Origin of the sequence: Pseudomonas sp. Pse79 (assembly GCF_024519615.1) — a bacterium.
GTDB classification, from domain to species: domain Bacteria; phylum Pseudomonadota; class Gammaproteobacteria; order Pseudomonadales; family Pseudomonadaceae; genus Aquipseudomonas; species Aquipseudomonas veronii.
Genome location: NZ_JALJRR010000011.1, coordinates 57,390 through 115,060, shown reverse-complemented (window position 1 = coordinate 115,060; position 57,671 = coordinate 57,390). Strand labels below are relative to the sequence as shown.

General features: G+C 64.1%; 46 protein-coding genes (2 of these 46 cut by a window edge). 39 read left to right on the top strand and 7 right to left on the bottom strand.

Translation table 11 applies throughout. From position 1 onward, the window contains the following. The 7 genes from NR164_RS15930 to mbnC form a co-directional block, all read left to right on the top strand. A protein-coding gene (locus tag NR164_RS15930; RefSeq protein ID WP_108524010.1) for a DUF2946 family protein crosses the window boundary here: on the top strand, window positions 1-343 show its 3' portion. It extends 65 nt beyond the left edge of the window; the window shows 343 of its 408 coding nt (coding positions 66-408); its start codon lies beyond the left edge, outside the window; it ends in the stop codon at window positions 341-343. Between the two features lie 72 nt (window positions 344-415). Then, window positions 416-2,554, top strand: a complete 2,139-nt coding sequence (locus NR164_RS15925; protein ID WP_256822951.1) for a TonB-dependent hemoglobin/transferrin/lactoferrin family receptor — start codon at window positions 416-418, stop codon at window positions 2,552-2,554. 17 nt (window positions 2,555-2,571) lie between these two features. Continuing rightward, the gene (locus tag NR164_RS15920) at window positions 2,572-3,444 is read left to right on the top strand and encodes an MbnP family copper-binding protein (protein ID WP_256822950.1); all 873 of its coding nucleotides are present in this window, start codon (window positions 2,572-2,574) and stop codon (window positions 3,442-3,444) included. After that, window positions 3,441-4,577, top strand: coding sequence for a methanobactin export MATE transporter MbnM (locus NR164_RS15915; RefSeq protein WP_256822949.1), 1,137 nt, complete (start codon window positions 3,441-3,443; stop codon window positions 4,575-4,577). The genes NR164_RS15920 and NR164_RS15915 overlap by 4 nt, the downstream gene beginning before the upstream one ends. 140 nt (window positions 4,578-4,717) lie before the next feature. Continuing rightward, window positions 4,718-4,813, top strand: a complete 96-nt coding sequence (gene mbnA, locus NR164_RS15910; RefSeq protein WP_108524013.1) for a methanobactin — start codon at window positions 4,718-4,720, stop codon at window positions 4,811-4,813. Window positions 4,814-4,875: 62 nt separating this feature from the next. Beyond that, on the top strand, window positions 4,876-5,688 hold the full coding sequence (gene mbnB, locus NR164_RS15905) for a methanobactin biosynthesis protein MbnB (RefSeq protein ID WP_256822948.1): 813 nt from the start codon (window positions 4,876-4,878) through the stop codon (window positions 5,686-5,688). Then, window positions 5,685-6,263, top strand: coding sequence for a methanobactin biosynthesis protein MbnC (gene mbnC, locus NR164_RS15900; protein WP_256822947.1), 579 nt, complete (start codon window positions 5,685-5,687; stop codon window positions 6,261-6,263). Before mbnB ends, mbnC begins: the two co-directional genes overlap by 4 nt. 24 nt (window positions 6,264-6,287) lie before the next feature. Here the strand turns inward: mbnC and NR164_RS15895 are convergent, their stop codons facing one another. From NR164_RS15895 to NR164_RS15875, 5 genes are all read right to left on the bottom strand, one after another. Next, on the bottom strand, window positions 6,288-6,812 hold the full coding sequence (locus NR164_RS15895; RefSeq protein WP_126589434.1) for a DUF2867 domain-containing protein: 525 nt from the start codon (window positions 6,810-6,812) through the stop codon (window positions 6,288-6,290). Between the two features lie 350 nt (window positions 6,813-7,162). Further along, window positions 7,163-8,038 (bottom strand): ABC transporter permease subunit, encoded by an 876-nt coding sequence (locus NR164_RS15890; RefSeq protein ID WP_046383265.1) that lies wholly within the window; start codon window positions 8,036-8,038, stop codon window positions 7,163-7,165. Beyond that, window positions 8,035-8,916: an ABC transporter permease subunit gene (locus NR164_RS15885; RefSeq protein WP_256822979.1), complete on the bottom strand. Its 882-nt coding sequence runs from the start codon at window positions 8,914-8,916 to the stop codon at window positions 8,035-8,037. Before NR164_RS15885 ends, NR164_RS15890 begins: the two co-directional genes overlap by 4 nt. A gap of 44 nt (window positions 8,917-8,960) precedes the next feature. Then, window positions 8,961-10,103: an ABC transporter ATP-binding protein gene (locus tag NR164_RS15880; protein WP_017845579.1), complete on the bottom strand. Its 1,143-nt coding sequence runs from the start codon at window positions 10,101-10,103 to the stop codon at window positions 8,961-8,963. A 245-nt stretch (window positions 10,104-10,348) separates the two neighbouring features. Further along, window positions 10,349-11,110 (bottom strand): gamma-glutamyl-gamma-aminobutyrate hydrolase family protein, encoded by a 762-nt coding sequence (locus NR164_RS15875; protein ID WP_017845580.1) that lies wholly within the window; start codon window positions 11,108-11,110, stop codon window positions 10,349-10,351. A gap of 265 nt (window positions 11,111-11,375) precedes the next feature. Between NR164_RS15875 and NR164_RS15870 the strand changes: the two genes are divergently transcribed. From NR164_RS15870 to NR164_RS15855, 4 genes are all read left to right on the top strand, one after another. After that, on the top strand, window positions 11,376-12,752 hold the full coding sequence (locus NR164_RS15870) for a glutamine synthetase family protein (protein WP_017845581.1): 1,377 nt from the start codon (window positions 11,376-11,378) through the stop codon (window positions 12,750-12,752). A gap of 34 nt (window positions 12,753-12,786) precedes the next feature. Next, window positions 12,787-14,277, top strand: a complete 1,491-nt coding sequence (locus tag NR164_RS15865) for an aldehyde dehydrogenase (protein WP_256822946.1) — start codon at window positions 12,787-12,789, stop codon at window positions 14,275-14,277. A gap of 59 nt (window positions 14,278-14,336) precedes the next feature. Continuing rightward, complete coding sequence (locus NR164_RS15860) at window positions 14,337-15,617, top strand: FAD-binding oxidoreductase (RefSeq protein ID WP_046383269.1); 1,281 nt, start codon at window positions 14,337-14,339, stop codon at window positions 15,615-15,617. A 261-nt stretch (window positions 15,618-15,878) separates the two neighbouring features. Next, window positions 15,879-16,427: a cupin domain-containing protein gene (locus NR164_RS15855; protein ID WP_010563061.1), complete on the top strand. Its 549-nt coding sequence runs from the start codon at window positions 15,879-15,881 to the stop codon at window positions 16,425-16,427. A gap of 15 nt (window positions 16,428-16,442) precedes the next feature. On the opposite strand, the gene NR164_RS30395 is transcribed toward NR164_RS15855, so the two are convergent. Then, the gene (locus NR164_RS30395; RefSeq protein ID WP_306218189.1) at window positions 16,443-19,142 is read right to left on the bottom strand and encodes a LuxR C-terminal-related transcriptional regulator; all 2,700 of its coding nucleotides are present in this window, start codon (window positions 19,140-19,142) and stop codon (window positions 16,443-16,445) included. Window positions 19,143-19,352: 210 nt separating this feature from the next. On the opposite strand from NR164_RS30395, the gene NR164_RS15840 reads away from it, so the two are divergent. From NR164_RS15840 to hypE, 28 genes are all read left to right on the top strand, one after another. Next, on the top strand, window positions 19,353-20,315 hold the full coding sequence (locus NR164_RS15840) for a thiamine pyrophosphate-dependent dehydrogenase E1 component subunit alpha (RefSeq protein WP_046383271.1): 963 nt from the start codon (window positions 19,353-19,355) through the stop codon (window positions 20,313-20,315). An 11-nt stretch (window positions 20,316-20,326) separates the two neighbouring features. Further along, window positions 20,327-21,346 carry an alpha-ketoacid dehydrogenase subunit beta gene (locus NR164_RS15835; RefSeq protein ID WP_046383272.1) on the top strand — a complete coding sequence of 340 codons (1,020 nt, stop codon included), beginning with the start codon at window positions 20,327-20,329 and terminating at the stop codon, window positions 21,344-21,346. A gap of 2 nt (window positions 21,347-21,348) precedes the next feature. Beyond that, a complete protein-coding gene (locus tag NR164_RS15830) occupies window positions 21,349-22,860 on the top strand; it encodes a 2-oxo acid dehydrogenase subunit E2 (RefSeq protein ID WP_046383273.1) in 1,512 nt (503 codons plus the stop codon). Between the two features lie 8 nt (window positions 22,861-22,868). Continuing rightward, window positions 22,869-24,266 (top strand): dihydrolipoyl dehydrogenase, encoded by a 1,398-nt coding sequence (gene lpdA / locus NR164_RS15825; RefSeq protein WP_256822945.1) that lies wholly within the window; start codon window positions 22,869-22,871, stop codon window positions 24,264-24,266. A gap of 58 nt (window positions 24,267-24,324) precedes the next feature. Then, complete coding sequence (locus NR164_RS15820; RefSeq protein WP_046383275.1) at window positions 24,325-25,083, top strand: SDR family NAD(P)-dependent oxidoreductase; 759 nt, start codon at window positions 24,325-24,327, stop codon at window positions 25,081-25,083. 94 nt (window positions 25,084-25,177) lie between these two features. Beyond that, a complete protein-coding gene (locus NR164_RS15815) occupies window positions 25,178-25,315 on the top strand; it encodes a hypothetical protein (RefSeq protein WP_164886992.1) in 138 nt (45 codons plus the stop codon). Between the two features lie 158 nt (window positions 25,316-25,473). Next, window positions 25,474-26,898, top strand: a complete 1,425-nt coding sequence (locus NR164_RS15810) for a sigma-54 dependent transcriptional regulator (RefSeq protein WP_226926216.1) — start codon at window positions 25,474-25,476, stop codon at window positions 26,896-26,898. Further along, window positions 26,895-27,899 (top strand): HupU protein, encoded by a 1,005-nt coding sequence (locus NR164_RS15805; protein WP_046484070.1) that lies wholly within the window; start codon window positions 26,895-26,897, stop codon window positions 27,897-27,899. Before NR164_RS15810 ends, NR164_RS15805 begins: the two co-directional genes overlap by 4 nt. 8 nt (window positions 27,900-27,907) lie before the next feature. After that, a complete protein-coding gene (locus tag NR164_RS15800; protein WP_256822944.1) occupies window positions 27,908-29,365 on the top strand; it encodes a nickel-dependent hydrogenase large subunit in 1,458 nt (485 codons plus the stop codon). 12 nt (window positions 29,366-29,377) lie between these two features. Beyond that, window positions 29,378-29,833: a nickel-responsive transcriptional regulator NikR gene (gene nikR, locus NR164_RS15795; protein ID WP_046383278.1), complete on the top strand. Its 456-nt coding sequence runs from the start codon at window positions 29,378-29,380 to the stop codon at window positions 29,831-29,833. Window positions 29,834-29,838: 5 nt separating this feature from the next. Beyond that, the gene (locus NR164_RS15790; protein ID WP_177032664.1) at window positions 29,839-31,164 is read left to right on the top strand and encodes an ATP-binding protein; all 1,326 of its coding nucleotides are present in this window, start codon (window positions 29,839-29,841) and stop codon (window positions 31,162-31,164) included. 190 nt (window positions 31,165-31,354) lie between these two features. Continuing rightward, entirely contained in the window at window positions 31,355-32,410 is a 1,056-nt protein-coding gene (locus NR164_RS15785; protein ID WP_256822943.1) for a HoxN/HupN/NixA family nickel/cobalt transporter, read from the top strand. A 435-nt stretch (window positions 32,411-32,845) separates the two neighbouring features. Further along, entirely contained in the window at window positions 32,846-33,946 is a 1,101-nt protein-coding gene (locus tag NR164_RS15780; protein ID WP_017845590.1) for a hydrogenase small subunit, read from the top strand. Window positions 33,947-33,952: 6 nt separating this feature from the next. Then, window positions 33,953-35,809: a nickel-dependent hydrogenase large subunit gene (locus NR164_RS15775; RefSeq protein ID WP_017845591.1), complete on the top strand. Its 1,857-nt coding sequence runs from the start codon at window positions 33,953-33,955 to the stop codon at window positions 35,807-35,809. A 61-nt stretch (window positions 35,810-35,870) separates the two neighbouring features. Beyond that, complete coding sequence (gene cybH / locus NR164_RS15770; RefSeq protein ID WP_046383281.1) at window positions 35,871-36,554, top strand: Ni/Fe-hydrogenase, b-type cytochrome subunit; 684 nt, start codon at window positions 35,871-35,873, stop codon at window positions 36,552-36,554. Between the two features lie 20 nt (window positions 36,555-36,574). Continuing rightward, entirely contained in the window at window positions 36,575-37,210 is a 636-nt protein-coding gene (locus NR164_RS15765) for a HyaD/HybD family hydrogenase maturation endopeptidase (protein ID WP_026139853.1), read from the top strand. Window position 37,211: 1 nt separating this feature from the next. Further along, entirely contained in the window at window positions 37,212-37,586 is a 375-nt protein-coding gene (locus tag NR164_RS15760; protein ID WP_017845594.1) for a HypC/HybG/HupF family hydrogenase formation chaperone, read from the top strand. Further along, window positions 37,583-38,065: a hydrogenase gene (locus tag NR164_RS15755; protein WP_017845595.1), complete on the top strand. Its 483-nt coding sequence runs from the start codon at window positions 37,583-37,585 to the stop codon at window positions 38,063-38,065. The genes NR164_RS15760 and NR164_RS15755 overlap by 4 nt, the downstream gene beginning before the upstream one ends. After that, a complete protein-coding gene (locus NR164_RS15750) occupies window positions 38,062-38,955 on the top strand; it encodes a hydrogenase expression/formation protein (RefSeq protein ID WP_052743351.1) in 894 nt (297 codons plus the stop codon). Before NR164_RS15755 ends, NR164_RS15750 begins: the two co-directional genes overlap by 4 nt. Window positions 38,956-38,962: 7 nt before the next feature. Further along, window positions 38,963-39,193 (top strand): rubredoxin, encoded by a 231-nt coding sequence (locus tag NR164_RS15745; RefSeq protein WP_017845597.1) that lies wholly within the window; start codon window positions 38,963-38,965, stop codon window positions 39,191-39,193. Beyond that, a complete protein-coding gene (hybE, locus tag NR164_RS15740) occupies window positions 39,180-39,683 on the top strand; it encodes a [NiFe]-hydrogenase assembly chaperone HybE (RefSeq protein ID WP_256822942.1) in 504 nt (167 codons plus the stop codon). The genes NR164_RS15745 and hybE overlap by 14 nt, the downstream gene beginning before the upstream one ends. Then, window positions 39,680-40,762 (top strand): HoxV, encoded by a 1,083-nt coding sequence (locus NR164_RS15735; protein WP_256822941.1) that lies wholly within the window; start codon window positions 39,680-39,682, stop codon window positions 40,760-40,762. The genes hybE and NR164_RS15735 overlap by 4 nt, the downstream gene beginning before the upstream one ends. After that, complete coding sequence (locus NR164_RS15730; protein ID WP_017845600.1) at window positions 40,755-41,102, top strand: hydrogenase maturation nickel metallochaperone HypA; 348 nt, start codon at window positions 40,755-40,757, stop codon at window positions 41,100-41,102. The genes NR164_RS15735 and NR164_RS15730 overlap by 8 nt, the downstream gene beginning before the upstream one ends. Before the next feature lie 23 nt (window positions 41,103-41,125). Next, on the top strand, window positions 41,126-42,139 hold the full coding sequence (gene hypB / locus NR164_RS15725; protein WP_372340290.1) for a hydrogenase nickel incorporation protein HypB: 1,014 nt from the start codon (window positions 41,126-41,128) through the stop codon (window positions 42,137-42,139). Then, the gene (locus tag NR164_RS15720) at window positions 42,132-43,295 is read left to right on the top strand and encodes a carbamoyltransferase HypF (RefSeq protein ID WP_256822940.1); all 1,164 of its coding nucleotides are present in this window, start codon (window positions 42,132-42,134) and stop codon (window positions 43,293-43,295) included. Before hypB ends, NR164_RS15720 begins: the two co-directional genes overlap by 8 nt. Beyond that, window positions 43,286-43,519, top strand: a complete 234-nt coding sequence (locus NR164_RS15715; protein ID WP_046383288.1) for a HypC/HybG/HupF family hydrogenase formation chaperone — start codon at window positions 43,286-43,288, stop codon at window positions 43,517-43,519. The genes NR164_RS15720 and NR164_RS15715 overlap by 10 nt, the downstream gene beginning before the upstream one ends. Beyond that, entirely contained in the window at window positions 43,516-44,652 is a 1,137-nt protein-coding gene (gene hypD, locus NR164_RS15710) for a hydrogenase formation protein HypD (RefSeq protein ID WP_256822939.1), read from the top strand. Before NR164_RS15715 ends, hypD begins: the two co-directional genes overlap by 4 nt. After that, window positions 44,649-45,716 carry a hydrogenase expression/formation protein HypE gene (gene hypE, locus NR164_RS15705; RefSeq protein ID WP_108524028.1) on the top strand — a complete coding sequence of 356 codons (1,068 nt, stop codon included), beginning with the start codon at window positions 44,649-44,651 and terminating at the stop codon, window positions 45,714-45,716. The genes hypD and hypE overlap by 4 nt, the downstream gene beginning before the upstream one ends. Window positions 45,717-45,882: 166 nt before the next feature. Here hypE and NR164_RS15700 read toward each other — a convergent pair whose 3' ends face one another. Then, on the bottom strand, window positions 45,883-57,671 hold the 3' portion of the coding sequence (locus tag NR164_RS15700; RefSeq protein ID WP_256822938.1) for a hypothetical protein. It continues 67 nt past the right edge of the window; only the last 11,789 of its 11,856 coding nucleotides appear in the window; its start codon lies beyond the right edge, outside the window; the stop codon is at window positions 45,883-45,885.

Genomic DNA, 57,671 nt, shown 5'->3' with positions numbered 1-57,671 from the left:
GTGCCTGTTTCAAGCCCTGGCCTGGGCCAGCATGCCCGTGCCAATCGCCGTTTCAACGGGCGAGCGGGTAGTCTTTTGCACTGCCAACGGCATGCAGAGCCTGTCCCTTGCCGACTTCAAGGCCCGTACCGGGCAGCGCCAGGATGACAGGGAAGCCCCGGACGCCTCACCCGGCTGTGCGCTGTGTGCCTTTGTCGGCGGACTGGCCCTGACGCCTGCGGTTCCCGTTCTGCCGGCGCTTGTGCTTGGCCAATACCTTTATGCCGCGATCGCGAACACCAACCCGGTTGTTGTCACCACTTTCGAGATTTCTCAGGCCCGGGCCCCTCCCAGCATCGCTTGAGTTGCGCTTTCCACGCCGTCTCTGAGTGTTCGGGGCCCGGCGCTTTGCCTGATTATTTCTGGAAGTCCTGTCATGCCTGCTATGACCCAGGTCGCGGCCGCCTTGCGCGTTGCCGAACCGAACACTGCGCGCCGTTCTCCTCAGACCCTGCCTTGCATCAAGGGCGGGCCGGACGTCGATCGGTTAGCGCTGTCGCTATTGGCCGTTGCATGCGCCTTGTCTGTCACGGGTGCTTATGCGCAGCCCATTACCGATGACGACGCGTCGCTGCCCTACGAGCTCGATAGCACGACGATTACCGCAACCCGCACCCCCAACAGTCGCTTTGCTCTACCTGCGTCGGTGTCGACCATTGATCGCCAGCAACTGGAGGATGCCCAAGCCAATACGCTGTCCACGGTGTTGCGGGCCTTGCCCAACGTGAATTACGGCGGTGGTCCCCGGGCGGCGGCGCAAAGCCCGGCGATCCGTGGCCTGCAGGGGCCGAGGATCATCCTGACGGTAGATGGCGCACGGCGTAACAATGATGGCGGCGTGAATACGCCCTTACTGATCGATCCTGACTTGATCAAGCAGATCGACGTGGTGCGCGGCCCGATGTCTGCCGCCTACGGCAGTGGCGGGCTGGGCGGGGGGATGGCGATCGAGACGCTGGGCGTCGAGGATATTCTGGAACCGGGCAAAACCCTGGGAGGCCGGATCAAGGCCGGCTATCACAGTGCCAACGAAGAACTGTCCAATAATCTGACCGTGGCTGCTCGCGGCGAGCGCGCCGATGTGCTCGCCAGCGCCACGTACCGCGACTACGGGACGATTCACACCGGGGCGAGCGGCGATGACGCGAAATATCCGAACGATGGTCAACTCAAGAGCGGCCTGTTCAAAACCAGCTTTTCGCCGAATGAATTGAACCGTTTCGAGCTGGGCTACCAGCGCTTCTCGGATGAGATGGTCGGCCCCACCAACCCTGGTGGCAACCTGCTGTTTCCGTTTTCGCAGAAGCTCCAGCGCGAGCAGGAGCAGTACAACGCCAGTTGGGCGTTCCAGGACGCCGAGCAGCGACTGCTGGACGGCAAACTGACGCTCTATCAGACCCGCTTCACTCTGGATGGCGACAGCCGCTCGGTGCCCGCTCAACCCACCACGTCGACCCAGACCAAGACTCTGGGGGCCAGCCTGCAGAACAGCAGTCGTTTCGACGCAGGGGCCTGGTCGTCCCACCGTTTGACCTATGGGGTGGACGGTTACCGCGACACCAATGAGAACGCTTCCGACGGTCAGTCCAACAGCGTCCTGCCCAATGGGCAGATGCGTGCCCTGGGCGGCTTTCTACAGGACGAAATGGCGTTCCTGGACGACTGGAGCCTGATCGCGGCGCTGCGCCACGACGACTACCGCCTCACGTCTCCTGGCCAGGAGGACTCCAGCCACCACCGGCTCTCGCCCAAAGTCGCCTTGAAGTACCAGCCCTGGGAGTTCCTGGGAGTATTTGTCCGCTATGGCGAGGCCTTCCGCGCGCCGACCATGACCGAGATGTTCGGCAACCTGAACACCCGGCGTGCGCTGTTCAACTTCCGCCCGAACCCTGGGCTCAAGCCGGAAACCAGTAAGACAAAGGAAGTGGGCGCGACGTTGGCCTTCGACGACCTTGTGGCCGGTGGCGACAGCCTGCGGGCGAAGGTCACCTACTTTACCGAGGATGTTGACGACCTGATCGATCAGCAAGTGGTCGGCTTTTACAGCCGTCAGGCGCCGTTTGCCGGAACCGGCATGGTCTTTCAGCGAGTCAACGTGGCGCAGGCCGAGCGCCATGGCGGTGAGTTTGAAATGACCTATCGCTGGCAGCGCCTGTCGTTGGGCGCCGGCTACTCGCGGTTGCGCTCCAGGAACGCCGAGACCGGTGCCCAGTTGTATGCGCCGCCGGACAAGTTTGTGTTGGGCAGCCAGTACCGCGTGGATGACAACTGGTCGCTGAGTTACCAGGGCCAATACGTGTGGGCCCAGGACTATGACGCCACCGAACTGCGGCGGCGCAAGGGCTATGTGATCCACGACATCGGCGCGGCCTATGAGTACAAGCAGTACCGCGTCGACCTGGGGGTGAGCAACCTGTTCGACAAGGTCTACAGCACCTACCAGCAGTCCTTGGCCAATACGTTCACCTATGAGGAAGGCCGCAGCGTGAACCTCGCCTTGACTGCACGTTTCTGATCCCCTGGAGCCTCATCATGCGTTCATTATCCATAAGCCTGACCACTGTGGCGTGCCTGGCGGGCTGTGCGACTCAATCGCCCGCGGAACAACCGGTGAGCCTGAACTTTGCGCTGGTGGCCGGCGAGCAGCCGGTGCGCTGCGGCGCTGCCTTTGGGCCTGTGGGCCGCGACCAGAAACGCGTGTCGCTGCGCGATGCGCGGTTCTATGTGCAGGACGTCGCCTTGATCGACGACACCGGCAAGCCGGTACCCCTGCGCTTGCAGGTCAATGACTGGCAGGACACCCAGGTCGCGCTGCTCGACTTTGAGGACGGTAGCGCTCATTGCGTCGGCGGCACGCCAGCGACCAACACCCAGGTCATCGGCAGCATACCGGCCGGACGTTACCGCGGCGTGAGCGTGACCCTCGGCGTTCCGCAGTCCCTGAATCACACCAGCACCGAGTTGCAAGGCGCGCCGCTGGACCTGGCGGCCATGGGCTGGAGCTGGCAGGCCGGACGCAAGTTCATCAAGCTTGAAGTCGACCCCGAAGACGGGGTCAGCAAAGCCGATGGTTCAAGGGCCAACACCTGGTACCTGCACCTTGGCTCCACCGGCTGTAGCGGCAACCCGGTGACCGGCGAGACGGTGGCGTGTCAGCGGGCTAACCGTATTCCTTTGCGCTTCGAAGGGTTTGACCCGGTGACCCAAGCAGTGGTGCTGGATGTAGCCGCGTTGTTGCGCGACAGTCGCCTGGCCGTGGACGAGGGCGCCGCTGTGGGCTGCATGAGCGGGCCGACCGACCCTGAGTGCGTCGCGGTGTTCAAGCGCCTGGGCGTGTCGTTGAGCAGCGGCTCACCCCTTGAACCCGGTTATTCCCCCGCGTTTTCAGTGCGGGCCAGGCCATGAAGCGAACGGCCTTGCGCCTGACCGGGGGGCTGCTGTTGAGCTGGGCGCTGGCGTGGCCCGTGGCGGCCCAGGACTGGGCATGGGGGTTGCCGTCCCATGTACCGGCGCCGCGGGTGCCAGAGGACAACCCGATGTCGGCGGTCAAAGTCGAGTTGGGCCGGCGCTTGTTTTATGACCCAAGGTTGTCCGCGGGCGGTAACCGCTCCTGCGCCTCCTGCCACCAGCAGGAGCGTGCCTTCACTGACGTAAAGGCGCTTTCCGAGGGCGGTACCGGGCAATTGACCCACCGCAATGCGCCGGGGCTGGTCAACAGCGCCTGGAACGCCACCTACAACTGGGCGGCGCCGGCGGTGGTGACGTTGGAGCGGCAGATGGAGATCCCGCTGTTCGGCGATGACCCGATCGAAATGGGCGTTAACGATGGCAATCGCCAGCAGATCCTTGATCGCTTGCGGGCCGAGCCGTTGTACCCGCCGCTGTTCCGCGAAGCCTTCGCGGACCAGGCGCAGCCACTGAACATGGCCACGGTGATTAAGTCCATCGCGGCCTTCCAGCGCTCCATCGTGTCAGTGGACAGTCGTTATGACCGCTACTTGCAGGGCAGGGCGGCCCTGAGTGCGGCCGAGCAACGCGGCATGACGCTGTTCTTTGGCGAGCGGGCCGAGTGTCACCACTGTCACGGCAGTTTCAACTTCAACGATCAGGTGGTGCATGCCAAGAGCCGGGTGGTGGACACCCTGTTTCACAACACCGGGCTCTACAACATCGACGGTGCCGGCGGTTTTCCCTTTCCCAATCGCGGGCTCTACGAGAGCAGCGGCAAGCCCCAGGACATGGGGGCGTTTCGCGCATCGAGCCTGCGCAATGTCGAGGTCACCGGGCCGTATATGCATGACGGCAGTATCGCCACCCTGGAGCAGGTGATCGACGCGTACTCCGACGGTGGTCGAGTGATCGAGAGCGGCCCGAATCGGGGGGATGGGCGACTGAATCCGTACAAGAGCGGGTTGATTGCCAGGATCGACCTCAGCTCGCAGGAAAAGCAGGACTTGCTGGCCTTCCTCAAGTCCTTGACCGATGAGTCGTTGCTCAAGGACCCGCGTTTCAGCGACCCCTGGAAGCACAAGCATTGATCCGAGCCCAACCACGGACGTTCCCTTCGGGAGCAAGGAGGCTGCCCGCCGTCAAACCGAAGCGGCGACAACCCTGCTGTACATAAACGGCGAATTCGCCAAACCGCGGATGTCCGCGCATTGAAAAGGAGCAACACCCCATGAGCATCAAAATCGCCAAGAAACACACCCTGCAAATCGCCGGCCGTGCCGGTGCCTGCTGTGCCTCGTGCTGCGCCCCTGTTGGCGTGAACTGAAGCATCCCCTCCACGGGGGCCAGCGCCTCCGTGGGGGGCCTTGATCAAGGAGGTGCAAGACCATGCTGATAGGCTTCAACTACACCCTGGGCGACACCGCGCCGCTGGTGCGAAAACTGCTGGCCGGCAGGCACATCGACTATGTCGAGCTGCTGATCGACAATTTCCTGGCCGTACCCGTCGAAGCACTTATGGACGGTTTTGCCGCCCCCGTGGGTTTTCACATCATGTTTTCCAAGTTCATTGAAAACGACACGCCGGCGCTTGAACGCCTGGCCCATCGCTTGCGTGGACTGATCGACCGACTGCGGCCGTTGTATGTCTCCGACCACGTGGCGCGTTTCAGCCACAATGGGCGCCAGCTCTACCACCTGGCAGAGATCGACTACATCAACGATTACTCGCGAGTCCGCGAACGGGTCGACTGGTGGCAACAGGCACTGGGCTGCCAATTGTTGCTGGAGAACTACCCCTCGATCATGGATGGCGGCCACGATGCGCCGGCCTTTCATGAACGGCTTTACCGCGATACCGGCGCCGGGGTGCTCTTCGACGCGTCTAACGCGGTCTGCGCGCACCTCAATTGCGGTGTGCCGCTGGAGGCGTGGGAGGGCATCATCGAATCGTCCTCGCACTTCCACAGCGCAGGCTACAACCTGTCGATCCTGCAACCCCACCTGATCCTCGACACTCACGATCAGGCACTGTCCGACGCCACCCTGGGCTTTCTCCAGCGTTACCGAACGCAGTTCGACACGCCGCACGCGACCATGACCTACGAGCGAGACCAGCGCTTTGACGAGCACGAGATCGTTGCCGACCTGCAGCGCCTGCGCGGTGTGTTCGCGCCGTCGGCACAGGCGCTTCTGTCATGAGCGCTCTGGGTTTATTCGCCCGCACCGACTCGGACCTGCTGGACGCCTTGAGCGTGCCTGAACGCCAGGGTGACTACCCTCGCGACTCGCGCGCATTCGTGCGTATCGACAGCAGCCTGCGGGTCTATTGGCACGCATTGTTCGATATCTGCCCGGGCCTGCTGGAACTCTCGGGGCCCGATGGGCTGGCGATATTCCGTCCGTTCATGAGCTGGGCCGCCGAGCAGCGCTTGTCGCTCGACTGGACGTATTACCTGTGGGTCGATGTCTGGCTGCAACAATCGCCGTTCCGGCAGCAACTGACGCCGACCCTGCGCTACAGCCTGATGGGCGCCTCGGCCGCGCGCTGGGCCACCGGTGATCGCTCCGAGTGCAACGGCATCATCCTGGCCGGCGCGGATCTGCCCGACCTGGTCTGTGCCTGGAAAACCCAGTCCCTGGAAGGCGCCAGGGAGGTCGAACGGATTGAACTGTCCGAGCCGCTGCCGACGCCTGCGGCGGCTTTCGGTTTTTTCACGGTGACTGGTCGCAACCTGGCAGAGGGATTTCCCGGCTGGACCGATCTCCCTCGTTGAGGCTGCCCCGCGCCGAACGCCACGCTAGCGCTGATTGAGCATGGCCAGCATGCGTGGCGCGATAAAGCGATGGAACGGCGCCACCGGCAGCATATACAGGCGGCCCAGCCAGTTGTGCGGTTGGACCACGGTGGAGAGCACCACCCGGCGCGCCCCTTGCGCGTCGAGTGGCATAAGGTTGATGGCCAGGTACACATCCAGGTGCCGATCCTGGTCGACCAGCAGCACTTCGTCGGGGGTTTGCGACACCAGCGTGAAAATCCCCACCCGGTCGCCGGGCCGATAGTCGGCGTCCGCACGCTCAAGGTCGATGCGTGTCAGCCTGCCGAGGTCTTTGAGGCCAAACACCTGCACCAGTCGATTGCGCAGCGCCATCAATCGGTCGATCCAGACCGGTGTCCGGGCCATCAGCCGCAGCCCATGCCGCAACGCGCTGCGCTCGCGGTCATCGGCGAAGGTGCTCTGACAATCGATGAAACTGGCACCCGTGGCATGGCGGGCAATACTTGAGTCGAGCGGAAGAGCGCAGTGGCTGACGCTGGCGTTCATAAGGGGTGTCCGAAGGCCATGTAGGGTGGGTAGGGCGTTGTCATTTTGGGTTCCACGAGGTGCCGGGTTCGCACGAGCGCAGGATCAAGTGGGCCAGAAAGTGCAGGGCATCCTCAAGCTTTTTAATTGCTCAGTGCCGCGCACCAATGAAAAACCCAGGGGATCAGGCGCTTTGTCGGCCCACTGAACGCAAAAAAGGCGCCCGAAGGCGCCAAGGGGTTCACCCTGACCGAGGGAGCCGGGTGAAGCCGTTCACAGCAATGGTCGCGGTGGTAAGGCGCGACGGGAACGGAAGCGGGGCGCGCCGAGTGAAGGTGCGCAGGGGTTCATTTGGGGTAACACACGACGGCCTAGGCCGTCGCGGGCGTGCGTTGCGGCTGCCAGGTTTCGCTGGCGGTCTGGTCCATGGCTTCCTGGATCGCCCGCTTGCGGTTGGCTTCGGCCTTGCGGCTGAAATACCAGACCATGAACGTCATCAGCGACACCGCCATCAGGATCAGGCTGGCCACGGCGTTGATCTCCGGCTTGACCCCCAGGCGCACGGCAGAGAACACCTCCATCGGCAGGGTGGTGGAGCCAGGCCCGGAGACGAAACTGGCGAGCACCAAGTCATCCAGGGACAAGGCGAACGACATCATGCCGCCCGCTGCCAACGACGGCGCGATCATCGGGATGGTGATCAGGAAAAACACCTTGAGTGGCCGCGCGCCGAGGTCCATGGCGGCTTCTTCGATGGACAGGTCCAGCTCGCGCAGGCGTGCCGAGACGACCACCGCGACATACGCGGCGCAGAACGTGGTGTGGGCGATCCAGATCGTCACCAGGCCGCGTTCCATGGGCCAGCCGATCATCTGCGCCATCGCCACGAACAGCAGCAGCAGCGACAGCCCGGTGATCACTTCCGGCATCACCAGGGGCGCGGTCACCAGGCCACCGAACAGGGTCCGGCCCTTGAAGCGGGTGACCCGGGTCAGCACGAACGCCGCCAGGGTGCCCAGGGCCACGGCGGCGACGGCGGTGTAGCAGGCAATCTCCAGGGAGCGGGCCACCGAACCCATCAGTTGGGTGTTGTCCAACAGCCCCAGGTACCACTTGAGCGACCAGCCGCCCCAGACCGTCACCAGCTTGGAGGCGTTGAACGAATAGATCACCAGAATCAGCATCGGCAGGTAGATGAACAACAAGCCGAGTACCAGCATCAGGGTCGAAAAACTGAAACGCTTCATGCCCGTGCCTCCATTTCTTTGGCCTGGCTGCGGTTGAACAGCACGATGGGAATAATCAGGATCGCCAGCATCACCACCGCCAGGGCGGACGCCACCGGCCAGTCGCGGTTGTTGAAGAACTCCTGCCACAGCACGCGGCCGATCATCAGGGTCTCCGGGCCGCCCAGCAGTTCCGGGATCACGAACTCGCCGACCACCGGAATGAACACCAGCATGCAGCCGGCGACGATGCCGTTCTTGGCCAGCGGCACGGTGATTTTCCAGAAGTTGTTGAAGTTGCTCGAACCCAGGTCCGAGGCGGCTTCCAGCAGGCTCTGGTCGTGCTTGACCAGGTTGGCGTAAAGCGGCAGCACCATGAACGGCAGGTAGGCGTAGACCACGCCGATGTAGACCGCCGTGTTGGTGTTGAGGATTTCAATCGGGCTCGATATCAGGCCGCACCCCATCAGGAACGCATTGAGCAGGCCGTTATTGCTGAGGATGCCCATCCAGGCATAGACGCGGATCAGGATCGCGGTCCAGGTCGGCATCATGATCAGCAGCAGTAATACGTTTTGCATTTCCTTGCGGGTCTTGGAAATCCCATAGGCCATGGGAAAACCGATCAGCAGGCACATCAGCGTGCTGAGCAGGGCGATCTTCAGCGAGCCCAGGTAGGCCGAGATGTACAACTCGTCGGCACCCAGCAGGCTGTAGTTACCCAGGTTCAGCAGCACCTGGAGTTTCTGGTCGACGAAGCTGTAGATCTGCGAATACGGCGGAATCGAGACGGTCGCTTCGGAGAAGCTGATCTTCATCACCAGGAAAAACGGCAGCATGAAAAACAGGAACAGCCAGAGGAAGGGAATGCCGATCACCAGCTTGCGACCGCTGGGCAGCATACGGATCAACGCTTGATGGAAAGTGCTCATGGTCGATGTACTCATGCCCGCAGTACCACGCCGCTGTCGTCTTCCCACCACACGTACACGGTGTCGCCCCAGGACGGTCGGGAGCCACGGCGTTCGGCGTTGGCCATGAACGACTGGACGATCTTGCCGCTGGGCAGCTCGACGTAAAACACCGAGTGCCCGCCGAGGTAGGCGATGTCGTGGACCTTGCCGCTGGACCAGTTGTGCGCGCAGGTCGGCATTTGGGTGGTGACCAGCAGCTTTTCCGGGCGGATGGCGTAGGTCACCGACTTGTCTTCCACCGAAGTGGCGATGCCGTAGCCGACGTAGATGTTGCGGTCCAGGTCCGCGCACTTGAGCACCGCGTGGCCTTCGGCGTCGTCGACCACCTGGGTGTCGAAGATGTTGACGTTGCCGACGAACTCGCAGACCAGGCGGCTCACCGGCGCTTCGTAAACGTCCACCGGGCTGCCGATCTGGGCGATCCAGCCCAAGTGCATGATGGCGATGCGCTGGGCCATGGTCATGGCTTCTTCCTGGTCGTGGGTCACCATCACGCAGGTCACACCGACGCGTTCGATGATCTCCACCAGTTCCAGTTGCATCTGCGAGCGCAGCTTTTTATCCAGGGCGCCCATGGGTTCGTCGAGCAGCAGCAATTTCGGGCGTTTGGCCAGGGAGCGGGCGAGGGCCACGCGCTGGCGCTGGCCGCCGGAGAGCTGGTGGGGTTTGCGCCGGGCGTATTGGGTCATGTGGACCAGCTTGAGCATTTCCTCGACCCGCGCCTCGATCTCGCTGGCTGGCAGGCGGTCCTGCTTGAGGCCGAAGGCGATGTTCTGGGCCACGGTCATGTGCGGGAACAGGGCATAGGACTGGAACATCATGTTGATCGGCCGTTCATAGGGCGGCATCTCGGTGATGTCCACGCCATCCAGCAGGATGCGGCCTTCGGTGGGCCGTTCGAAACCGGCGAGCATGCGCAGCAGGGTGGATTTGCCCGAACCCGAACCGCCGAGCAGGGCGAAGATCTCGCCCTGGTGGATCTCCAGGGACACATCGTCCACGGCCACGGTTTCGTCGAACTTCTTGGTCACGCGGTCGATCTTCACCAGCACCTTTTGCGGTTGCTGATGACCTTCCAGTGCCTTGCGATAAATGCTGGAGGCGTTTGCCATGTGAAACTCCCAACAGGTCGTCGGGCCAATGCGGCCTGACGTAATAAGGTTGATTGCAAACCTGCACCCTCAGTGCAATGCAGGTTTATTCGGCACCGCCGTCCTGGCTGCCTGGCCTTGCTTGTTGTTGTTCGGGTATTGCCGTTCACGCCGCACGGCAGGCGCACACAGGTGCGCGCGCCGCGTGGGCAGGGCGTGTCAATCGGTAAAGCGAGTGCTGGCGGCCCGGTGCGGGCCGCCTGGTGTCAAAGGCGCTGACGCTGCGCGGCACGTTGCCGGCAGGCATCGCCAAAGGCCTGGAAAATACTCAGGTAGGCCGGGTTCGACAGGACCTGCCATTCCGGGTGCCACTGCACGCCAAAGGCAAACGCCTGGCTGTGCTCCACGGAAACGGCTTCGATCAGGCCATCCGGGGCCAGGGCCTCGACCCGTAGGCCGTCACCCAGGCGGTCGATGCCCTGACTGTGGATCGAGTTGACCTGGATCTCGCCGGCCAGGCCCATGGCCTCGAACACGCCGCCGGGCTGGATCGCCACCGGGTGCGCCGGGGCGTACTGGACGTCGAGGCGCGGGTCGTCGGCTTCGCGGTGGTCCATAAAGCCCGGCAGTTCATGCACCTTCTGGTGCAGGCTGCCGCCAAAGGCCACGTTCATTTCCTGGAAACCGCGGCAGATGCCGAGGACTGGCACGCCGGCCGCCACCGCAGCCCGCAACAGGGGCAGGGTGGTGGCGTCGCGTTGCGGGTCATGGGCGGTGCCCGGCGCGCTGGGAGCGCCTTGATAGTGGAAGGGTTCGACATTGGACGGCGAGCCGGTGAACAGCAGGCCGTCGACGTAGTGCAGCAGGTCCTTGATCTCGCAGAGGTCCGCCAGGGAAGGAATGATCACCGGCAGCCCGAGGGCCGCGACGCTGACAGCACGCAAATACTTGTCGCCGCTGACATGGTAGGGGTGCAAGCCAATCTCTTTGACGCACGCTGTAACACCGATCAATGGCTTGAGTGCCATTTTTATCACCTCGAAATTCACGCTGGAACGAGTTTTTCCAGAGCTTATCTCCGTTGATTTTAATTAACAACTTCAATGTAAAAAATACTAAACGCTTGCGAGTGTGTTCGTGTTGATTGGTTGGGTTGGCGCCCAATTTTGGTGCTATAGCTACCAATATAATTAACGAGCGGTGCCCGTTCTCGCTATTGACTTCACTTTGGCTTTCGGATTGACTGCTGCCACGAAACAGCTTTGAACATAATAATTAACACATAGGTGCATCATGTCGGTCCCACTGCGTACCGTTCAGCTCAACGAAGCCAACGCCTTTCTGAAAAAACACCCGGAGGTCCTGTACGTCGATCTGCTGATTGCAGACATGAATGGCGTGGTGCGCGGCAAGCGTATCGAACGCACCGCCTTGCATAAGGTGTATGAAAAAGGCATCAACCTCCCCGCGTCGTTGTTTGCCCTGGACATCAATGGCTCCACTGTGGAAAGCACTGGCCTGGGCCTGGATATCGGCGACTCCGACCGCATCTGCTACCCGATCCCCGACACCCTGAGCATCGAGCCCTGGCAGAAGCGTCCCACCGCGCAGCTGTTGATGACCATGCATGAACTCGAGGGCCAGCCGTTCTTCGCCGACCCACGGGAAGTGCTGCGTCAGGTGGTGAGCAAGTTCGACGAATTGGGCCTGACCATTTGCGCCGCGTTCGAGCTGGAGTTCTACCTGATCGACCAGGACAACGTGAACGGCCGTCCGCAAGCGCCGCGCTCGCCAATCTCCGGCAAGCGCCCGCATTCGACCCAGGTCTACCTGATCGATGACCTCGACGAATACGTCGATTGCCTGCAGGACATCCTCGAAGGCGCGAAAGAGCAGGGCATCCCTGCCGACGCCATCGTCAAGGAAAGCGCCCCGGCGCAGTTCGAGGTCAACCTGCACCACGTCAGCGACCCGATCAAAGCCTGCGACTACGCGGTACTGCTCAAGCGCCTGGTGAAAAACATCGCCTACGACCACGAGATGGACACCACCTTTATGGCCAAGCCCTACCCGGGCCAGGCCGGTAATGGCTTGCATGTACACATCTCGATCCTCGACAAACAGGGCAACAACATCTTCGCCAGCGAAGACCCCGAGACCAACGACGCCCTGCGTCACGCCATCGGCGGTGTGCTGGAAACCCTGCCGGCGCAGATGGCGTTTCTCTGCCCGAATGTCAACTCCTACCGCCGCTTCGGTGCGCAGTTCTATGTGCCGAACTCGCCGAGCTGGGGCATCGACAACCGCACCGTGGCCGTGCGCGTGCCGACCGGCGCGGCGGATGCCGTGCGTATCGAACACCGGGTGGCCGGCGCCGACGCCAACCCTTATCTGCTGATGGCCTCGGTACTGGCCGGTATCCACCACGGCTTGACCAACAAGATCGAGCCGGGGGCGCCGGTCGAAGGCAACTCCTACGAGCAGAATGAGCAGAGCCTGCCCAACAACCTGCGCGACGCCCTGCGCGAGCTGGACGACAGCGAGGTCATGGCCCGGTACATCGACCCGCTGTACATCGACGTGTTTGTCGCGTGCAAGGAAAGCGAACTGGCCGAGTTCGAAAACTCGATCTCCGACCTTGAGTACAACTGGTACCTGCACACGGTCTGACGGCCCTCCCACTTTTTGCGTTGAGCACACCCTAATGACCAAGCATCGCAACGACTGGGAGCAGTACTTCCAGTCCCTGAACCTTGAAGGCCGGGCCTTTATCGATGGCGAATACCGTTGGGCCGCCAGCGGCGAAACCTTTGACAGCATCAGCCCGGTGGACGGGCGTTTTCTGGCCACGGTCGCCAGCACCGATGAGGCCGACGCCGACGCCGCGGTAATCGCTGCACGCCGGGCGTTCGAATCCGGGATCTGGCGCTTGCAGGCCCCGGCGGCGCGCAAGCGCGTGCTGATCCGTTTCGCCGATCTGATCCTCGAACACCAGGAAGAACTGGCGCTCCTGGAAACCCTCGACATGGGCAAGCCGATCGGCGACTCCATGGCCATCGACGTGCCTGCCACCGCCAACGCGATCCGCTGGAGCGCCGAGGCCATCGACAAGCTCTACGACGAAGTGGCGCCCACGCCCCACGACCAGTTGGGCCTGATCACCCGCGAACCTTGCGGCGTGGTGGCGGCCATCGTGCCGTGGAACTTCCCGATGATCATGGCCAGTTGGAAGTTCGCGCCGGCCCTGGCGGCGGGTAACTCGTTCATCCTCAAGCCTTCGGAAAAGTCGCCGCTGACCGCCATTCGCCTGGCCCAGCTGGCCCTCGAAGCCGGCATTCCCCCAGGCGTGTTCAACGTGCTGCCGGGCTACGGTCACACCGTCGGCAAGGCGCTGGCCTTGCATAGGGATGTGGATGTGCTGGCCTTTACCGGCTCCACCGCGGTGGCCAAGCAACTGCTGGTGTATTCCGGCCAGAGCAATATGAAACGGGTGTGGCTGGAGGCCGGTGGCAAGAGCCCCAATGTGGTGTTCGCCGATGCCCCGGACTTGCGCGCTGCCGCCGCCGCTGCGGCTGCAGCGATTGCCTTCAACCAGGGCGAAGTCTGCGTGGCCGGTTCGCGCCTGCTGGTGCAGCGGTCGATCCGCGAGCCCTTCATTGCGCTGCTGGTGGAGGCGTTCCAGGCCTGGAAGCCGGGGCATCCACTGGACCCGGCGACCAAGGTCGGTGCAGTGGTCGATCAGCGGCAACTGGACAACGTGTTGCGCTACATCGAGATCGGCAAAGAGCAGGGCGCCCAACTCTTGGTTGGCGGCCAGCGCGCCCTGCAAGACACCGGTGGCCAGTACGTGGAGCCGACGGTTTTCGACGGCGTGACCAATGCCATGACCATCGCCCGCGAAGAAATCTTCGGCCCGGTGTTGTCGCTGATCAGCTTCGACACCGAAGAAGAAGCGCTGTCGATCGCCAACGACAGCATCTTCGGCCTGGCCGCCGCAGTGTGGACCGCCGACCTCAGCCGCGCCCACCGCTTTGCCCGGGGCCTGCGTGCCGGCAGCGTGTGGGTCAACCAGTACGACGGCGGCGACATGACCGCGCCGTTCGGCGGCTTTAAACAGTCGGGCAATGGCCGCGACAAGTCGCTGCACGCCTTTGACAAGTACACCGAGCTCAAAGCCACCTGGATCAAGCTCTAAGCCCAAATAACAACGGCGATTGCCGGCGCGTGCCGGCCAGTCGCCAGGGAGTCCTAACCATGCAACCCCATGTAAACAGCTATTACGCCGCGACCCGCAACCACACCGGCGACTTCCCTGTGCTTGAAGAGTTGGTCGAGTGTGATGTCTGTGTCATCGGCGCCGGCTACACCGGCCTGTCGTCGGCGCTGTTCCTGGCGGAAGCCGGCTACAGCGTCACCGTGCTCGAAGCGGCCAAGGTCGGCTTTGGCGCCAGCGGGCGCAACGGCGGGCAACTGGTCAATTCCTACAGCCGTGACGTGGATGTCATCGAGCAGCGCTACGGCGAAAAGAGCGCCGAAATCCTCGGCAGCATGATGTTCGAAGGCGCCGAGATCATTCGCCAGCGCATCCAGCACTACGACATCCAGTGCGACTACCGCCCGGGCGGGATCTTCGCCGCGTTGAACAAAAAACAGCTCAAAGGCCTGGTCGAACAGAAAAGCAGTTGGGAGCGTTATGGCAACCGCAACCTGCAACTGCTCGACGCCAAAGACATGGCAAACGAAGTGGGCTGTGAAAATTACATCGGCGGCCTGCTGGACAAGCAGGGCGGCCACGTCCATCCGCTGAACCTGGCCCTGGGCGAAGCCAGCGCGATTATCGGCCTGGGCGGCAAGATCTTCGAACAATCGGCGGCCGAGGAAATCACCTACGGCGAACCCAACGTGGTACGCACGGCCAAGGGGGTGGTTCGCGCCAAGTACCTGTTGATCGCCGGCAACGCCTACCTGCCGCAGAATCTCGACCCACGGGTGACGCGCAAAAGCATGCCCTGCGGCTCGCAGATCGTGGTCACCGAGCCGCTGTCGGAGGAAGTGGCACGCAGCCTGATTACCCACAATTACTGCGTCGAAGACTGCAACTACCTGCTCGACTATTACCGTCTGACCGCTGACAACCGTTTGCTGTACGGCGGCGGCGTGGTCTACGGCGCCCGCGAGCCGGACGACATCGAACAACTGATCCGGCCGAAGATCCTCAAGACCTTCCCGCAGTTGAAAAACGTCAAGATCGACTACCGCTGGACCGGCAACTTCCTGCTGACCATGTCGCGCATGCCGCAATTCGGCCGTATCGAAAAGAACGCCTACTACATGCAAGGGTATAGCGGCCACGGCGTCACCTGTTCGCACCTCGCGGGCAAGCTGATCAGCGAAGTGATCCGCGGTGACGCCGAACGCTTCGACGCCTTCGCCTCGCTGCCGCACATGCCGATGTTCGGCGGCCGCACCTTCCAGGCCCCGCTGACGGCCATGGGCGCCGCCTACTACGCCCTGCGCGACCGACTCGGTATTTGACCGGTCAGCCACACACGCGCCGCGAGCCCCCGGCCCACGCCACCTTCGGCCGCGGCCGCGGGCTTGCTTTTTTTGCGCATGCAGGCATATTCAGCAGCGCTACAGCTCCACCCGCAAACGTGATTTAATAGCCGCCTTTCAGGTTTCCGGGTCGGGTAATCGGCGAATTTCGCAACATTGCCTGCCCGCGCTCGCCCCAGCTCCTGCAACGCTATCGCAACCGATAAACATCACGACACTCACCCCTTATATAAGGCAGCTATGGACACGGGCACCCGACTCAAACTCGTTCGCGAAAGCTACAAACTCTCCCAGCGCGAGCTGGCCCGTCGTAGCGGCGTGACCAACGCCACCATTTCCCTGATCGAACAGAATCGCGTCAGTCCCTCTGTCAGTTCCCTGAAAAAGCTGCTGGAAAGCATCCCCATGTCCCTGGCGGACTTTTTCACCTTCGACCAGCCGCCACGCGAACACCAATACGTCTTTCGCGCCAACGAACAGCCCGACCTGGGTCGCGACGGCCTGCGCCTGCTGCTGGTGGGCGCGCCGATCCCCAGCCGCCAGATGCGCTTTCTGCGCGAGCAGTACGCACCCGGCGCCAGTTCCGGCGAAGAGCCGATCGTGCATGTCGAAGGCGAGGAGTGCGGCCTCGTCACCCGTGGCACCGTCGAACTCACTGTCGATGGCCAGGTCAGCATATTGAACCCAGGGGATGGGTATTACTTCCCCACCACCTTGCCCCACAGGTTCCGCAATATCGGGCAGGATGAGGCGGAAATCATCAGCGCGAATACGCCGGCGAACTTCTAGGCCAGCGCCCGGCGCCTAATCGAGCAGACTAAGCTCCCGGGCCCGGCTCATGGCCTGGATGCGACTGGTGACCTGGAGCTTGGCGTAGAGATTCTTCAAATGCCATTTCACGGTCTCGCTGGAGATGTCCAGGCTGCGGGCGATCTCCTTGTTCGATTGCCCTTGAGCCACCAGCAACAGCGTCTGGCTTTCGCGCTCGCTCAGGGCACAGCCCAGGTCAGGCTCGGTGATGGGCGTCGAGTCCAGCAGGCTTTGTATGTAGTCTTTGAACGGTGCCTTGAGATCCTTGAGGGCGCTGAGCAGGTCCGTCAGCTCGGCGCCGCTGTCGAGTAATGTCTGTTTCATATGTTGGCGGCGTGCGGTATCCAGCACCGGCAGCAACACCTCCATCGCCTGTTTGCCCTGGCCATCGCGCCACAGGCTCAGCGCCCAGTGCGTACGTGCGCGCAAGCCATCGAGGACTTGCCCGCCGCGCTCATCCTCATCCACTTGCAGTGCCCAGGTGCGGGCGGCTTCGCCATGTTTGCCGTCATTGGCCAATACACACGCATGGCTGACTCGATGGTTGCGCTCAAGGGCCTGGTGCAAAGGTGCCTCGGCCCGGTGGTGGCTGCTCAAGTCGGCCAGTTGCTGGAGCAAGTGGCGGGCCTGGGACGGGGCGTTGCCGTGAAGGTGCGCCTGAATCTGTTCGGCCAGCAGCAACCCTTGCAGGCGTGGCCAGCGCCGTAGCGTTGCCAGTTGTTGGGCGTGTTCCAGCAGACGATGCGCCTGGCTGTAGTCGCCTGCGTGTAACGCACTGCGGGCCAGGGCGCGGTAGGCGCTGAACAGGGCATCGAGCGGCGCAATCGCGTCCACCTGACGCAGCCGTGGCTGCAGTTCGCGGTGCAAGGCCTGCCAGTCACCGCGTTCGTACCACAGTTCGGCGAGCAGCGCGGTGAGGGTGGCGCTGCCGCTCGATTGCGCCCCTGTCAGTTGCTCGGCGTGTACCAGGGCCTGGCGGTAATAGTGCTCGCCGCTCTCCAGGTCCGCCTGGCGGACATGGCTCAGGCCCAGAATAAAAGCGCGGTAGACACTGACAAACAGGTTCTCCGAAGGCGTCGCCGGGCATGGCATGTGCCGTTGCACGGCTTGCGCATCCTGATAACGCCCGCGCACCAGATAGTCGTAACTGAGGATGTTGCACACCAGGCCATCGACCCAGCGATCCCCGCTGGGCAACTGCGCCAGTAGCGGTTCCACATGCTCCAGGCCCTGGCTGATGCGTTCGGCGAAGGACTCGTTGATCGCGCAGATCACCTGGCGTTTGATCAGCAGGCGCGGGCTGACGCCGGGCTGTTCCAGCAACGGGTGCAGGTCGAGCAGCAACTGCCGTGATTCGTCGAAACGAAAGTGGTGGGCCAGGGCCCAGCTCAGGTTCAGTTGCAGGTCGATGCGTTGCTCGTCCAGGGGCGACAAGGCGCTCAGCGGCAGGTTTTGCAGCCAGCGCACCAGGGTGTCGATATCGCCTTCTTCGGCGAGGGACTGGGCACCCTTGTCGGCACAGGTGGTGCTGTTGGCCAGTTGTCCGGCGGCCAAGGCATGGCGGATGGCTTCAGCCCAGTATTGATGGGCGGCCAGCCAGTTGCTGGCGCGTTGATGCAGTTGGGCAACATCGGTGTTGCTGGCGGACAGACGCTGGTGAAGGGTCTCGGCAAACAGCGCGTGGTAGCGGAACCAATGCCCCTGGGGATCGAGGGAGCAAATGAACAGGTTGTGCTGTTCGATGAACCCTAGCATCTGTTCGCCGTCCTCGCGCCCGGTAATGGCGTTGCACAAAGACGCGGTGAAGCGATTGAGGATCGAGGTGTGCAGCAGGAAGCTCTGCACCCGGGGCGGCAGAGGCTCCAGCACCACGTCTTGCAGATAACCACCGATCACCCGCGATCCGCGTTCCAGATGTGCCCAGCGGCGCACCGGGTCACTGCCGGTGGGCGGTGCCAAGGATGCCATCTGGATCCCGGTGATCCAGCCTTCGGTCAGGCTCAGCAGGCGTTGCAGGTCGGCGGTGTCCAGCTTGAGATCGGTGGTGCGGGAAAAATAGCCCGCTGCTTCGTCGAGGTTGAAGCGCAACGCGTTGGCGTCGATTTCCACCAGTTGGTTGCGTGCGCGCAGGCGGCTCAAGGGCAATTGCGCGGCGTTACGGCTGCCAATCAACAGGTGCAGGCAAGCGGGGGCGTGCAGCACCAGTTCCAGCAGGTCTTGCTCTATCAACTGATGGCGGACCAGATGCACATCGTCTAGCACCCAATACAGCGGCTGTTGGCGCAGGTTGAGCTGGTTGATCAAGGCGCGCATAAAGCCTTGTGCGGACGGCTGCAGGTCGCCGGTCAAATCGGCCAAGGCCGGGTCGGCGCTGCGCAGGGCGGCCAGCAGATAACGACGAAAGTATTCGGGACTATCGTCCTGCTCGTCCAGGCTCAACCACGCCACACTGTGGCCCTGGTCGAGCAGGCACTGGCGCCATTGGCTGAGCAGGGTGGTCTTGCCGAAACCGGCCGCGCCGCACACCAGTGCCAGACTGCGTTCGTGCAATAGGTCGAGTTTTTCCAGCAGGCGCGAGCGGCTCAGCAGGGTGCCGGCCGCGCGGGGCGGGCCGAGCTTGGTGCTGATCAGCGGCAAGCCATGACGGAGGCTGAACGCGCCCTGGCTGTAGGCAGGCAATGTCAGGTGTTCCATGGATGGTCGTCTTGGTGTGGTCGAGTATCGATCATTATTTTTGTAGACCCTCGTTTTGCAAGGTTAATCCCCTCAAGCGGCAATTACCGCCCCCCCATCCGGGTAGTTATGGCATCGGCCAGAGCCTCTTACCGTACCGCCACGCCATCGTCGGTCGCCTGATTCAGGTCATCGACCCCCCTATAAAAAACCAGAGATGAGGGCGAGCCCATGTCGCTTAGCAAGTCAAAACTGCTTCAGGCCTATCGCAAGATGCGCGAGATTCGCGTGTTCGAGGAGCGGCTGCACCAGGAAAACACCACTGGGGATATCCCCGGCTTCATCCACTTGTACAGCGGCGAGGAAGCAATCGCCGTTGGCGTCTGCGAGAACCTGACGGACGCTGACTATATCGGCTCGACTCACCGTGGTCACGGCCACTGCATCGCCAAGGGCTGTGACCTGCACGGCATGATGGCGGAGATCTTTGGCAAGGAGTCGGGCCTGTGCCGGGGTAAGGGCGGCTCCATGCACATTGCCGACCTGAGCAAGGGCATGCTGGGCGCCAACGCCATCGTCGGCGGCGCACCGCCTCTGGCCATTGGCGCCGCACTCACGGCGAAAACCCTGGGCACGCGCAATGTGGCGGTGTCGTTCACCGGCGACGGTGGCTCCAACCAAGGCCTGGTATTTGAAGCCATGAACATGGCCGTGGTGCTCAAGTTGCCAACGGTATTCGTGTTCGAGAACAACGGTTTCGGCGAAGCCACCGGCCACGATTACGCGGTCGGTGGCCGGGATATCGCCAACCGCGCCGCCAGCTTCGGCATGCCTGCGGTGAAGGTCGACGGTACCGACTTCTTTGCCGTCTACGAAGCCGTAGCCGTCGCGGTGGAGCGGGCACGCAATGGTGAAGGCCCGAGTGCCATCGAGGCTGTTGCCCACCGCTGGCACGGGCATTTCGAAGGCGACCCGATGCTGTATCGCGCCGACGGCGAAGTGGAGCGCCTGCGCCGAGACAACGACCCGCTGCAAATTTTCAGTAAGCAAGTCGAGGGGCAAATATCCGCAGAGGAACTGCAAGCCATCGATGACGAGGTCCAGGCCCAGGTCGATGACGCGGTGGCCAAGGCTCGCATCGCCGATTACCCATCGGTGGACAACCTGCTGACCGACGTTTACGTCTCTTACTGAGGATTTGGAATATGGCAATTCGTACTTTTCGTGAAGCAGTCAAAGAAGCCCTGGCCCAGGAGATGGAACTCGATCCGCGCGTCGTGTTGATCGGGGAAGACGTTTGCGGCGGCCAGGCCGGTACCGCCGAGGTCGGCAGCAAGGGCGAAGCCTTCGGTGGCGTGCTGGGGGTGACCAAAGGCTTGTGGACCCAGTTCGGCTCGTCCCGGGTGATCGACACACCGATCACCGAGTCGGCGATCGTCGGCATGGCCGCAGGCGCAGCGGTGACCGGTCTGCGGCCGGTGGCCGAGTTGATGTTCATGGATTTCTTCGGCGTGTGCCACGACATGCTCTACAACCAGGCGGCGAAGTTCCGTTACATGTTCGGCGGCAAGGCCAAGGCCCCGCTGGTGATTCGCGGCATGATTGGCGCCGGGTTCTCCGCGGCCGCCCAGCACTCGCAGTCGCCCTACAACATCTTCGCGACCACCCCGGGCCTCAAGGTGGTGGTGCCGTCCAGCCCTTACGACGTCAAAGGCCTGCTGATCCAGGCGATCCGCGATGACGACCCGGTGGTGTTCTGTGAACACAAGATCCTCTACGACATCAAGGGCGAAGTGCCCGAGCACGCCTACACCATCCCTTTTGGCGTCGCCAACTACACCCGCGAAGGCACCGACGTCACCATCATTGCCCTGGCAGCCATGGTGCACAAAGCCAATGAGGTGGCGGACAAACTGGCGGCTGAAGGGATCTCTGTGGAGGTAGTGGATCCGCGCACCGTGTCGCCGTTGGACGAAGAGGGCATTCTCGAATCCGTGGCCTCTACCGGGCGCGTGGTGATTGTCGACGAGTCGGCCGCGCGCATCGGCTTTGCCCATGACATTGCCGCGCTGATCGTGTCCCAGGCGTTTTACCACCTCAAGGCGCCGATCATCATGGTCACGCCGCCGCACACCCCGGTTCCGTTCTCACCGGTGCTGGAGCAAGCGTGGATCCCTAGCGTACAACGCATCGAAGCCGCCGTTCGCAAAGTGATGGAGGGCTGACCATGAGTGATATCCGCGCAATCGAAGTGCCCAAATGGGGACTGTCGATGGAAGAGGGCACGCTGACTGACTGGCTGATCGAGGAAGGCGACAGCTTCGCCGCGCAGCAGGAAGTCTGCGAGATTGAAACCAGCAAGATTTCCAACGTGATGCAGGCGCCCTTTGCAGGTGTGTTGCGGCGCAAAGTGGCGCAACCGGGGCAAACCATTCCCGTGGGCGGTGTGCTGGGGATTGTCGCCGACGCTTCGGTCAGCGATGCCGAGATCGATGCGTATCTGGCGCAGCGTGGCGTCGCTGAGCCGGCGCCAGTTTCTGAATCTGTACCCGCTGAGACCACGGCACAACCGCTGGTCAAGTTGGCCGCCAGCGCGCCGGCCGCTGCGTCGCAACCGTCGGTCAAGACGCCGGGCGCCTGGCAGGTGCCACAGGCGTTGCTGGGCGCCAGTGACGAAGCGTTGTTCGCCACGCCCCATGCATTGAAACTGGCGGCGCAGCTCAATATCAACCTGAGCCGGGTGCCTGGTTCGGGCCGTGAAGGGCGCATCAGCGTGGCGGATATTGAAGCCGCAGTGCGCGCCGAGGGCGGGCAAGTCGCCAGCCGAGCGGCTGCGCAAAAAGCCAATCAGGCCGCACCTTCGCGCCTCGATGACAGCCAGGTTCTCGCCACACCGGTGGCCCGGCGTCTGGCGCAGCAGTGGGGCATCAACCTCCACGACTGCCGCGTTACAGGCACTCGCGGTCGGGTGTGCAAGGCCGATGTGCTCCAAGCCCGGGGCGCCGATGCGGTGCCACAGGCCCAGGCTGCGCCGACGGTTGATAGTCGCGAGGCGTTTGAAACCCTACCCATGAACGGCATGCGCAAGGCCATTGCCGCGCGCCTGCAAGCCTCCAAACGTGATGCGCCGCACTTTCGCCTGCATGCGGATTTTGATCTGGAGCGCTTGCTTGCATTGCGCGCTGAGATCAACGCCTCGGTGCCGGGGGTGAAAATCTCGGTCAACGATCTGCTGATCAAGGCTTGCGCCCAGGCGCTGGTCAAGGTGCCCGACGTCAATGTGCAATACGACGACGAGCGCCAGGAAGTACGGCGTTACCGCGATGCAGACATTTCCATTGCCGTGGCGCTGCCCGGTGGCCTGATCACGCCGATCATCCGCCAGGCCAACCGCAAGAGCCTGGCCGAAGTCTCCGGGGAAATGCTCAGCCTGGCGACCAGGGCCAAGGCCGGTACCTTGAAACCCGAGGAGTTCCAGGGTGGCACCTTCAGCATCTCCAACCTGGGCATGCTCGGTGTGCGCCAGTTCGACGCGATTATCAACCCACCCCAAGGGGCAATCCTGGCCATCGGCGCCGGAGAAAAGCGCGTGGTGGCCCATGAAGGACAACCTGCGGTACGCACGCAAATGAGCGTGTCGTTGTCTTGCGACCACCGGGTTATCGACGGTGCGTTGGGGGCGACCTTCCTCAAGGAACTCAAGCGCCTGGTGGAAAACCCCACCCTGATGCTGGTCTAGGAGTTGCTATGAGCGATCAATTTGATGTGCTGATTATCGGCGGTGGCCCTGGCGGATATGTGGCGGCGATTCGTGCCGCGCAACTGGGGCTCAATACCGCCCTGGTGGAAAAACAGCACTTGGGCGGTATCTGCCTGAACTGGGGCTGCATTCCCACCAAGGCCATGCTCAAGGGCGCGGAGGTGGCCCATACCTTGCGGCACCTGGAGGCCTTTGGTTTCAGCGCCGAGAACATTCAGTTCGATATCCAGAAACTGGTGGCCCACAGCCGGGACGTGTCGAAAACGCTCACCGGTGGTATTGCCTATTTGCTCAAGAAAAACGGTGTGACGGTGGTTGACGGCCGTGCCCGCGTGACTGCCAAGGGGCGTGTCAGTGTCACCTCGGGCGAGGGTGAGCGGGCCCTTGGGGCCAAGCACATCATCCTCGCCACCGGCGCCCGGCCGCGCTCGCTGCCGGCGATAGTGCCGGACGGGCAACGCATCTGGAGCTACTTCGAGGCGCTGGTGCCGCAGACCGTACCGGCGTCCTTGCTGATTGTGGGTTCGGGAGCCATTGGCGTGGAGTTTGCCAGCCTCTACCACGACCTGGGCTGCGCCGTGACCCTGGTGGAAGTGGCGCGCCAGATCATGCCGGTCGAAGACCAGGAAGTGGCCAGCCTGGTGCAGCGCGAGTTCGAACAGCGCGGTATCCGGGTGCTGACCCAGGCCACTGTGACCGAAGTATTCAGTGAGGCCGATCAGGCGCGCTGTACCTTGCGCCTGGCCGATGGTCGCGAAGAGGTGCTGGCGGTGGAGCGTGTGCTGCTGGCCGCCGGGATTCAGGCCAACACTGAAGACCTGGGGTTGGAGGCGCTGGGGGTGGAGATTGAGCGCGGGTTTATCAAGACAGACCCCTGGTGCCGCACCAATGTCGCCGGGCTCTACGCCATCGGCGATGTCGCTGGCGCGCCGTGCCTGGCTCACAAAGCCAGCCATGAAGGGGTGTTGTGTGTCGAGAAACTGGCCGGGGTGGACGGGGTTCACCCACTGGACAAAGCCTTTATTCCGGGGTGCACCTACGCCCGTCCGCAAGTGGCCAGCCTGGGCCTGACAGAAGCGGCGGCCAGGGCCAGCGGCAAGCACCTGAACATTGGCCGATTCGACTATCAGGCCAATGGCAAGGCCCTGGCGTTGGGCGAGGCCAAGGGGTTTGTGAAGACCATTTTCGATGCGGACAGCGGCGAGTTGCTGGGGGCACATATGGTTGGGCCGGAAGTGACCGAGCAGATCCAGGGTTTTGGCATCGCCCATAGCCTGGAGGCGACTGCCCAGGCCTTGAGCCAGGTCATCTTCGCCCACCCGACATTGAGCGAAGCTATGCACGAAGCGGTGTTGGCCGGCAGTGGCAAGGCTCTGCATCAGTAAAAGACAGCGGTTCCGGAGTGTTGGAACCGCGATTGTTCATCCGCAGAAGGAAGCAGCGATGCAACGTTTTCAGAACAAAGTCGTATTGGTCACCGGCGCCGCAGCCGGCATCGGCGAAGCCACCGCGAGGCGTTTTGCCGATGAGGGTGCGAATGTGGTGTTGGCCGACTGGAACCTTGAAAAAGCCCAAGCGGTGGCCAGCGAGCTACCAGCCGACAAGGTGCTGGCGGTGAAGGTCGACGTGTCGAGCATGGCTTCGGTACAGCAGATGATCGACGCAACCATCGAGCGTTTCGGTCGGCTGGATGTGCTGGTCAATAACGCCGGCGTACATATTCCCGGCACCACCCTTGAAACCACGGAAGCCGACTGGCGCAAGATCGCCTCGGTGAACATCGACGGGGTGATTTTCTGCTCGAAGCTGGCGTTGCCGCACCTGATTCAAAGCAAGGGCAATATTGTCAGCACCGCCTCTGTTTCTGGGTTGGGCGGCGACTGGGGCGCGGCGTTCTACTGCGCGAGCAAGGGCGCGGTAGTCAACTTCACCCGGGCCCTGGCGCTGGATCACGGCGCCCAGGGTGTGCGTGCCAACGCGGTATGCCCAAGCCTGACGCGTACGGCGATGACCTGGGATTGGGAGCAGTCTATTCGTGACAAATTCAACGAGCGCATCCCGATGCAGCGCGAGGCCTTGCCCAGCGAAGTGGCGGCAGCGATTGCGTTTTTGGCCAGCCCGGATGCGAGTTTCGTCAATGGGGTGAACTTGCCGGTGGATGGGGGCGTGACGGCGTCTGATGGACAGCCGAAGGTGTCCTGAATCGGGCTAGGATTTGCGCCACTGCACAGCACCACGTGCTCTAAGGCGCCCGGGGAGGGCGCCTGGAGTTACCTGCCATTATCGGTGTGATCTCATGTCCACCCTGCTGTACAGCGCCATCCTGCTGGCGGCTGTGGGCATGAATTTCGGCTGGTCGCTGCGCCGCGCCCGGCGCCATAGCCTCCTGGGAATTTGCTGGCGAGGACGACGAAGCAGACCAGAAAACAATTGAACAGGGCGGCCTCCTCAGAAGGAAAACCCTCGTCTGCTTTTGGCACCGTGCTACCATCGACGCCATGACTTGCAGCAACATAATGTTGCAATGAACTTCAATAATCGGCCTTTCGCTGACTCATGACCTCCCCATTCGACTCGCAATCCGACTTGCCCATGATCCTGGTAGTGGACGATGAGCTGCGTTCGCGCGAATCGTTGCGCCGGGTACTCGATCAGGAATTCCAGGTGCTGCTGGCCGAGTCGGCCGGGCAAGCACGCGAACTGCTGGAACAGCATGTGGTGGCGGTGATCCTCTGCGACCAGCGCATGCCCCATGTCAGCGGTATCGAATTTCTCAAGGAAGTGCGCGAGCGCTGGCCGGGGGTGGTCCGCATCGTGCTGTCGGGCTACACCGATTCGGAAGACATCATCGCGGGCGTCAATCAGGCCGGTATCTATCAGTACCTGCTCAAGCCCTGGCTGCCTGAAAACCTGCTCAACACCGTGCGCAATGCGGTCGAGAGCCAATCGTTGCAAAACCATATGCAGCGACTGGACCTGGAACTGCGCGCCGGTACGCCAGCGCTGCGTCGCCGCAGCCGCGAAACCCTGGAGCGGGTACGCGACACCTTCGATTTCTCGCGCATCGTGCGCAGCCCCGGCGGCCCGCTGGATGCGGTCTGTGAGTTGGCCGCCCGGGTCGCCCGCTATGATTTGTCGGTGCTGCTGCTGGGCGAATCGGGCACGGGCAAAGAACTGCTGGCCCGCGCCATCCATTACGCCAGCCCGCGTGCGAGTAATGCCTTTGTCATGGAGAACTGCGCGGCGCTGCCCGATACCTTGCTGGAGTCCGAGCTGTTCGGGCACAAGCGCGGCGCCTTCACCGGCGCGCATCAGGATCACATCGGGCTGTTCCAGCGTGCCAATGGCGGTACCTTGCTACTCGATGAAATCGGCGACACCTCGCCGGCTTTTCAGGTCAAGTTGTTGCGCGTCTTGCAAGAGGGCGAACTGCGCCCGGTCGGCGCCTCGAGCACGGTACGGGTCGATGTGCGGGTGATCGCGGCGACCCATCGCGACCTGGAGCAGGATGTCGCCACCGGACGTTTTCGCAGCGACCTTTATTACCGGCTGTCCACGGTCAGCCTGGGCTTGCCGCCGTTGCGCGAGCGCACCGCCGACCTGATGCCCATCGCCAAAAAGCTGCTCGACGATGCCCGCCTGGAACTGGACCTGCCAAACCTGCACTTCGCCGACGACGCCCTGGCGAGCCTGATCGGTTACCCATGGCCCGGTAATATTCGCGAGTTGCGCAACGAAATCTACCGCGCCGCTGCGTTGTCGGAAGGCTCGCAAATCGGTGCTCATTCGTTTTCCTGGCGCGTCATGCAGGGCCAGGGACGCAACACCAACGACATACGCCTGTCGCCTCCCACGGGCACGTTGCAAGAACAACTGGACGCTATCGAAGCGACCATACTCAAGGAATCGCTGCTGCGTCACCGCTGGAACAAAACCCATGCGGCCCGTGAACTGGGCTTGTCGCGCGTGGGCCTGCGCCAGAAATTGCGCCGTCTTGGCCTGGAGGAAGCCCGATGAACACCCCATTCCGAGTGCTGTGGCTGCAATCGGGCGGTTGCGGCGGTTGCAACATGTCCTTGCTGTGCGCCGATACCCAGGATTTTTCCGCGATGTGGCGCAGTGCGGGGATTGAGTTGCTCTGGCATCCATCGCTGTCCCTTGAAAGCGGTGATCAGGTGCTGGATATCCTGGAGGACTGTCTGCAAGGTCGCACCCGGCTCGATGCCTTGTGCATCGAAGGCTCATTGCTGCGCGGCCCGCACGGCACCGGGCGCTTTCACATGCTGGCGGGCACCGATGCGCCGATGATCGACTGGGTGCGCAAACTCGCGGCGGTGGCCCAATACACCTTGGGCATCGGCACTTGCGCGGCCTACGGAGGCATCACCGCTGCGGGCAGCAACCCGACCGACGCCTGCGGCCTGCAATTTGACGGTGAGCATCGCGGCGGCCTGCTGGGTGCCGATTATCGGTCGTTGCGCGGCTTGCCGGTGATCAACGTGGCCGGTTGCCCGACGCACCCCGGCTGGGTGACCGACACCTTGATGGCGCTGGCCGCCGGGCTGTTCGCCGAGGCCGATCTGGACGTCATCGGGCGCCCGCGTTTCTACGCCGACCAACTGGTGCATCAGGGCTGCACGCGCAATGAGTTCTACGAATACAAAGCCAGTGCGGAAAAGCCCTCGGACCTGGGCTGCATGATGGAAAACCTCGGCTGCAAAGGCACCCAGGCCCACGGCGACTGCAATACCCGCCTGTGGAACGGCGAGGGCTCGTGTACCCGTGGCGGTTTTGCCTGCATCAACTGCACCGCCCCGGGCTTCGAAGAACCGGGGCACGCGTTTCAGCGCACGCCGAAGCTGGCGGGCATTCCCATCGGCCTGCCCATCGACATGCCCAAGGCCTGGTTCGTCGCCCTGTCGGCGCTGTCCAAGTCGGCCACCCCCAAGCGCGTCAAACAGAATGCGACGTCCGATCACCCGCTGATCGCGCCGTCGGTACGCACCCCCCGCCGTTAGGAGTTTGCATGTCACGTTTGGTGGTCGGCCCATTCAATCGGGTTGAAGGCGATCTGGAAGTACAACTGGACGTGGAAGATGGTCATGTGCGTTCGGCACGGGTCAACGCCACCATGTACCGTGGCTTCGAGCAAATCCTGCTGCAACACGCACCGCTCGATGCGCTGACCTACGCGCCACGCATCTGCGGAATCTGCTCGGTGTCGCAATCGATCGCCGCCGCCCGCGCCCTGGCCGGGCTGGCCGGCGTACAGCCGCCGGACAACGGCCTGCTGGCAATCAACCTGATGGCCGCCACCGAAAACCTCGCCGATCACTTGAGCCATTTCTACCTGTTTTTCATGCCGGATTTCGTGCGCCCGGTGTACGCCGAGCGCCCTTGGTATCCAGACGCGGTGGCGCGCTTTACCCCGCTTCAGGGCAGCCAGCAGCGCCTGGCCATTTCTGCGCGTAAACGCTGGCTGGATTTGATCGGCACACTGGGCGGCAAGTGGCCGCACACCGGCTCGATCCAACCGGGTGGCTCGACCCGCGCCATCGATGCCGCCGAGCGCCTGCGCCTGCTGACCCGCGTTCGCGAGTTCCGGCAGTTTCTGGAAAGCGAGCTGTTCGCCGCGCCGCTGGAGCGTATCAATGGATTGAGCAGCGAAAGCGAGCTCTGGGCATGGCACGCCGAAGCGCTGGGGCAGGGCGATTTCCGCCAATTTCTGCAGATCGCCCTGGACACCGGGCTTGAGCATCTGGGGCCGGGGCCGGGGCTGTATCTTTCCTACGGGGCGTATCCGCGAGCCGACGGCTCGATGGTGTTCCCGCGCGGCCTGTGGAATGGCGTCACCCAGTGTGCACAAGCGCTGGACCTGGACGATATCCGCGAAGACAGCGCGCATGCCTGGCTCGACGACGCTGGCGGCCCGCGCCACCCGGCCGATGGGCAAACCCAGCCGTTGATGGAAAAACCCGACGCGTATACCTGGAACAAAGCCCCGCGCCTGGCCGGCGCGGTGCTGGAAACCGGCGCCATTGCACGTCAGTTGATTGCCGGCCAAGCGCTGCTGCGCGATGCCGTGGCACGCTGTTCGGCAACGGTTTATACCCGCCTGCTCGCGCGTTTGCTGGAGTTGGCGCAGGTGGTGCCGCTGATGGAAAGCTGGTTGATCGCCCTGCGCCCCGGCGAGCCGTATTACCGCGCCGCAGCATTACCCGACAAAGGCCGCGCGGTCGGCCTGACCGAAGCGGCGCGTGGCGCACTGGGGCATTGGCTGGAGGTGGAGCACGGGAAAATCGCCCGCTACCAGATCATCGCCCCGACCACCTGGAACTTCTCGCCACGCGATGCCCAGGGCCAGCCCGGGGCATTGGAACAAGCCTTGCAGGGTGCTCCCGTGTTACCCGGCGAAAAAAGCCCGGTAGCGGTGCAACATATCGTTCGTTCTTTTGACCCGTGCATGGTTTGCACGGTGCATTGAAAAGGAAATCCCATGGAACGCCTGACCATTTCCCTGGACCGTGGCCTCGCTGAGGAACTGGACGCGCTGATTCGCGACCAGGGTTACCACAACCGTTCCGAGGCCATGCGCGACATTTTGCGGCGGCATATCGAACAGGCGCGCCTGGAGCAAGGCCAGGCGCCGCATTGCGTGGCCAACCTGAGCTTCGTTTACGATCACCATTCGCGCACCCTTACCGAACGGGTGATGGACCTGCAGCACGCGCATCATCACCTGACCATTGCCAGCCAGCATGTGCATCTGGATCACGACAACTGCCTGGAAAGCCTGATGCTCAAGGGCTCGTCCGATGAAGTGCGCGATTTTGCCCATCGCGTGTGCGCCGAACGCGGCGTGCGTCATGGCTCGCTGAACCTGATTCCGGTGGAGCAGGGCGCGAGCCACGAGCAGGCCCACAGTCACCTGCATCTGCACCCTAAAAGCTGACGACCATGGCCCGTAAACCGCCACCCGGCAGCCTCGACGAAGACGCCTGGATCGAAGTCATCGCGAGGATGGACGAGGTCTATTCCAAGCTGGTGCAAGACGAAATCGCCCTGGAAGAGAAGAACGTCGAACTGGAGCAGTCGCAGCAGTTCATCGCCGGGTTGCTGTCGTCGATGTCCGACGTGTTGCTGGCCTGCGACCCGCAAGGGCGCATCGAGGAGAGCAACAGCGCGCTGCGCACGCTGGTCGGCCGTGATGAACAGTCATTGTCCGGCAGCCCGGCCTATGTCTTGTTGGCTGACCCCCACAGTGAAACCCAGTTGCGCCAGACCCTCGCCAGCCTGCGCCATCCCAACGCCAGCGCCTCGCTGGAGGTCAACTTCAAGGATGTCAACGGCGCGCCGGTGCCTGTGGACGTCAGTTGCACCGTGCGCAGCACGGGCAACGGACGCTTTATCGGGCACGTGCTGGTGGGGCGACCGCTGGGCGAACTCCAGCACGCGTATCGCCAACTGCACGAGGCCCACGAGGCGCTCAAGCGCACTCAACAGCAACTGTTGCACGCGGAAAAAATGGCCTCGCTGGGGCGCCTGGTGGCTGGTGTCGCCCATGAACTGAACAACCCCATCAGCTTCGTGCTGGCCAACGCGCATGTGCTCGACAGCTATGGCAAACGCCTGCAGCAGTACCTGCAAGCGGTCCACGGCGGCGAGTCGCACGCCGGTCTTCAAGCCTTGCGCCAACAGCTACGCATCGATCCGCTGCTGAGCGATTTGCCGTCGTTGATCGAGGGCAGCATGGAAGGCGCGCAACGCACCGCCGACATCGTCAGCGCCCTGAAGCGCTTCTCGGCGGTGGATCGTGAAGCGCTGGGCGAGGTCGACCTCAATGACGTCATCGAGCGCGCCATCCACTGGGTCTGCCGTGGCGTCGCGCCCGATCTGCAGGTGCATTGGCAGGCCGTTGACACGCCGCCGGTGCGCGGCAATGCCGGGCAACTGCTGCAAGTGCTGATGAACCTGATGCAGAACGCCTACGATGCCGCGCAAGCGGCCAACCAGGCCTTGCCGACAGTCTGGATCGAGGTGACCCAGGAGCCGGGCTGGGTCACCCTGCGTTTACGTGACAACGGTGCGGGCATCGCAGAGAAACACCTGAGCCAGGTGTTCGACCCGTTCTTCAGCACCAAGTCCGTGGGCAAAGGCACGGGCCTGGGCCTGTCGATCAGCTACGGCATCATCGAACGCTGTGGCGGTCGGATGGTGGCCGCCAATCACCCCCAGGGCGGTGCGCAGTTCACCGTGACGCTGCCCGAAGCTGGGCCCGCCTGAGCCGATAATCCGGCAGCGGCGCTGGAAGCTCATTGTCCAGTTATCGGCTCGGCTGGACAGTCACTGTCCAGCCGCCATGTTCTGCGAGCGCCCGACCACGCCTGAATGGTACTCGGCACGCAAACTGGCACAGGGTTTGTATGAGGTTTTTTCGTTTCTTCATACTTGAACCCATCTTTCTGGAGTTCGCATGCCCTTGCATCCTGTTTCACCGACTCGTGCGCCTTTGACGTTCAAACATCGCGTCCTGGCCATTTTCGCCGGCCTGGTCACTGCCAACCTGCTGGCCTGGGCCTGGGCTTTCACGGCCTTCCATGACTATCCGCTGTTGCTCGGCACCGCCTTTCTGGCCTACAGCTTCGGCCTGCGCCATGCCGTGGATGCCGATCACATCGCCGCCATCGACAACGCCACCCGCAAGCTGATCCAGGAAGGCCGGCAGACCGCGAGTGTCGGCCTGTTTTTCTCGCTCGGGCACAGCACCGTGGTGATCCTGGCTTCGCTCGGCATCGCACTGACGGCCACGGCGTTCAAAAGCGAAATCGAAGCCTTTCACGGCCTTGGCGGGCTGATTGGCACCTCGGTGTCTGCCGCCTTCCTGTTGCTGGTGGCGTTGATCAACCTGCTCATCCTGCGCTCGGTGTACCAGGCGTTTGGCCGCGTGCGGCGCGGCGAACGGATCGGCGAGCAAGAAATGAACGCGATACTCACCGGCGGTGGCCCCATCGCCCGACTGTTGCGCCCGCTGTTCCGCCTGATCAGCCGTCCCTGGCACCTGTATCCGCTGGGCCTGCTGTTCGGCCTGGGGTTTGATACCGCCACGGAAATCGGCCTGCTGGGGATCGCTGCGGTGCAAGCCTCGCAGAGCCTGCCGATCTGGTCGATTCTGGTGTTCCCGGCGCTCTTCACGGCCGGCATGGCGCTGGTCGACACCGCCGACAGCGTGATGATGACCGGTGCTTACCACTGGGCACTGGTCAACCCGGCACGCAAGCTCTATTACAACCTGACCATCACGTCCATGTCGGTGTTGGTGGCATTGCTGGTGGGCGGAGTGGAAGTGCTCGGGCTGATCGCGGCGCGCTGGGATCTGCACGGCGGTGTGTGGGATTTCATCACTGCGCTGACCGACAACTTCGGCATGATCGGCTACCTGATCGTCGGGATATTCATCCTGACCTGGGCCGTTTCCGTGTTGTTCTACCGCTTCAAAGGCTACGACCGCCTGGACGCGACGCCGGCCTGAGCCTTCTCTTCCTTTCAGCGCCTGGCGAGGTTCTCTCGCCAGCCACTTGCCAAGCCGGACACATGGTTTCCAGGCTGCATAAATAGTGGAAACAAACATTCCAGTTGAGGTTTGTTACAAGGTGTCTCAATGCGCTCGGTGAAAAAGTAAAAGTCCTTTAAAAACATGTAGATAAATTAATTAGTAAGCAATTTATCTACACCGCGGCGAAATGGCACAGGTCTTGTACTTACCAGATAACTGAACGTCATGGGTTACCCGCATGTTTCCAGCAGCCGTCGCAATCATGCCCAGGCTGCAGCCTCAACACCCCATAGAACTGATGGCCTTTGTAGCCGACGGCATGGCGCCTGACTCACCTGGTCGGGCACAGATTTCCAACACACCGAGTGCAGCCCCCGTTGAAGCACCTTCTCGGGGAGGAGAAATAAAGTAATGGAAACGTTTTACGAGGTGATGCGCAGACAAGGCATCTCGCGCCGCAGCTTTCTCAAATTTTGTTCCTTGACCGCAACGTCGCTGGGGCTGGGCCCGGCATTCATGCCCAAAATCGCCTGGGCCATGGAGAACAAGCCACGCACGCCAGTCCTCTGGCTGCACGGCCTGGAATGCACCTGTTGCTCGGAGTCATTCATCCGCTCCGCGCATCCGCTGGCCAAGGACGTGGTGCTGTCGATGATCTCCCTGGATTACGACGACACCTTGATGGCCGCCGCCGGGCATCAGGCCGAGGCGATCCTTGACGAGGTCATGACCAAGTACAAGGGCAACTACATCCTGGCCGTCGAGGGCAACCCGCCACTGAACCAGGACGGTATGAGTTGCATCATCGGCGGCAAGCCCTTCGTCGAGCAGTTGAAGCGCGTTTCACGCGATGCCAAGGCGATCATTTCCTGGGGCTCCTGCGCCAGTTGGGGGTGCGTACAGGCCGCCAAGCCGAACCCGACCCAGGCGGTGCCGATTCACAAGGTCATCACCGACAAACCGATCATCAAAGTGCCGGGCTGCCCGCCGATCGCCGAAGTCATGACCGGGGTGATCACCTACATGCTGACCTTCGACCGCATTCCTGAGCTGGACCGTCAGGGCCGGCCGAAAATGTTCTACAGCCAGCGCATTCACGACAAGTGCTACCGCCGTCCGAACTTCGACGCCGGTCAGTTCGTCGAGTCCTGGGACGACGACGCGGCGCGCAAGGGCTACTGCCTTTACAAAGTCGGCTGCAAAGGCCCGACCACCTACAACGCCTGCTCGACCGTGCGTTGGAATGGCGGCACCAGCTTCCCGATTCAGTCCGGCCACGGCTGCATCGGTTGTTCGGAGGAGGGGTTCTGGGACAAGGGCTCGTTCTATCAGCACTTGAGCGGCATCAACCAGTTTGGCGTTGAAGCGAACGCGGACGAAATCGGCCTGGTTGCCGGCGTCACCGTCGGCGCAGCGATCACTGCCCACGCTGCCGTCACCGCCCTCAAACGCGCCAGCAACGGCAAAGCGCCCACTACCTCGCCCGACGCCCCAGCGACAAGACAGGAATAAGCACCAATGAGCACCTATTCGACTCAGGGTTTCGACCTCAACAACACAGGCCGACGTATCGTTGTCGACCCTGTGACCCGTATCGAAGGCCACATGCGCGTCGAGGTCAACCTCGATGCCAACAACGTTATCCGCAACGCCGTTTCCACCGGCACCATGTGGCGCGGCCTCGAAGTCATCCTCAAGGGCCGCGACCCACGTGACGCCTGGGCATTCGTGGAGCGCATCTGCGGCGTCTGCACCGGTTGCCACGCGCTGGCCTCGGTGCGCTCGGTAGAAGACGCGCTGGGCATTCGCATCCCGCCGAACGCGCACTTGATTCGCGAGATGATGGCCAAGACCCTGCAAGTCCATGACCACGCCGTGCATTTCTACCACCTGCATGCACTGGACTGGGTGGACGTGGTGTCTGCGCTCAAGGCTGACCCCAAGCGCACCTCGGAATTGCAGCAGACCGTTTCGCCGGCTCACCCGTTGTCTTCGCCGGGTTATTTCCGCGACGTGCAAAACCGTCTGAAGAAGTTCGTCGAAAGCGGTCAGCTCGGGCCGTTCATGAATGGTTACTGGGGCAACCCGGCTTACCAACTGCCGCCTGAAGCCAACCTGATGGCCGTGACCCATTACCTTGAAGCCCTCGACCTGCAGAAAGAGTGGGTGAAGATCCATACCATCTTCGGTGGCAAGAACCCGCACCCCAACTACCTGGTCGGCGGCGTGCCCTGCGCGATCAATATCGATGGCGACCTGGCCGCCGGTGCGCCGTTGAATATGGAACGCCTGAACTTCGTGCGGGCGCGCATCGACGAAGCGCTGACCTTCTGCCGCAACGTGTATGTGCCGGACGTGCTGGCTATCGGCACTATCTACAAGCAAAAAGGCTGGCTGCACGGCGGTGGTCTGTCGGCGACCAACGTGATGGATTACGGCACCTACGCCAAGGTCAATTACGACGACAGCACCAACCAATTGCCGGGCGGGGCGATCCTCAACGGCAACTGGGACGAAATCCTGCCTGTCGACGCGCGTGATCCCGAGCAAGTGCAAGAGTTCGTGACCCACTCCTGGTACAACTACCCGGACAACGACAAGGGCCTGCACCCGTGGGACGGCATCACCGAGCCGAACTACGAGCTGGGCGCCAAGACCAAGGGCACCCGCACCAACATCGAAGAAGTCGACGAAAGCGCCAAATATTCGTGGGTCAAATCGCCGCGCTGGCGCGGTCATGCCATGGAAGTCGGGCCGTTGGCGCGTTACATCCTGGGCTATGCCCATGCCCTCAAAGGCAACCCGCATTGCCAGCGGGTCAAGGAACAACTGGAAGGTTCGCTGCGAGCCGTCAACCTCGACTTGCCAAAAGCCCTGGGCCTGGCAGAAACCAACCTCAGTGCCAAGCAACTGTTGCCCAGCACGATCGGCCGAACGCTGACCCGCGCCCTGGAAGCCGAGTACTGCGCAGAAATGATGGTCGACGACTGGAACGAGTTGATGACCAATATCCGCAACGGCGACCGTGCCACCGCCAACGTCGAAAAATGGGACCCGTCCACCTGGCCTGCCGAAGCCAAAGGGGTCGGCATCGTTGCCGCGCCACGCGGCGCGCTCGGCCACTGGATCCGGATCAAGAACGGCAAGATCGAGAACTACCAGTGCGTCGTGCCCAGCACCTGGAACGGCAGCCCGCGTGACGCCAAGGGCCAGATCGGTGCTTTCGAGGCCGCGCTGATGAACACGCCGGTGGCCGTCCCCGATCAGCCCGTGGAAATCCTGCGCACGCTGCATTCCTTCGACCCTTGCATGGCCTGCGCCACCCACGTGATGAGCGAGGACGGCGCGGAGCTGAGCACAGTCAAGGTCAGTTGATCGATTGTTCAACGCTGCATTCGGCAGGCGCCACGGCGCCTGCCCATCCAAAGGTGACGCTATGACCCAACCTACTCAAAGCCCCCTCGACGCGTCGGAATACGTGTACGAGGCCCCCGTGCGCCTGTGGCACTGGATCAATGCCGCCTGCATTGTGGTGCTGGCCATCACCGGCTACCTGATCGGTTCGCCGCTGGCGACCCAACCGGGCGAAGCCAGCGACCATTTCGTGATGGGCTACATCCGCTTTGCGCATTTCAGCGCGGCGTACATTTTCACCATCGCCATGATCGGGCGCGCCTATTGGGCGCTGGTGGGCAATCATCACGCCCGCGAACTGTTCTCGGTGCCGCTGACCAGCAAGGTCTACTGGACCGACATGCTCGCTTGGGTGCGCTACTACCTGTTCATCGGGCCGACGCCAAAACCGATGTTCGGCCACAACCCGCTGTCGCGTTTCGCGATGTTTTTCATCTTCTTGCTGTCCTCGCTGTTCATGATCCTGACCGGCTTCGCGCTGTATGGCGAAGGCGCGCAAATGGGCTCCTGGCAGGAACGCACCTTCGGTTGGGTACTGCCGCTGCTGGGGCAATCCAACAATGTGCATGTCCTGCATCACTTGGGCATGTGGGTGATTGTGCTATTCGTCATGTTCCACATCTATGCCGCCGTGCGCGAAGAAATCAACGGGCGCCTGAGCTTGGTCGGGGCAATGATTTCCGGCTACAAGACCTTTAAAAAATGACCAGAATGGTAGAAACCGCCATGAGTCCTCTCCAACCGACACTGCCGCAGATCACTGTGCTGGGCATCGGCAATCTCCTGTGGGCCGATGAAGGCTTCGGCGTTCGTTGCGTCGAAGCCTTGCAACAGCGTTATGAGTTCGCCGACAACGTGGCGCTGATCGATGGCGGCACGCAAGGCCTGTACTTGATCCAGCATGTTCAGCAAGCCGATTACCTGCTGATTTTCGACGCCGTGGATTACAACCTCGCGCCTGGCGAACTGAAGTTCATCGCCGACGACGATGTCCCCAAATTCCTCGGCATCAAAAAGCTCAGCCTGCACCAGACCGGCTTTCAGGAGGTGCTGATGCTCGCGCAACTGACCGGCCATTACCCGACACGCGTGCTGCTGATCGGTTGCCAGCCGGAAAACATGATGGACTACGGCGGCAGCCTGCGCCCCAGCGTCAGGGCCGCCATGGAAGGTGCGCTGGATGAGGCGCTGCGCGTGCTCGAAAGTTGGGGCGCGGCACCGCACAAGCGCGCCTCGCCACTCGCGGGTGAAGAGGCGGTGACCCTGCCGCACCTCGAGCTGCAACGCTACGAAAACGAACGCCCGTCCGAACAGCAAGCCTGCCGGATCGGCGACGAACGCATCCTCGCCAGGCGCGCCTGATATGTGCATCGGATTGCCCATGCAAGTGATCGCGGCCGAGTTGGGCTTCGCCCGCTGCCGCGACCGCCACGGCGAAGAGCGCCGTATCGACCTGTCACTGGTCGGCCCGTGTGCGGTCGGCGACTGGCTGTTGATCTTTCTCGACGCCGCCCGTGAACGCCTCGACGCCCAACGCGCCAGCGAAATCGACTCCACCCTGCGCCTGCTCGAAGCGGCCCTGTTCGGCACGGCCCCGCAGCCCGACAGCGTGCCGGGTTTCAGCCTGCCCTCGGCCATGAACGCCGAGCAACTGGCGGCCTTGTTGGGCCACGCGTCGCCACCCCTTGCGCCTGCCGCGCTCACCCCACCTCAACCGTCAGTCAAGGACCCCACATGAGCGACTCCGCTGTTTTCATGGCGCCCATTCCCGTGACACCCGCCATCCCGGCCTTGATCAGCCGGCTGGTGGAGCAATTCGACGCGACCTGGATCGACGCCGACAACCTCGATGCCTGGCTTGCCGAAGGGGGCGACTGCCTGTTGCTGCTGTGCGGTGACCCGGTACGCCATCCCGAATGCCTGGACGTGGCCGTGGTGTTGCCGGAACTGCGCGTGGAAATCGCGCGCCGCCACCAATTGAGCCTGCGCCTGGGCGTGGTCGGTCGCGCCGATGAAGAAGCCATCGCCGCGCGCTTTGCCGTGCGCCGCTGGCCGTCGCTGGTGTGGCTGCGCGATGCGGGTTACGTCAGCACCTTCAGCGGCATGCTCGACTGGGACGAATACCTGCGCCTGGCGGAAGCTGCCGTGAGCCAAAGCAACGCGCGCATTCCATTGCTTGCCGGTGCCCCTGTCAGCGCCCCCGGAGGTTGCCAATGAACCACGATGCCAATCACCGCGATGCACAAAGCCACGCCGTGGAGTTCGATCCGCTGAACTATATCCCCGTGGTGGATATCGGCCCCGGCTCGCAACCCGACGATGAGGACGTGCTCGAATACATCAGCATGCCTCAGGGCATGTATACCCATAGCATTCCGGTGCTGCCCGAACCTGAAGAGCTTGCGGCGCTGCCCGGTGCGCGGCACGCGTTGCAAGCGTTGCTGCAATGCCTGCGCGACTGCAATAACGGCCTGACCACGCAAAGCGTCGACCTCAGTGGCCTGGAAACAGGCGACCGCAAGCTGCTCGACCAATTGCTGGGCGAAGGCGAGGTCAGCGCGATCATTGCCGCGCAGCCGTCGTTGCGTATCCAGGAATCGATTTTCGCCGGCGTATGGCGCATCTACGGCCAGGGCTACGATCACGTCGAAGTGGGCGCGGCGCCTTCGCAACTGCGCGGCAATGCCCGCGCGGCGGCCCGACCGGCGGATTTCGACTTGTCGTCAGCGTTGCCGCTCGGCGTCATGAACGCCCCGGCGATCCTGACCGAGGTACAAGACCGCAGCCAACACTGGCAACCCGGCGATCAGGTGCATGTCATCAACCTGACCTTGCTGCCGTTGTCCGAACAGGACATCGCCTTCCTCGACGCCTACTTGCCCGCCGGCCCGGTGCGCGCCTTGGCCCGTGGCTATGGCAATTGCCTGATCAGCGCGACCCGGATCCAGAACTGCTGGCGCATCACGTACTTCAACTCACAGGATGCGCAAATCCTCGACACCATCGAAATCACCGACCTGCCGGAAGTGATCTGCGCCGCCCCCGAAGACCTGGCTGACTCACTGGAGCGCTTCGAAGACGTTATCCAGTGGTTCGAAGGGCAGTGAGGTCACGATGAACGAAAAAACCGGCTTCGAAGGCAGCTACGGCGGCGACAACGCCCGGATCAGCGACGCCACCCGCCTGGAATGCAAAATCTGCTGGTGGGTGTATGACCCGCGCGACGGCGACCCGGTCTGGCAGATTGAGCCGGGTACGCCGTTCTCCGCGTTGCCGGAACATTGGCGTTGCCCGAATTGCGATGGCGATGCCGAGCAGTTCATGGTGATCGATGAACCTGTCTGAGCGCCAAGACGGCCCGGCGCAACAGGCACAGACCCTGTGCGCGCACTTCCAGGGCATCGCCGAGACACGCATGCGCGGGTTGCCGTTTCTCAATCAACAGCTGGTGGTCGAGGCGGTGGGCTTCAGCGCGCAAATCGCCGGGGAAAACGCGGCAACCGGGGTGCTGGGTGTTCTGATCAGCCCTTGGTTCATGAACCTGATCTGGCTGCCGGAGAACCGCGACACACTCCTGGCCCAGGGGGCGTCAGGCGAACATCAATTTGGCGGGCAGTGCCTGACCTTCATTGGCGCAGACGGCGAAGACATCGGTGGCTACGAGAGCTGTTCGCTGTTTTCACCGATGTTTGAATTTGCCGATCAGGACGCGGCCCGGCAAACCGCCGAACAGGTGCTGGCGCTGTTGCGGGATGCGCCCGAACGCGCACCCGAACGCCCGGCCATCAGCCGCCGTGGCTTGCTGTTCGGACGCGTGTCCGGGGGCGCGCAATGACCGCCATGGCAAGCTTGGCGCGGCTCGGCGGCTCATTGCGGGTGCGTCCCGGCCAGCAGCCCGCGATTGTCGGCGGGCGTCCGGCGCTGGCCGCCACCTTGTTGCGCGGCCAGCCGCCACAGACTGCCGCGCACCACTTGCCGTTGCTCTATAGCCTGTGCGGGCAAGCGCACCGCCTGACCGCAGCGTTGGCCGTCAACACCGCACTGCACGGTGAAACCCCCATCGACCCCAACACCCAGCGCATGCTGGAGGCCGAAACCCGCCGCGAGCACGTGCGGCGTATGCTGCTCGAATGGCCGCGGTTGCTGGGTAACCCGTCGGTGCGCCCCGATCTCAGCCAACTGCATGCCTGGGAACACGCCCCGCAACAGGCGATGGCCGCCTGGTTGGGCGAGTCGGTGGCGCAATGGCTTGAACGATGGGACGCTGAGCCGTTCAGCGCGCTCGATGAGTGGAGCCAGCGCAGCGATCATTGGCTGGCACACGCCCTGGCCGATTGCCGCGAGGATGCCCACGCCCTGCAACTGCCGGTGCATGCCCTGTCGCTGGCCGGCAACACCCAAGCGCTGCAGGTGGTGGCCGCCCAACTGCGAGAGGCCAGCGATTTTGCGTTGCATCCGGTGGCCTTCGGGCTACCCTGTGAGACGGGCAGTTGGACCCGCGCGCGTGAGGCCGACCCCCAACGCTACGCCAGCGTCTGGCTGCGTCTGGGCGCGCGCCTCGCCGAACTGGCGCGGCTCTCGCTGCCACAGCCCGCTGGCTTGGCACTCGGCGCATTGGCGCTGGGGCCCGACGAGGCGTTGGCCTGGAGCGAAACGTCGCGCGGCCTGTTGTTGCACCGGGTCTGTCTGGAGCGAATGAATGCCGGTGTGTTGATCCGCGACTATCAGGTCATCGCGCCGACCGAATGGAACCTTCATCCCCACGGCGCGCTGGCCCAGGGTTTGGCGACGATGTCAGCCGGCGATCCGGCCACGCGACGTCGCGCTGAGCTGTTGATCGCGGCTTTCGACCCGTGCATCGGCTTCACCCTCGAGCTAGAAGCAGCATCGAACGAGGACATTATTCATGCATGAAGTGAGTCTGGCGGGCGGCATTCTCAGCGCCGTCGAGGCGGCGGCCAGGCGCGATCCGTTCGTGCGGGTCAGCCGCCTGCGCCTGGAGGCTGGCACGCTGGCCGGCGTTGAAATCGAGGCGCTGCGTTTCGCCCTTGAAGCACTGGCGCCCGGCACCTTGCTGGCCGGCGCGCAAATCGACATTGAACAACCGCCGGGCCAGGCCTGGTGCCTGGATTGCGCCATCAGCGTGCCGCTGATCGAGCGCGGCGCCGGCTGCCCGCAATGCGGCGGCTTTTGGCTGCAACCCACCGGCGGGACTGAATTGCGCATCCTCGACCTGCAGGTCGAGGATCATTAATCGTTTGATTTTGGAGGTACACCATGTGCGTCGTCTGCGGTTGCGGAACCGGGCATTCACACGACAAGACCGAAGCTCCGGCCACCGATAGCGATGTGCAGGTCGACGCTACCGGCGACCTGCATTACGGCGCGGGTCAGGCGCGGGTTTCAGTGCCCGGCATGAGCCAGGCCCGCACCATCCGCCTGGAGCAAGACATCCTCGGCGAAAACGACCGGCACGCCGCGCGTAACCGGGAAAACTTCACCGCCCACGGCGTACTGGCCCTCAATCTGGTGTCCAGCCCCGGTTCCGGCAAGACCACCCTGTTGTGCAGCACCCTCATGGCCCTGCGCCAGCGCCGCGCCGACTTGCCGCTGGCGGTGATCGAGGGCGATCAGCAAACCCGTCACGACGCCGAGCGCATCCGCGAAACCGGCGTACCCGCGATCCAGATCAACACCGGCAAAGGCTGCCACCTCGATGCCCGGATGATCACCGAAGCCTACAGCCGCCTGCCACTGCATGACGCGCTGCACGCGGCCGGTCACACGCATCAGTCGCCTATGCATAGCCACGTTGATCAGCAGCCGCACGCCCACGTACAGACTCAACAGCATCAACACAGCCATCATGCCCACGACGGTGGTGAGCCGGCCGGCATGCTGTTCATCGAGAACGTCGGCAATCTGGTCTGCCCCGCGCTCTGGGATCTGGGCGAGGCGGGCAAAGTGGCGATCCTGTCGGTGACCGAGGGCGAAGACAAACCCCTCAAGTACCCGGACATGTTCGCCGCAGCGCGCCTGATGATCCTCAACAAGATCGACCTGTTGCCGCACCTGGATTTCGACGTGCAGCGCTGCCTGGACTATGCGCGACAGGTCAACCCGCAGATCCAGATCATCCAGCTCAGCGCCCGCGACGGCACCGGGCTGGATGCCTGGCTCGACTGGTTGCTGGCCGGCGCCCCCGAGGTTGACCGACGCGCCGCGCGCATCGCCGAACTGGAAGCTGAACTGGCCCGCCTCAAAGCTCAGGTGGAGGCCCCGCATGCGTAGCGAAAAACTGCCTGGCGCGCAGGTCTGGCCGCCGGTGCTGGCCTGTGGCGCGTGGCTGAAGAACACCGCCTGCCTGTTGCAGGGCGATCAGGTGCTGTGGTCGCCACTCCACGGTGACTTGGGCGACCCGCAAAGCTGCCTGGACCTGGCGGCGTCGTTGGACGCTCTGTTGGCGTGCGCTGAAGTCACGCCGCAAGCCATCGCCCATGACTTGCACCCGGATTTCTATAGCTCGCAACTGGCGGTGACGCTGGCGGAAAAACTCAACGTGCCCGCCGTAGCCGTGCAGCATCACCACGCGCACATTGCCGCGCTGATGGCCGAACATGGCCTCGACGGCCCGGTACTCGGGCTGGCGCTGGACGGCGTGGGCCTTGGCAGCGATGGTGCAGCCTGGGGCGGCGAGTTGCTCTGGGTGGCCAACGATGCCTGGCGCCGACTTGGCTATCTATTGCCGCTGCCGCTGCCCGGTGGCGATGTGGCCGCCCGCGAACCCTGGCGCCTGGCCGCCGCGGCGCTGCACCTGCTGGGGCGCGACGATGAAATCCTCAGGCGGCTCGGGCCGCTGGTCGGCGAACAAAGCGCGAACACCGTCGCGCAGATGCTCGCGCGCAATCTCAACTGCCCGCCGAGCAGTGGCGCCGGCCGCTGGTTCGATGCTGCTGCGGGGATTCTCGGCATCAGCGTGCGTCAACAATTCGAGGCCGAGGCGGCCATTGCCCTGGAGCGTCTGGCCGCTGAATACCTGGCAACCCACGCCGAGCCCGTCATCGACGGCCTGTGGCATCTCCGCGCTGACGGCGTGCTTGATCTGCTCCCGCTGCTGACCCGTCTGTTCGAACTCGCCGACAGCGCACGCAGCGCAGAAGGCGCGGCGCTGTTTCACCTGACCCTGGCCGCGGCTCTCGCCGACTGGATCGAGCACCAATCCACCACGCTGCCGGTGCTGCTTGGGGGCGGTTGCTTCGCCAATCGCCTGCTCAGTGCCCGGCTCACGCAACGATTGAGCGCCAGGGGCTTGCCGGTTTTCAGCGCGCAGGCTGTGTCGTGCGGCGATGCCGGGCTGGCCCTGGGTCAAGCCTGGGTTGCCGCGCACTGGCGCGACCCGCAGCGCCAACCCGCTTTGCCATTGAAGGAATCCCAAGCATGTGCCTAGCCATTCCCGCACGCGTGATCGAATTGCGCGACGGCGATAACGCACTCGTCGACTTGGGCGGTATCCGCAAGGAAATCTCCCTGGCGCTGGTGCCGCAAGCCCAGGTCGACGACTACGTGATCGTCCACGTCGGTTACGCCCTCGGCCTGATCGACCCCGAAGAAGCCCAGCGGACCCTGGCCATGTTCGAAGAACTGGACCGCCTGCAACCGGAAGCCCTATGAAGTACATCGATGAATACCGCGACGGCGAACTGGCACAACGCATTGCCGAGCGCATCCGCGACGAAGTCCGGCCGGAACGCCAATACCGCTTCATGGAATTCTGTGGCGGCCACACCCATGCGATATCGCGTTACGGCGTGAGCGATTTGCTGCCCGCCAATGTCCGCATGATCCACGGCCCCGGCTGCCCGGTGTGTGTCTTGCCGATTGGGCGTATCGACCTGGCGGTGAAGCTGGCGCTGGAGGACGGAGCGATCCTCTGCAGCTATGGCGACACCCTGCGCGTGCCGGCGTCCGGTGGCCTCTCGCTGCTGCGCGCCAAGGCACAAGGCGCGGATATCCGCATGATCTACTCGCCCAGCGATGCGCTGAAAATCGCCGAGGCCAACCCCGAGCGTGAAGTGGTGTTCCTGGCCATTGGCTTCGAAACCACCACGCCGCCGACCGCCCTGGTGATCCGCGACGCCGCCGCTCGCGGCCTGAAAAACTTCAGCGTGCTGTGCTGCCATGTCCTGACCCCGGCGGCCATCGAGCATATCCTTGCCGCCCCCGGGCAAGATCCGGCGGCGGTGGAACTGGACGGCTTCGTCGGCCCGGCGCATGTGAGCATCATCATTGGCTCCGAACCCTACGCCGAGTTCCCCCGCCGATACCGCAAGCCGGTGGTGATTGCCGGTTTCGAACCGCTGGACGTGATACAGGCGATTTTGATGCTGGTGCGCCAGGTCAACGACGGGCGCGCCGAGGTCGAAAACGAATTCGTCCGCGCCGTCGGCCGCAACGGCAACAGCGCCGCCCAGACCTTGATGGACGAGATCTTCGAACTGCGTGAGAGCTTCGAATGGCGCGGGCTTGGCGAGGTGCCGTTCAGCGCCTTGCGCATTCGTGCAGAGTTCGCCGCCTTCGATGCAGAAAAACGCTTCGACCTGCATTACCGCGCCGTGGCCGATAACAAAGCCTGCGAATGCGGGCCGATCCTGCGCGGCCAGAAAAAGCCCACCGACTGCCGCCTGTTCGGCAGCGTATGCACCCCGGAAAACCCCATGGGCTCGTGCATGGTCTCCAACGAAGGCGCCTGCGCCGCTCATTACGCCTACGGGCGCTATAAAGACATCGAGGTTGTTGCAGTATGACCGGCCGTTCCCCCGTAAAACGCGGTTATGTACGCCCCCTCAATTTTCGCGACGGCGTGGTCGATATGGGCCACGGTGCTGGCGGGCGCGCTTCGGCGCAGTTGATCGAAGAGCTATTCGTCGCCGCCTTCGACAACCCGTGGTTGCGCCAGGGCAACGATGGCGCCGCCTTCAGCCCGGAACTCAAACCCGGCGAACGCATGGTCATGGCCACCGACGCACACGTGGTGTCGCCGCTGTTTTTCCCCGGTGGCGACATTGGCAGCTTGTCTGTGCATGGCACCCTCAACGACGTCGCCATGGGCGGCGCGCGGCCGCTTTATCTCTCAGCCAGCTTCATCATCGAGGAAGGCTTTGCCCTCGCTGACCTCAAGCGCATCGTTGAGTCGATGGGCCGCGCCTCCCGCGATGCCGGGGTGCCGATCATCACCGGCGACACCAAAGTCGTGGAACGCGGCAGTGGCGACGGCGTGTTCATCAGCACCACCGGCATCGGCATTATCCCCAACGGGGTCGACACGGGCGGGCATCGCGCACGCCCCGGTGATGCGATTTTGGTGTCCGGCAGCATCGGCGAACACGGTGTGGCGATCATGTCCAAGCGAGAAGGGCTGACGTTCGAGACCGAAATCCTGTCTGACAGTGCGGCGCTGCATGGCTTGGTGGCGCAGATGCTCGCGGTCGCTCCCGGCCTGCGCGTACTGCGCGACCCGACCCGAGGCGGTTTGGCGACCACGCTGAACGAAATTGCCGGTCAGTCCGGAGTCGGCATGCTGTTGGACGAAGCGGCGATTCCCGTGCAGCCGCAGGTTGAGGCCGCTTGCGAACTGTTGGGCCTGGACCCGCTGTACATCGCCAACGAGGGTAAGCTGATCGCAATCTGCGCCGAAGAAGACGCCCAGCCGCTGCTCGACTGTATGCGCCTCAACCCGTTGGGCGAACATGCGGTGCGTATCGGCACGGTCCTTGAAGACGCCCACGGTTTCGTGCAGATGCAGACTCGATTCGGCGGGCGCAGGGTGGTGGACTGGTTGTCGGGCGAACAACTGCCGAGAATCTGCTGAGGCCCTGAAGCCTTGAATCAGCAACCAACGGCGGCATCCTCCAGTTGCCGCCATGCGTTCCACAACCCTGCCAAGTCGGCAGGGGGGTAAGGCTGACAAACGGCAGGACGGTGAGAGCCCCCTCGGATGTGCAGCTGTCGCGCCGCACATCATCCTCTGAGCGGCGTCAACGTTGCTCCAGCAGCATCGGCAGATACATATTCCCGATCACCAGCAACGGTCGCCGGTCCTCCACCAGCGATGAATACAGGGTCAACGAAAACACCCATTCCCCGCCATCCCGCTGCGGATTGGTCTGCTCGCGCCAGGTATCCACCGCCGTTTGCAGATTGCCTGCCGTACTGCTGTCGAGCGTCTGGTTGGGATACAGGTACACCGGCGTTTCCCCGACCAATCCATGGTTCGGTTCGAGTGGGTCGGTGGCCAGCTCGTAGGCATAGGCCACCCCGACGGTGATGCGTAGCCCGCCATTTTCCGCAGCGTCGCCGAACAGGCTGTCGAAGGCCGCCTGCAGAGCCGCGCTGATCGTGGTAGGGGCAGTCGCCAGCGGCACGCGCTGGTCCCAGGCATTGAGTGGGGTGGCCACGCTGGCGGCTTCGACCCGGTCGGTCTGGAACACGAACGCCGGATTGGTCGAGGGCCCGTCGGCCCCCAGCAGTTTCTGGTTGCGCTGGACCAGGATCGAGCCCGTCGCGTTCTGCCAGCGGGCGACGTTGAGCCCCGCGAAGACCAGGCTGAAGGTCGGCCACGACGCCGGGACATGGACACCCGGCGCCACCTCGTAACGGGACTCGCTGGCCGAGACGCTTGTGCGCTCCAATTGCACCATCAAGCCCGCGGCGGTCAATGCCCAGACCTGCGGCCATTGCCCGTCGGGACCGACGCCGGCGCTCAGTGCCGTCAAGCCGAGACTGGCGACTTCGCGACTGGTCTGCGGCCCACCCCGGTCGGTGACCCGCGCCTGGAAGCTGAACTGATCGGTGTCCGGGGCCTGCAGGCGCGCATCCGGGCGGCTGTCGACCAGGCGCACGTTCCAGCTGCCGGCGACCGCACGGGCCAGATCGCGCAGCGTATTGGCTGCATTGCTCTGCACCGGCGTCAGGGCGCCGCTTTGCGGCAGGTCGCCGAGGATGTCCCAGAGGCCATCGGCCACGGCGATATAGCGCGCCAACTCGACGAACAGATCCACGTCGCTGACGGCCAGTCGCATCATCGGGTCGGGGCGCAGGTTGTAGCTCAGGGTCAGGTTGACGTCGTCCTGCTCGGCATGCTCGTGGGAGTAGGTGAAGCGGTGGTCCCACAGCGCCAGGCTGGCGAGGCTGACCTCGCTGTCTGCGCGCAGGGTACTGAGGGCGCGGCCGCTGCGCAGGCGCTGGCGCAGTTCGGCGTTCAGCGCGGTGGCACTGGCGCGTTGCTCGACGATCACCGGCAGCGCCGGGAAATCCCGTAGCGCAATCGGCACCGAGACTTCACCCAGGTCGACGCTCAACGCCGCTGGAAGGTCGCTACCGCCCAGCGGCGGGACGAAGGTCAGCCATTGCGACGCGGCATAGCCGTCGGGCAGGCCAGCGCTGGTGATATTGCGCTCCAGGTCGGTGATGCCGAAGGCCATGTTGGCGGTGACCGTGCGGTGGCTGGCGGGATCGGACTCGGTCAGCAGCAGGGTGATGAACGGCGAGAAGTCAGTCAGCCAGCACTTGCCTGCGCTCATGCTCCAGGAGCGTTCCTCGCCGCCGCTGGTGACTTCGATGCCGCCGTACATGTCCGCTGGCAGCAATGCACTGTGCGGGTCTTGCCAGGCCGACGCGACCTCGCGGTTCAGTTGCACCAGGGTCGAGGCACTCCAGGCCCGGGACAGGTTGACGCCCAGTTGCTGTTGCAGGGTGGTGGCCGCAGCCGCCTGGCCGGCGACGGCATCCGGGTCGCTGATTGCCAGGACCGGCTCCAGTCCCTCGGGAATAGCTCCGGCCAGTTGGCGCTTGACCGCCACCAGGTCGCTGAGGGTCTGACGGGTATCCGGGGTACGGTACAGCGCGGCGACGTTGCTGGCGCCGAGGATGCGGTCCATGTCCGAGAGGAAACGCCCGGCCCAGGGCTCCACGTCGATGCCCTGGAAGTCGTGCTGGCTGCTGGCTTGCGACAGCGTGCCGTCGGGCAGCAAAACGTTGAGGCCGACGCCCTGGCGACTGACCAGGCTCTTGTACAGCGGGGTCAGGGCAAAGAAGCGCGGCTGCGGACCCGGAGCACCGGGCACCGTGGTGGCCCCGGCGATGCTCAGGGAGCGGATCCCGGTGTCGCCGAAGTTCACCGCCCACAGATCGCGGCTGTCCTCCAGGGCGCGGCCGGTGGCGATACGCAGGTCGGGCAGGGCCGCACGCATGGCGGCGATAAAGGCATTGAAGGCCAGGCCGCCGCCCTGGTCCTCGGCCGCAGGTACTAGCGGCGCCGGGATCGGGCTGCTGCTGCGCGACACGCCTGCGCTGTTATCGGCGGCGAAGTCCGGGTTGATCAGCGCCGTCGGCCGGCTCAGGGTCAGGCTCACATTGAGCGGGAAGGCCGGCCCCGGATAAGGCCCGCTGGCACCGATCGGCAGGCGGATACGCATCCCGCTTGGCGGTACCAGGGCCGGTGCCGCAGCGGCGAACAACGGTTTGTCGGCGTTCGCCGGGGTTTCGACGATTTCCTGGGCATTGACCTGCACCCCGGCTTCGGCGAAGCGCACGATCAGGCTGTTCAGGCAGTCGTTGGCCTGGGTGACCACGCTGGCCTGGCCTTGCGGGGCATCCAGGCGGATACCGCTGGCGATCAGGTTTGGCGTACCGACGTTGGCCAGGGCGAAGGCTCCGGCGCTGACCCCCAGCAGCCCGGCAATCGCCGATGGTGCGGTGGCGCTGGCGAATTGCGCGGGGGCGCAGATCAGCAGGGCGCCCGGGTTCAGCGCCTGGCTATCGTCGCCCATGCCTGCCAGCAGATCCGCCAGGGTCGCCGCAGGCGCCAGCTGTTGCAGCTGGCTCAGGGTGACGGCCAGGCTTTGCCCGCTGGCGGCGGTGGTCAGGCTGTAGGACTGGCCGCCGACACGGATGCTCAGGGTCACGCCACCGGCCACGACCACTGGCATCTCCAGGTTGGCCGTGGCCAGGTCCAGGGTGTTCTGGGCGAAACGCGGGGCGATGGTGTCGAGGCTGTCGCCGCCCTGGATCGAGTAGGGCACCCGCACCTGTGCCGCGTCGCTCGGCCAACTCACCCGGCCCGGCAGGGCGAAGGCGCCGTCCGCCGGCACCGCGAGATCCGGGTTGGCACCCAGCAGCAGTTCCGCCGGGCAGGCGTGGGCATCGGCGAACTGGTGCAGCGTCTGTGCGCCGTCGGCGCTGATCCCCGCACCGGCGTTGAAGTCGCCCAGATACAACAGCGTGCCCATCTCGAACAGATTGACCGAGCGGGTATTCAGCGCCGCCAGGGCTGCCTGGTCCAGACCGCTGCCGTTGTGCCCCAGGCTGTCGTCGTTGCCCGCGACCCAGACCGTGCTGGAAATCAGCTGGTTGGCCTGGAAGATCGCCGGCAGCGCCTGATGGCTCTGGCCCAGGTCGGTGACGCTGATATTCACCCCGAGGGCGGCGAAGGCGGTGCAGACCTGCGCCAGCGAGCGGATCGGCGCCGGTGCATCGGCCTCGGTCACCGTGACCGACACCTGCTCGGCCTCGGACACCGCGACCGAGAAGGTGATGCCCGGGGTAAGGATGCTCAGGCTGGCGTTATCCCCGGCCAGCAACCCCGGCAGGGTGCCGAGGAGATTGGCCAGGGTCGCCAGGTTGGCGCTGCCGTCGGCGGTATTGCGGGTCAGTGCAGGCGACACCTTGAGTACCGCGCCGCTGCGCAGCGGCAGCTCGCCGTTCTCGCGGGCAGCGAGCAACGCCTCGGCAGTGATGCTCGGCCAGCCGCTGGGGCGGGTGATAGCGGCGATGCTCTGCGCCGTGTCGTTTTCGGCGAACAGCGCATAGGCCGGGACCTTCAGCAGGGCACCGACACCGAACAGGGCCTGCATTGGCACTTGCGCGTTGGCCAGGGCCATTTCCGCGTAGCGCAGGCTGTAGTCCTCGGCCAGCGAGGCGAGGGTGGCATTGGCCGGGGCACGTGCGGCACCCAGGCGCGATGCGCTGGCGCTGAAGGCCTGGGACGCGGCGGCAAAGCGCCACAGCGGTTGCTGGTCGATACCGTGGGCGGCGCTGATGTCGAGGCTGGTTTCCACCGCCGCGCTCAGCGGCTGGCCGAGTTGGTAGTAGGCCTTGGCGTAGGCTTCGGCCTGGCGCTCGGCGGTTTGCGCGGCTGCATCGCCGGGCTGGCTTGGCGACGGCATCACCGTGGCCGGGCGCGCCTCCAGGCTGATGCTCAGGGTCACCTGGGCATCGCTGACGCTGACCGCCCAGGCACTGACCTGCGCCGGCCAGTCACCGACGCCCAGCAATGGATCGGTATAGCCGCTGGGCAGGCTGACCTGGCCCTGGCCAGCGGGGTTGGCGCCGGTCTGGTTGCCGAAGATGTCCTGCAAGTTCAGCTCGACCAGGGCCGAGGGCAGGCTTGTGGCCCAGCCGAAGCCGCGATACGGGTCGTCGTCCGGGCTCGGCAGGCCGAGCACACGCGGCAGTGGCGACGCTGTGGCGAAGCGGTACAGCGGCAGGATCTGCTCATACAGCCAGTACGCATCGGCCTCTTCGGCCAGGCGCTTGTCGCGCAGCACACCGCGACGGATCAGGCGCTCGCGTTTCCACGCCGGGGGCGCGTCCTTGTCCACCGGGGTGGGCGGTGCCGGCATGCCCGAAGCCGCCATGGCGAAGGGCGAATCCTGGCTGGCCGGAATCTGCGTACCGAGCAGGCTGAAGAGTCTGCGGGCCTGCAACTGGGCGGTGCTCTCGGCCTGTTCCGGCGGCGCGTCCAGGGTCAGGTTGAAGCCGACGCTGCCCGCCGGTACCAGGGCCTGCAGAATGGTGTCTTCTTCGTTATGGTCCTCGGCATAGAGGGTGCCGATGGTTGCATCCAGCCCCGGCGCGACCAGCGCGCAGGTATTGAACGGCAACAGGCTGCGGCCCTGCGGCGCGCTGGCCTGCTGGGTGCCGGCGATCACCAGCAGATCGATAGTGGCGACGCCATTGGCATCCAGGGCACTGGCCGGCAGGCCTTTTTCCAGGCCCAGGGTGTAACCGGAGCCACCGACCACGCTGCCTTCCCAGAGCAGGGTGACGAAGCGCTCCAGCTCATTCAGCGACGCGGCCGGGGCCGGATCGCCGTCACGGGCCAGGCTGTGGACCCGACCGAGGGTGACGTCAGGGGCGCGCGGCACGCTTTCCGTGGACAGGTTGGCCTGGATCAGCCAGGTCTGCTCCGGCGTGCCGTCGAGCACGCTGACCCCGGCGGCATTGCCGGCATTCGGCGCCGGCAGGGCCAGTACCTTGACCACCGTGCCGGCGCTTTCGCCGGCCGCCAGCCAGGCGCGTAAAGCCAGCAAGGTCGGACGCTCGGCCTCGTCCACGCCTTGCAGGGCGAACAGGGTCAGGGTGTCGTTGATCTGCTTGATCGCCACGGGGATGCGGCAGGCCCAGGTGGCGCTCTCGACGGCGACCGCATCGCGCCCGGCGCTGGCGCCTTCGGCGGTGGTCAGCAGGTCGTAGGCCACGCTGGAACCGCTCAGGGCCTTGGCGCGCAGATCCGCCGGCAGCGGCCAGAGGGTCGGTTGGGCACCCACGGGCGGGGCGTCCATGCCGGGAATCGGCAGGACCACCGGGGTTTGCAGTTCGATACGCTGGGTCAGGCCGTAGGCTTTCGGCGAGCGTCCGGCCAGGGCCATGGCCGCTGGCGCCTTGACCACCGGCAGGCTCAGGCTGGTGGCCGGGCCCATGGCGATGATCTGCGCGTTGCTGTAGCGGTAGTTCAGGCTCTGCACCACTTCGGTGGGCACCGCCATGCCGACGGGGATCTTGCTGCGGGCGAGGAAGCGGCTGGCTGGCAGGGTGTTGGCAGCGGCGACCGCGCTGTCCACCAGGCTGATCCAACTGCTCTGGGCGGTCAGGGTCATGTCCAGCGCGGGTTCGTCGGCCTTGTCCGGCGAGGTGTCCACCGCCAGGTCGAACTGTTGGCCGGTGAGGTCGTAGAGCGGGGTGGGTTGTTGCGGGTCGGCGACCGCATGCCCTTGGGCGTCGGTCACCGGCTTCGGCGCGCGCAGGCCGGCCATCAGCGAGCGCGAGCCCTGGTTGACGATACGCGGCAGGGCTTCGCCGCCGAGCAATTGGTCGAGCAGTCGGTCGATGCTGATCACCGGCACCTGGGTCACGTTCAGTACGGTGTCGATGGCGTAGAGGCCGGCGAGATTTTCCAGGCGCACGGCGGCATCGGCAATGCTCAGTCCGTAAGTGTTGGCCAGCAGGGTGAAGCTCAGGCTCTGGTCTTCGCCGACCTTGGCCACGGCATTCGGCACCGGTACCAGGGCCAGGGGCGCGAGGAAGGCGGCCGGGCCGGCCCAGGCGAGGATGTTCGCCCAAGCATACTGCCAGGTGCCCAGTGCCGGGTCGTTGCTGGAAGTCCAACTGACGTCCAGCAGCAAGCGCCGGGCCAGGTCGTCGAGGCTTTCCCCGGCGACGGCATACAGGTCATGGGTGAGCGGCAGCACATAGGTGTGGTCGCCGAGGTCGCTGACGGCACCGAGGAAGGCCTGCCAGTCCGGCGCTTCCGGTGGCGACTGCGTGGGATAGACCTGGACCAGGGCCAGGGTCGCGGCGATACGGTCGAGGGTGTCGCCGGGCTGGGTGATGTAGGCGCTGGTCGGCTCCAGCGCATTGAAGCCCTGGGGCACCCGGAGGGTCTGGCCTGGCGGCAGTTCCTGGCTGTTCGGGCTGAGGTCGTTGCGGCTCAGTTGCGCGATCAGTTCGGCATTGCCGTCGAATACCGCTTGGGCGTACCAGTCCGCCGCGAGCAGGGGTGGCCGGCGATAGCGTACATAGGCCGTGGCGGCGGCCAGCAGCGCGTCGGCTGGGCCGTTGTTCCAGGTCCGCAGCGGCAGGTCGAAGGGCATCGCTGGGTCCAGCAGTTCGGCGGATTCGCCGAGGCCGCTGCCGTCTGCCTCGAACAGCAGGCTGCTGCTGGCCAGGTTGAACAGGCTGGCGATGGCGTCCAGGGTTTCGCCGCTGGCGGCCTGGTGAATCAGGGTGCCCAGCTCGACGCTGTGCAGTGCGAAGGCTTCATTGGCGTTGTCCTCGGCCAGCACCTCCGGCGCGATGCCGAGGTTCACCGGCAGGCGGCTGCCCACCGGCGCACTGGCCAACTGACGCTCCAGAGCGGGATTGAGGAATAGCAACTCGGCGCTGCTGGCGCCCAGGGCCTGGGCGACACTTTCGACGGTATCCCCGGCGCGTACCGGGTAGTCGACGGTGGCGCTGGCGAAGCCTGCCGCCAGTTGCGCCAGGGACTGGCCCTGGCCGCTGCCGTCGTCGGCGACGCTGAGCGTGGTGCTGGCCAGCAGGTCGCCGGCTTCCTGCACGGCGGCCTTGGCCAGCATCAGGCAGTAGTCGCGGAAGATAAAGGTCGGGAAGGACTCGTAGGTCGCCGGATCGTCCAGGGCCGGACGCGGCCCGCTGGCACCGCCCACCGGCAGGTACTGGCCCATGTACTGCGCCAGTTGCCATTCGTACCAGGGACCGACCGGGTTGACCTCGGCGAAGTTCAGGGTTCCGCCTGGCGTGCCGCTGCGGGTCAGGCCCGGCGGTAGCGGCGCGACCATGCCGCCGACTTCGGTGACTGCGCCCGGATCGGCACCCAGCAGCAGGTGCAGGTTGGTGGCGAACAGGGTCTCCAGATGGCTCCAGGCAAAGGCCACATCGGCGCTTTGCGGGTCGTCGAGGACGGCGGCGAGCAGGGCCAGTTGGCCGGCGGTGAGCGGATCGGTCTCGGTCCGCGGGCCATCGGGAATGGCGTACAGCGCATAGAGCAACACGGTACGCACCCACAGGTCCGGGGTCAGGCTCGCCGTGTCCTCGGCGCTGGCGGCGAGGGCGTGGTGCAGTGCTGAGCGCCGGGCTTCGGCGCGGGCGGTCGGTGCCTGTGGGTCGACCCCGGAGTTGGCGCAGAGAATGAACGCGGCGCGGTAGTTGGGCGCTGCATCGGCCTGGGCCGGGCCGCTCCAGGACACCGGCAAATCGCCGATGGAGATGCTCGGCAGCAGATAGAGCAGGGCGCTGCGCGGCTGGCCGTCGGGCCACTGGCTGCGGCTCGGGTCCCAGTCCCAGTCGCTGCCCTCGACCAGCGCCAGGGCATTGCTCGCGCGCTTGCGCAGCAGCACCTGGTGCAGATGCTGGGCGCTGAGCACCGCTACCCGCTGCGCGCGATTGCGCCGTGCCCGAGGGCCGTAGCCGCCGGACAGGCTGCCGGCCCGTCCCGGCGCGGCCAGCAGGCGGCTGCTCTGGAAGCCCTTGGGGTCGCCGCCCGGCGCGACGATCCATGGCGTCTGCTGCACCGAGCCGAGGGTGAAGGACAGCTCCAGCGAGACATGGAAACTGAAGGATATCTTGATGAACAGGATCTTCACCTTGGCCTCGGCGCGCACCGAGACCTTGAGGGTGAATTCGGTGGGCCGGTAGCACTCGAACAGCGCGCTGACCTGGGCATAGGCCTCAAGGCTGAGCGAGACCTTGATCACCTTGAAATCCACGTAGCCGTAGACCTTGCCGTGCAGGGCGGCGATGCCCTGGGCGCGGAAATACTGGGCCGACGGCAGCCCGGCACTGGACGGGTTGAACCAGCCGAGCACGCCCTGGAAGATCACCTGCACTTCGACATAGGCACCGCCGCCGAGGATTCCGGCGCGGATCTCCTTGCCCACCCCCACCGCCAGGCCGATGCCCAGTTCCAATACCGGCGAGAACGTACCGTTGCTGATGCGTGGCACCTGGCTCGAAGTGACCCCGTCGAGCAGGCCGAAATAGACCCCGCCGCGACCGATGAAAATATAGGCCTGGACCGAGAACGAACGGCTGAAGTCCTGGTTGTAGGGGAAGCCCAGGTCCACCTTGAAATTGCCGTTGGTGTAGACCTCGATCACCACGGTGCCCAGGGTCAGCGAGGCGATACCGATCTGGAAGGTACGGAAGGCATCGGGCAGGCGCAGCTCGACGCGGAACATGCCGACGTCATCGGAAATCTTCTTGTACAGGATCTCGAAGCGCAGCCCGGCGAGGCTGCCGGCCTTCTCGCCGTTGAGGCCGACCGACAGGCCGTAGAGGATCGGGTCGTTGAACAGGAAACCGAGGTCTACGGTATTGGCCATCAGGCCGATATCCAGGCCGATCAGCCACTGGCTGTCGGCGCAGAAGGCGATCCCGCTGCTGCCGGTGCTCGGCAGGTTGCCGGGATTCTCCACCGGCTGCATGAACTGCTTGAGCAGGGCCAGGTTGCCGGCCACGGTGTCCACCGGGTTCTGCAGGCGGATGCGCTGGCCGATACCCAGGTAGCGCAGCTCTACCAGCGAAGATCCGGTGCCCGGCACGGCGGGCGGCGGGTCGTTGACCACATCCCAGGCCAACGCATCGTCGCCGGTATAGGACTTGCCGAGCAGCGAACCTTCGAGAATCAGTTCCACCTTGCCGGCCCCGGCGCGGGTATAGCGCACGCCGATTGCCGAGAGGCTGCCGAAGCCCAGGTCGACCTTGGCCTTGTAGACGAACTCGACCACGTTGTTGGTCGGGTCGAGGGTGAAGACGAAGCTGGACAGCTCGATGCGCTTGAGCACGTCCCACGGCGAGTCGAGGGTAAAGCCCAGGGTCGGCGCAGCCAGGTTGACCAGGTACTCGAGCATGTCGCCCAGGGTGGTGCCGCCCAGTTGCACCGAGACCACCTGGTGGCGCGGGTTGGTGGTGCTGTCCTTGTCGCCGCGCCAGGCGGTAATGGCCTGGACCCAGATCGTATCGACGTAGACCTTGAGCAGGTAGGTCGGCTCGTCGACGCCCACGTCCATGCCCACTTCCACGCCGATGCGGTTGATCGAGAACTCGCCGCTCAGACGCCCCGAGGCCGGCTTGTCCGCCGGCGTGCTGCCGCTTCGGGCGATATCGATGCTGGCTGCTGCCGAGATCTTCAATTCCGTGCCGAACAGGGTCGGGGTCCAGCGCATGGAGATGGTGCCGCCCAGTTCATAGGACTTGTCGCCAGTGGAGAGGCTGACGTCGAGGCGGTCCACCATTAGCACGGGTACCGAGGCCGGAGCCCGGCCGAGGCCGAGGAATTGGGCGACCAGGTCGGTGAGGTTGATGCTGGTGCCCTGGTAGAGCCCGCCGGCGAAGCGCCAACCCTCGGGGGCGTCCGGGTCCTGCACCGGGTAATCGGCGCTGAACACCAGGCGCGGGCTCTCGTAGTCGTCGTTCGCGGCGGCGGGGAAGAACGAGAACACGCCATTCAGGCCGCCGCCGATCTTGCCGTTCTGTGCGGCGATCCAGAAGCCGATTTCCTCCAGGCGCAGGGTGATCACCACCAGGTTGATGTCCCAGCCCTGATCGACGCTGGGCGCGTCGTTGTCCGGGTCACCGAATACCACCAGGGTCTCGGCGGAATAATTCTGCAGCAGTGGATCGGCGGCGAACCCCAACTCGCTGACCACGGCGCTTTGCAGGCCTCCCACGGCTGGGCCTGGAGCGCCGAAGAAATAGCTGAAGGCCTGGCCGATGGGAATGTAGTCGCCATTGCGCATCTGGCCCTGGATGTATAACTGCGGCAGGCTGACCGAGACATCGATGTCGACTTTCTTACCGGTATTGGCGTTGTCGCCGAAGCGCAGGGTGCCGAACACCGCGCCGCTGACGGTGCCGGTATAGCGTGTTGCGCCACCGTCGACGCTGATTGCGCCCCAGCCCCAGACCCAGCGAGTACCAACACTGTGCAGGGTGACAAAAGGGACCGGCGGCGACCATTGCTGGTCGGAACCGATGGTCACGCCCAATGCCTGCAATTGCGGGAGCCCCCCACCGGTCGGCGATGTGAAGGTGAGGTCGACCTCGCGAAACTTGAAGGTTTCCAGCAGCGGGAAATTGTCCGGCAGGGGCAGGGCGGGCAGGCCGAAGATGGTGCTCAGTTGCGCCATACCGCGAACGATCGAGGCGTGGGCCGGGTCGAATACGGCGGTCAGGCGCCATTGCGCCCCCACCACCAGCAATGGCGTGGACAGGTTGGCCACCAGCGCCGCGTTGTCGCGGCCCAGGCTGACGGTGCCGACCAGGTTGATGACCGAGAAGCTGGTACGGTTCCACAGTGCTTCATCGAGGTCATCGCGCACCAGCAGTTCCAGGCCGAGATTGCTCAGTGCCAGGCCCGCCGGGCCGCCGCCTGTTGGTGCCGGCGAGCCGACGTTGAGCGCCGGTGAACCGGCGGCCCTGGCCAACAGGTCCATGACCGGTACGTCGCTCCAGGTGGCCGGCATCTTCAAGGTGCCGCTCAAGGCCAGCGGCCATGGGGCGAGCATGTCCAGCGCTGCCGAAAAGGCGTCGTTGGCCGGCAGGCGTCCCGAGAGCGTCAAGCTGGCATCGGTCCGGCTATCAGCCTGGAACACGGGGGCCTCCAGTACCAGTCCTTGCAGGAAAGAGGGCTTCCAGACCACCGAGTCGCCGCCATCGACGGGCTCGCCCTGGGTCTGTGGCAGGCAGTAGGGATTGAAGAAATCCGAGAAGGTCCAGCCCGTCGAGGTGATGGCCAGGCTCAGTTGGAACAGACCGCTGCTAGCGTCGGTCTGGGTATAGAGCAATTGCCCATGGACCGCGAAGCGCATGCCTTGCGGATCGCCGGGCTGGCCGAAATGGCCGCTGGCGCTGAGGGTGACCCGGTCGAGCCCCTGGCTGAGGCTGGCGCTGGATAACAGCCAGGAATCATGGATGCCGAACAGTTCCAGCACACCACGTAGCGGCGCCAGCACGGATTGTGTCGAGGCTT

Coding starts and splice junctions, on each gene's coding strand:
- NR164_RS15925 (WP_256822951.1), top strand. CDS start 416: ATGCCTGCTATGACCCAGGTCGCGGCCGCCTTGCGCGTTGCCGAACCG.
- NR164_RS15920 (WP_256822950.1), top strand. CDS start 2,572: ATGCGTTCATTATCCATAAGCCTGACCACTGTGGCGTGCCTGGCGGGC.
- NR164_RS15915 (WP_256822949.1), top strand. CDS start 3,441: ATGAAGCGAACGGCCTTGCGCCTGACCGGGGGGCTGCTGTTGAGCTGG.
- mbnA (WP_108524013.1), top strand. CDS start 4,718: ATGAGCATCAAAATCGCCAAGAAACACACCCTGCAAATCGCCGGCCGT.
- mbnB (WP_256822948.1), top strand. CDS start 4,876: ATGCTGATAGGCTTCAACTACACCCTGGGCGACACCGCGCCGCTGGTG.
- mbnC (WP_256822947.1), top strand. CDS start 5,685: ATGAGCGCTCTGGGTTTATTCGCCCGCACCGACTCGGACCTGCTGGAC.
- NR164_RS15895 (WP_126589434.1), bottom strand. CDS start 6,812: ATGAACGCCAGCGTCAGCCACTGCGCTCTTCCGCTCGACTCAAGTATT.
- NR164_RS15890 (WP_046383265.1), bottom strand. CDS start 8,038: ATGAAGCGTTTCAGTTTTTCGACCCTGATGCTGGTACTCGGCTTGTTG.
- NR164_RS15880 (WP_017845579.1), bottom strand. CDS start 10,103: ATGGCAAACGCCTCCAGCATTTATCGCAAGGCACTGGAAGGTCATCAG.
- NR164_RS15875 (WP_017845580.1), bottom strand. CDS start 11,110: ATGGCACTCAAGCCATTGATCGGTGTTACAGCGTGCGTCAAAGAGATT.
- NR164_RS15870 (WP_017845581.1), top strand. CDS start 11,376: ATGTCGGTCCCACTGCGTACCGTTCAGCTCAACGAAGCCAACGCCTTT.
- NR164_RS15865 (WP_256822946.1), top strand. CDS start 12,787: ATGACCAAGCATCGCAACGACTGGGAGCAGTACTTCCAGTCCCTGAAC.
- NR164_RS15860 (WP_046383269.1), top strand. CDS start 14,337: ATGCAACCCCATGTAAACAGCTATTACGCCGCGACCCGCAACCACACC.
- NR164_RS15855 (WP_010563061.1), top strand. CDS start 15,879: ATGGACACGGGCACCCGACTCAAACTCGTTCGCGAAAGCTACAAACTC.
- NR164_RS30395 (WP_306218189.1), bottom strand. CDS start 19,142: ATGGAACACCTGACATTGCCTGCCTACAGCCAGGGCGCGTTCAGCCTC.
- NR164_RS15840 (WP_046383271.1), top strand. CDS start 19,353: ATGTCGCTTAGCAAGTCAAAACTGCTTCAGGCCTATCGCAAGATGCGC.
- NR164_RS15835 (WP_046383272.1), top strand. CDS start 20,327: ATGGCAATTCGTACTTTTCGTGAAGCAGTCAAAGAAGCCCTGGCCCAG.
- NR164_RS15830 (WP_046383273.1), top strand. CDS start 21,349: ATGAGTGATATCCGCGCAATCGAAGTGCCCAAATGGGGACTGTCGATG.
- lpdA (WP_256822945.1), top strand. CDS start 22,869: ATGAGCGATCAATTTGATGTGCTGATTATCGGCGGTGGCCCTGGCGGA.
- NR164_RS15820 (WP_046383275.1), top strand. CDS start 24,325: ATGCAACGTTTTCAGAACAAAGTCGTATTGGTCACCGGCGCCGCAGCC.
- NR164_RS15815 (WP_164886992.1), top strand. CDS start 25,178: ATGTCCACCCTGCTGTACAGCGCCATCCTGCTGGCGGCTGTGGGCATG.
- NR164_RS15810 (WP_226926216.1), top strand. CDS start 25,474: ATGATCCTGGTAGTGGACGATGAGCTGCGTTCGCGCGAATCGTTGCGC.
- NR164_RS15805 (WP_046484070.1), top strand. CDS start 26,895: ATGAACACCCCATTCCGAGTGCTGTGGCTGCAATCGGGCGGTTGCGGC.
- NR164_RS15800 (WP_256822944.1), top strand. CDS start 27,908: ATGTCACGTTTGGTGGTCGGCCCATTCAATCGGGTTGAAGGCGATCTG.
- nikR (WP_046383278.1), top strand. CDS start 29,378: ATGGAACGCCTGACCATTTCCCTGGACCGTGGCCTCGCTGAGGAACTG.
- NR164_RS15790 (WP_177032664.1), top strand. CDS start 29,839: ATGGCCCGTAAACCGCCACCCGGCAGCCTCGACGAAGACGCCTGGATC.
- NR164_RS15785 (WP_256822943.1), top strand. CDS start 31,355: ATGCCCTTGCATCCTGTTTCACCGACTCGTGCGCCTTTGACGTTCAAA.
- NR164_RS15780 (WP_017845590.1), top strand. CDS start 32,846: ATGGAAACGTTTTACGAGGTGATGCGCAGACAAGGCATCTCGCGCCGC.
- NR164_RS15775 (WP_017845591.1), top strand. CDS start 33,953: ATGAGCACCTATTCGACTCAGGGTTTCGACCTCAACAACACAGGCCGA.
- cybH (WP_046383281.1), top strand. CDS start 35,871: ATGACCCAACCTACTCAAAGCCCCCTCGACGCGTCGGAATACGTGTAC.
- NR164_RS15765 (WP_026139853.1), top strand. CDS start 36,575: ATGAGTCCTCTCCAACCGACACTGCCGCAGATCACTGTGCTGGGCATC.
- NR164_RS15760 (WP_017845594.1), top strand. CDS start 37,212: ATGTGCATCGGATTGCCCATGCAAGTGATCGCGGCCGAGTTGGGCTTC.
- NR164_RS15755 (WP_017845595.1), top strand. CDS start 37,583: ATGAGCGACTCCGCTGTTTTCATGGCGCCCATTCCCGTGACACCCGCC.
- NR164_RS15750 (WP_052743351.1), top strand. CDS start 38,062: ATGAACCACGATGCCAATCACCGCGATGCACAAAGCCACGCCGTGGAG.
- NR164_RS15745 (WP_017845597.1), top strand. CDS start 38,963: ATGAACGAAAAAACCGGCTTCGAAGGCAGCTACGGCGGCGACAACGCC.
- hybE (WP_256822942.1), top strand. CDS start 39,180: ATGAACCTGTCTGAGCGCCAAGACGGCCCGGCGCAACAGGCACAGACC.
- NR164_RS15735 (WP_256822941.1), top strand. CDS start 39,680: ATGACCGCCATGGCAAGCTTGGCGCGGCTCGGCGGCTCATTGCGGGTG.
- NR164_RS15730 (WP_017845600.1), top strand. CDS start 40,755: ATGCATGAAGTGAGTCTGGCGGGCGGCATTCTCAGCGCCGTCGAGGCG.
- hypB (WP_372340290.1), top strand. CDS start 41,126: ATGTGCGTCGTCTGCGGTTGCGGAACCGGGCATTCACACGACAAGACC.
- NR164_RS15720 (WP_256822940.1), top strand. CDS start 42,132: ATGCGTAGCGAAAAACTGCCTGGCGCGCAGGTCTGGCCGCCGGTGCTG.
- NR164_RS15715 (WP_046383288.1), top strand. CDS start 43,286: ATGTGCCTAGCCATTCCCGCACGCGTGATCGAATTGCGCGACGGCGAT.
- hypD (WP_256822939.1), top strand. CDS start 43,516: ATGAAGTACATCGATGAATACCGCGACGGCGAACTGGCACAACGCATT.
- hypE (WP_108524028.1), top strand. CDS start 44,649: ATGACCGGCCGTTCCCCCGTAAAACGCGGTTATGTACGCCCCCTCAAT.